This window comes from Streptomyces griseochromogenes (assembly GCF_001542625.1).
In the GTDB taxonomy this organism is placed as follows: Bacteria; Actinomycetota; Actinomycetes; order Streptomycetales; family Streptomycetaceae; genus Streptomyces; species Streptomyces griseochromogenes.
Genome location: NZ_CP016279.1, coordinates 3,307,499 through 3,365,169 on the forward strand (window position 1 = coordinate 3,307,499; position 57,671 = coordinate 3,365,169).

Consider the following 57,671-nt stretch of genomic DNA (forward strand, 5'->3'; position numbering starts at 1 on the left):
CACACCGACCGCGGAGATCGGTCCGGCCGGCTTCCCGCCGGGGCCCAGCAGCGTTCCCTGTCCGTCGACCTCCAGGCCGCGCCCGGTGCGCTCATGGGGTACCGCGATCCCCCTGCGGAGGAGATTCCTCCAGAGCGGCCGGCCGACCCTGCTGTAGTCCCACTCCCTGCCGAAGTTCGACACCACCAGATCGGCCTCGATGGCGTGTCTTTGCCCCGAGGCCGCGACCGAGACGGCCAGCCGCCCCGACTCCGTCGGCCTGATCCGCTCCACCGTGCCGACGAGCAGCTTCACCGGACCGTCGCAGGGGCGCATCGCGCGCTCGATGACGGCCATCGTGTATTCCACCGCGCCGACCCGGAACGCGGCTATCGCCGTACTGAACTCGTCCAGCAGGCCGCGCAGTTCCGATGAGGGAATACGCTCGATGACCCCGGGAAGATGCGGCTCCCACGCCTTGGCCACCCGCTCCGCGATCACCGCCGGGTCGACTCCGGGGTGATCCCGGGCGACCGCCGAGCACGCCGTCTCCCACTCGGACCGGACCCGGGCGAGGAACTCCTCACGGTTCCGGTACGGCTCCAGCAGCGTTTTCGGGCAGGGCAGTCGTAATACCCCGTGCTCGTGGCCGGCCGGGTACGTCCGGAACATCGTCCCGGTCCTGGAGATCAGATGGATGCTCCCCGTGTGCCCCTGGCGCAGCAGCAGGCCCGCCGAGTCGTACGCGCTCAGCACGGATCCGACGATGGCGACGGTCGCTTCGGACGGGAGCGCCGCGAGCTTGCGGACGCCGGCCGCGGAGTACGGGTTCCGCACGAAGGACGGGTGCGTGACCACCTCGGCGGCGAAGGGCGGTTCCCGGAGTTCCAGACCGGTCGCGAGAACGACGTGCTCGGCCCTCAGCAGAGTCGGTTCCGGGCCCTGCCCGGCCCCGAGACCGCTCGCGGACAGCCGGCATGTCGTCACATCGACTCCAGCCGGGCGTACCTCCATGTCGACGGCCTCGCCGTCCGCTTCGACGAGTACGACGCCGGGACAGGCCTCCCGCCTGGCCTCGGCCAACCGCTCGATCAGGTAGTCCTGGAAGATCCGTCGGGGCGCCGGGCCCTGCTCGGCGAACTCGAGCTCGGCCCACGGCTCGGGCCAGCCCCGGCGGTCCGCTTCGGAGTTGGCCCAGCGGACGAAGTCGAGAACGTCCTCCCGGAACACCGACATCCGGCCCGCCTGGATGTTGAACACATGGTCCCAGGGGTTGCCCTCCCGGTGGTAGGCGACACCGGCGGACCGGTAGTCGGAGCGCCGTTCGAGAAGGAGGATCTCGAGCGGCCCGCGCGCGAAGCGGAGCAGTCGAATCGCCGTGGCTGTGCCGGCCAGGCCCGCCCCGACTATCAGCACTCTTGGGCACACGCGTGTTCGACTCATGGCGAAGCCTTCCCCTTCGGCGATGAGAACCCGACTCTGCTGTCTCACGCCCGGCGGGGGTCTGTCCACCCGACGGCCGCGTCCGGTGGTGAACAGCCGCCCCGAACCGCTCACCCGGTTGTTCAGGACGCGGTCTTCGGCCGGCACGGTGAAGTCCGCGAGGATGAGGATCCCGATGAGGCGGCCCTCCTCGAGGACCAGGGGGCGGCCGGAGGAACCGGTCGAGCAGCGCCGGCCACAGCCCGGACAGGTCGCGCCCGCACCGGGTGATGCCGTCCACCCGGACGCGGTCGGGGGGGCGACCACGGCATGTGCCAGTTCGTGCGCCGGCGGTGAGCCGAGGAAGACGACCGCGGTCAGCTGGGCGAGTGCCCGGTGCGGGAGGGCGGGACACTCCCGCCGGGCTCGGTGAGGGGAACAGGCCCGCGGCACCTTCCTCGTCCGGCCGTGAACGTCTCGCGGACAGGGGCCGATGGGCTCGTCACCGGGACGACCGGACCGTGCGCTGCCGTAGCAGGTCCCGGGTGGGTCCCGGGGGCGGCGAAGGCCCGGCCGGCCCCGGGACGAGGGCGGTCAGGGGCGTCGGGCGGGACGGGGCCGGCACCGGTCGGTCGGCGGCGAGGGCCGGACGGCCCATGCGCGGCCCGCGCGCGCCGCCCAAGCTGAAGATGCGGGGTCCCCGCACCGTGCCGGAACCCGGCCCGTGTTCTTCGCCGCGGGCGCGGGAACCCGGGTCCCGCGGCAGACCGACGAGGGTGAGGAGCGTCATGAAAGGCTTCGTCTTCCACGGCCCCGGTCAGGCCTCCTGGCAGGATGTCCCGGACCCGGCCGTCAAGGAACCCACCGACGCGATCGTGAAGGTCGGCGTCGTGACCATCTGCGGGACGGACCTGCACATCCTCAAGGGCGATGTGCCCGAGGTGCGGCCCGGAACGGTGCTCGGCCACGAGGCGGTCGGCGAGATCGTCGAGATCGGCGGCGACGTACGCACCGTCCGGCCCGGAGACCGGGTACTGATCTCCTGCATCACCTCCTGCGGCCGGTGCCGCAGCTGCCGGGACGGCAGCTACGGCCAGTGCCGGGGCGGCGGAGGCTGGATCCTCGGCCACCTGATCGACGGCACCCAGGCCGAGTACGTCCGCGTCCCCTGCGCCGACCTGTCCGTCCACCCGCTGCCCGGCGCCCTGCGCAGCGAGGACGCCGTCCTGTTCGCGGACATCTTCCCGACCTCCTACGAGGTCGGCGTCCTCAACGGACACGTACGCCCCGGCGACACCGTCGCCATCGTCGGCGCCGGCCCCGTCGGGCTCGCCGCGATCGCCACGGCCCGGCTGTTCTCGCCCGAGCGGATCATCTCCGTGGATCTGGCCCCGGCCCGGCTGGAGGCGGCCCACCGGCTCGGCGCCGACGCCGTGGCCGACGCGCACGAGGCGCCCGGACAGCTGGTCGACGATCTCACCAACGGGCTCGGCGCGGACGTGGTCATCGAGGCGGTCGGCGTACCGGAGAGCTTCGAGCTGTGCACCCGCATGGTCCGCCCGGGCGGGCACGTGGCCAACATCGGCGTGCACGGCAGGCCGGCCACGCTGCACCTCGAAGACCTGTGGGCCAGGAACGTGACCATCACGACCGGACTGGTGGACACCCACTCCACCCCCATGTTGTTGCGGATGGCGGCAGCCGGGCGCCTGCCGACCGGGCAGTTGGTCACACACACCTTCCCGCCGGAGAACATGGAGGAGGCCTACGACGTCTTCTCCAAGGCCGCCGAGACCGGCGCGCTCAAGGTGGTGCTCGGCGGGGAGCGGTACGAAGTGGCCGTCCCCGCGGCCTGACGAGAAGAGGGTGAGCGATCATGGCCGGACAGACGAAGGCGAACGTGGCGGCACCCGCGGCGGCCGCCACCGAGACGCCCCTCGGCGACCTGGGCCGTCGGCTCGCCGCCCGGCGGGTGAAACTCGGCCTGACCCGGCGGCAGGCGGCGGCGCGGGCCGGGATGGCGGTCACCTACCTCGGTTACCTGGAGGAGCACCCTGGTGCCGCGCCCGGCACGAGTGCGCTGGTGAGGCTGGCCGAGGCACTGGAGACCACCGTCGGCGAACTCACCGGCGGGACCGTGGACCTGCCACCGGGAACCGGACGGGCCGGGTACGCACCGCAGTTCACCACGCTGCGTCCTGGTGAGTGCCGCACCCTGCTGGCCATGCACGGGGTCGGACGGCTCGCGGTGCCGACGCCCACCGGACCGGTGATCGTGCCCGTCAACTACAGCGTCGTGGACGGCGCGATCGTCTTCCGGACCGCGCGCGGTGCGGCGCCCTCGCTGGCCGACGGTCGCCAGGTGGCCTTCGAGGTCGACCGCATCGACGACGCGTTCAGCCAGGGCTGGAGCGTCCTGGTCCGTGGACCCGCACGCGCGGTCACGGACCCGCAGGAACAGCGGCGGCTCACGGAACGTGCCTACAGCGCTCCCTGGGCCGGAGGCTCCCGCAGCCTGTGGGTGCGCATCGACGCCTTCACCATCACCGGACGCCGGATCACCGTGTGAGGCGGCCCGGAGGCCACGTCTGCGGCATCAGCCGTCCTCCGGCTCGCCGCCTCGCGAGGCGAGCAGGACTCCCGTGATCAGATCGGGACGGATCCGTACCGCGTAGTCCATGCCCGGCTCGGCCGCCCAGGGTTCCAACAGCGCCCGGATGCGCACCAGTTCACCGGGGTCGGTCACCAGCCGGGCGTAGCCCGTGGCCACCACGCTCCAGCCGAGATGCGTGCCGGGGTCGATGGCGTCCGCCTCGTAGGCGACGACGACGCCGGTGCCGTCGGCCTGTTGGGCCTGGGAGGTGAGCGCCGATCCCTCGCACGTGCGGATGACGATGTCGCCGCCGTCCAGGACATGGTTGACCGGACGGACCGTGGGCAGCGCCTGCCGGGTGAAGACGATCCTGCCCATGGACACGCTGCCGAGCAGGCGCAGCGCGTCGGCACGATCGAGGTCGATGCGCCGGTGCGTCGGACGGTTGGTACGGATCATGGCCGGCTTCTTTGCGGGTGTGTCGCATTCCTGCTTGTAGGTGGTGGCGCCCTGTCAGCTGCGGCGAAGTGAGATGCGGGCGGAGCGACACCGCGGGGGACCGGTGCCGCTCCTGTGCTCACTGTCCCTCGGCGCGGGCTCCCCCTCCAGGGCCGATCGGGCCAATGCGAGGGGCCGTTCTCCGGTGCGAAGAGGTGCCGGGAGACCTCCTCCGACAGGTTCTGCTTCCCTCGCCGGTGGCCGGGAAGGCACGGCAGGCCTCCTTAGTGCCGCCGGGGCGGTGTACCGGCTTCCCACAGGGACCGATACGGTGGAAGCGAAACAATTCGACGGCTCCCGCCGCACGTGCCGGGGGACCTGGAGGAGCGTGGTGGCAAGCCCTGAGGAGCCCCGCGTATCGCTGCCGCAGCTGAAGCTCGACGAGCTGCTGGAGGAGCTGCAGGCCCGGATCGACGCGGCGCGAGGCACGCAGAACCGGGTGCACAGCCTGCTGGAGGCGGTGCTCGCCGTCGGCCGGGAGCTGGACCTGGAGCAGGCCCTGCACTCCATCGTGGACGCGGCCGCGGCGCTGGTGGACGCGGAGTACGCCGCCCTCGGCGTCATCGGACCGGACGGCACACGGCTGTCCGCCTTCCACACGGTGGGAGTCACCGAGGAGGAGATCTCCAGGATCGGCCCGTACCCGGAAGGCCACGGCATCCTCGGCGAGCTGATCCGCCACCCCGAGCCGCTCCGCCTCGCGAAGATCTCCGAGCACCCGGCTTCGTACGGCTTCCCGCCGAACCATCCGACGATGAACAGCTTCCTCGGCGTCCCCATCCGCGTCCGCGACCAGGTCTTCGGCAACCTGTATCTCACCGAGAAGCGCGGCGGCGCGGAGTTCGACGAGGAGGACCAGTCGGTGCTCTCCACGCTGGCCGTGGCGGCCGGTGTGGCCATCGACAACGCACGCCTGTACGAGGACTCACGGCTGCGCGAGCGGTGGCTGCGGGCGAACGCGGAGATCACGCACGGCCTGATGTCGGGCAGCGAACGCTCCGAAGCCCTGAACCTGATCGCCGAACGCGCCCGGGAGATCACGGGCTCGGCCCTGGCGGCGGTCGCGATGCCCATGGAGGACGGCGGATCGCTCACCGTCGAGATCGCCGTCGGAATGGACGCGGAAGCGCACCAGGGACTGGTGCTGCCCCTGCACGGAACCCTGATGGGGCTGGCGTACTCCGCCGCCGCCCCGGTCGCCAGTGAGGACGTCGCCCACGACGCCGGGATCTCCCCGGAACCCCCGCGCTTCGCCGGACTCGGCCCTGCCGTCGCCGTCCCCATCGGCACGGGGGAGGGCGGCGTACGGGGCGTGGTCCTGCTGGCCCGCGAGGCCGGCCGGCCCGTGTTCTCCGAGAAGGAGACAGAGCTGGTCCGGGGCTTCGCCGCACAGGCCGCGATCGCGATGGAACTGGCCGAGCGCCGCGCGGACGCCGAGCAGGTCGCGGTGCTCCAGGACCGCGACCGGATCGCCCGGGACCTGCACGACCTGGCCATCCAGCGGCTGTTCGCCACCGGGATGACGCTGCAGAGCGCGGGCCGCTTCATCGAGCATCCGGAGGCCTCGGAGCGGGTGTTGCGGGCCGTCGACGACCTCGACGAGACCATCAAGATCATCCGGTCCACGATTTTCGGGCTGCGGGCGCGCGAGGGCTCTCTCGGGAGCGGGCTGCGGGCCCGGGTCGTCCGCGTGGTCGGCGAGGCGGCTGTGCTGCTGGGCTTCGCACCCAGCGTGCGCATGCAGGGCCTGGTCGACACCGATGTGCCGCGGGAGATCGCCGATCACGTCATGGCTGTGCTCTCCGAGGCCCTCACCAACATCGCCCGGCACGCCCGCGCCGACCGGGCCCAGGTGGTCCTGACGGCAGACGGCGACGAGGTGTTGCTGACGGTCTCGGACAACGGAGTGGGCATCCCGCCCGATGGCCGCCGCAGCGGTCTGCGCAACATGGCCGAGCGGGCCGGGCAACTGGGCGGGCGCCTCGACGTGTCCGGCCCGGACGGCGGCGGCACCCTGCTGGAGTGGCGGGTCCCGTTGCCGAAGTAGCAGGGGCACGGCGGCCGGAGCCGCTCCGCGGTGCCCGCTTCGGCCCCATGTACGGGCCGCTCGGCCCATGCCCGCGGGAGTGGCGCGGCCGCAGGCTGAAGGTGTCGTAGGACGGCATCCGAGCCCGCTGGAGGACGCCATGGACGGCACCGCGACCGTAGTGAACGACGTGATGACCCACAGGGTCGTCGCCCTGCGCACGGGAGCGGCCTTCAAGGACATCGTGAAGGCCATGGGGCAGTGGAGGGTCAGTGCTCTCCCCGTGCTGGATGAGGCGGGACGCGTCGTCGGTGTCGTCTCCGAGGCCGACCTGCTGCCCAAGGAGGAGTACCGCCGACACGACCCCGCCCCGTACGGGCAAACGCGGCGTCCCGCCGACGTGCGCAAGGCGGGTGCGGTGACCGCCGTCGACCTGATGACCGCCCCGGCCGTCACCGTGACACCCGACACCGCCCTCGCCCACGCGGCACGCCTCATGGTGCGCAACGGGCTCAAGCGGCTGCCGGTCGTCGATCAGGAAGGCGCCCTCAAGGGCATCGTCAGCCGTGCCGACCTGCTGAAGGTGTTTCTGCGGGCCGACGAGGACATCGCCGGGGAGGTACGGCGCGAGGTCGTCCTACGGCTCTTCGGCACCCGCGCCGAAGCGGTCCGGATCGAGGTGCGCGACGGTGTCGTGACGCTCACGGGCCGGGTGCGCGACACCGGGCTCGTCCCGCTCGCCGCCCTGCTGGCGCGGGCCGTGGAAGGAGTGGTGGACGTGCGGTGCGCCCTCCTCGGTCCGCCTGGTCATCCGAACGCCGAACCTGATCCGCCGGCCCCGCGGCGGGCGGCCCCCGCCTGACGGCGGAACCCGCATACGGCCTGCCGTCGCCCGCAAGAGCTCCGTCGGATGATCTACCGCCCATCGCCCGCGGTGAGTCGGCAGTCCACGCTCACCACTCCCTCGACACCCCGCACGAGGCGGACGGCGAGAGGAATCCGGGCGGCGTCCGGCACCCGTCCGGTCAGCGTGGCGACGCCCTCGGCGACCGTGATGTGCACGGGCTCGACCGGGGCCGGGAAGAGGAGGTCGACCACCTCGCGCCGGATCTCGTCGGCGAGGTCCTTGTCCGGGCGCAGGAACACCTTGAGCAGGTCGCCGCGGCTGACGACGCCTTCGAGCAGACCCTCGGCGTTCACCACGGGCAGCCGCTTGACGCCGCGCAGGGCCATGACGCGTGCCGCCTCGGCGAGCGTCGCGTCGGCATGGACGGTGAGAGCCGGAGCGCTCATCAGTTCCTCCGCGCTCGCCGCCCCGGCCTTGGCCAGGTCGGACAGCCGGCGCCGCTGGGTGAAGCGGTCCGGGTCACTGTCCCGGAACTCCTCCTTGGGCAGCAGGTCGGCCTCGGACACTACCCCGATCACCCGGCCATCGCCCTCCAGCACGGGCAGGGCGCTGACCTTCCACTGGTCCATGCGCTCGACGATCTCCTTGAACAGAGCCGCGCGGCCCACCGCGACGACGGCACGCGTCATCACGTCACCCACCCGGTGCGCGCTGCCGAGCATGCCGCCCTCCTCGCGGGGCCGGGTGGTCACGTCAGACCACCGCTGCCGTAGGGGGCGTAGAGGTCGAGCAGCCTGATCCGGGAGGCGTGCAGCCGCTGGGCGACCACCCGCCCGACCCAGACCGCGATCGCCCGGCCGAACTCGGGGTCGGCGGCGCACATCGTCCGGACCGACTCGGCGTCGAACTCCCAGGCCCGAACGGGGCTCGTCGCCTCGGCGCCCAGATGCCAGAGGCGGGGCTGGAAGTGCCAGGACCAGCCGATCAGTTCTCCGTGCCCGAGCGTCTCGATGACGGCGGGACGGCGGCCGGGAACGTGCAGGTCGAGGCTGACGGTGCCGGTGCGGACGATCCAGAAGCGGTCGGCGCGCCGGCCCTCCTCGAACAGGCGGGTCCCGGCCTCGAAGGAGACCTCGCGGGCGAGGTCCATCAGCCGCTCGCGGTACACGGGCTCAAGGGCCGTGTTCATGGTGGTGGCGGAGGTCATCGCACCGGCTCCCTTCATGCCGTCTGCTTCCAGCGTGTCCGTGTCCGTGCCCCGCCGCCACGGGCCGCTCGGCTCCGGCCAGGGCCTTTCGGCCCATGGCACCGATCGTCCGGCACCGGAGGCCGGGCCCGGGACCCGTCGGGGCTGTGCCAGGGGCTTTCCGGGGACATCCCGGATGCCGTGGCGGCGGGGAGAGCGGAAGTACCGTCATCGCGCTCACCACTGCTGCGACGGCATGCGTGGCAACGGCCGTCCTTCGATCGTGGTCTGCGTCCCGGCGAAGCACTCCGGTGTGAGCGGGCCGACGGCCGGCTCGGCCGGCCAGTAGGTGCCCGCCCGTAGGTACCCTCCACCCACTTCGCCGCCGGGGCCGGCCGACGGACGAGGTGCCTCCGTGTGCAGGGCGGTCATGGCCGAAGATGCCGAGCAGAAGGGGGGCGGAGGCAGAGACCCGCTTCCCCGGTCCGGTCGGCAGTCGTCCGATGCCGTGCCGGGCCATCAGCCGGGCGGCCTCCGGCAGGGCCGCCTCCGCCGGGACCGTCACGGCCGGCGCCATGACGGCACCGACCTCGGTGGCTCTCATCATGGACCCCCTTCAGCGCAGCCGGCGCAGGTAAGGATCGTGGAGGTGGCGCGGCACGAGCCGGACGCGGACGTCGAGTGCGGTGACGCCGTGCGGCCCGGCCAGGACGGGGCTGAGGTCGGCCTCCGTCAGTTCGGGCAGGTCGGAGGCCATCCGGGAGAGCCGGTGCAGCAGTTGTTCGAGGCCGCCGAGGTCGGCGGCGGGGCTGCCGGCGTAGCCGAGCAGCAGGGGGGAGCAGCGCGGCGAGGTGAGCAGATCGTGCACGTCGAGGTCGGTGAGCGGGGCGAGCCGGGCCGCGTGGTCGGCGAGCAGCTCGGTCGCCGTTCCGCCGAGACCGAACACCACCAGGGGTCCGAAGACCTCGTCCTGGACGACCCCGGCGAACAGTTCGGTGCCGCGCTCGGCGAGTGGCTGCACCACCACCCCGGTCATCCGGTCGCCGAACCGGGTGACCAGATCGCGGTGGGCGGCCCTGACCTGGGAGGCGTTCTGCAGGTCGAGGTGGATGGCGCGCTGCTCGCTCTTGTGCAGCAGACCGGGCCAGTACGCCTTCATGACGACCCGTCCGTCGGGGCCCGCGAGCCGTTCGGCTGCGGCGACCGCCTCGTCCTCGTCCCGGGCCCAGGCCCAGGGGATCTGCGGGATGCCGTAGCAGTCGAGCAGCGTGGCCGTCGTCCGCGGATCGAGCAGGCCGCCTTCCGGGTTTCGGTCCAGGAAGGCGGCGGTCAGGTTCTTCGCGCGCCCGGTCTCCACGTCGGGCAGCTCCGGTACGGCGCCGGGCAGCCGGGCGAGCCAGTCGGCGCGGGCTGCCGCATGGGCCAGGGCACGGGCGGCGTCCTCGGCGTCGGAGTAGGCGGGCACGGCGCCGCCGTCGGCGGTCGGCAGCAGCTCGACGCGGGCGGCCTGGGCGGGCAGCACCGCGACGACCGGGCGGGCGAACGGTCCGGGGGCCGAGGTCAGGACGCGTACCGGGTCTTCGCCGGTGGCCGCCGCGACTGCCGTGGGGACCAGGCTCACGAGGACGGCGTCGACAGCGGTGTGCCGGGCCAGAAGGCTTGTGCACTGCCGCAGTTGCTCCTCACCGACGGTCGGCGTGACGTCCACGGGGTTGGCCGCGGTGGCGCCGTCGGGGAGTACGGCGAGGAGCGCGTCCACCAGGTCGGCGGCGAGCCGTGGGACGACCAGTCCGGCGTCCACGCACGCGTCGGCGGCCAGTACACCGGCCCCGCCCGCGTTGCTGACGACGGCGATCTTCGTGCCGTGGGGGAGTGGCTGGGTGTGCAGGAGGGCGGCGGTGCCGAGGAGTTCACCGATGGTGCGGGTGGCGCTGATGCCGGCCTGGGTGAACAGGGCCTGCCGGGTCATGGTCGGGGTGGCCGCCGCCGCGGTGTGCGAGGCCGCGGCCCGCCGCCCGGCCTCGGAACGGCCCGCGTCCACGGTCAGCACCGGCATGGCCCGGGCCACGCGGCGGGCGGTACGGGAGAAGGCGCGGGGATTGCCGAAGGACTCCAGGTGCAGCAGTGCGAGGTCGGTGTACCCGTCGCTCTCCCACCACTGGAGCATGTCGTTGCCGCTGACGTCGTACTTGTCGCCCAGCGAGACGAAGGTCGACACGCCGATGCCGAGCCGGGCCAGTCCGTCCAGCAGCGCGATACCGACACCGCCGGACTGTACGGCGATTCCGGCCGTGCCGGGCCCGGGGCGCCGGGCGGCGAAGGTGGCGTTCAGGTGGACCTCGTCCCCGGTGTTGGCCAGGCCCAGGCAGTTCGGCCCGACGAGCCGCATGCCGTGGCGTCGGCAGGCGCCCATCAGAGCCCCGCTCTGATGGGTGTCCAGACCCGCGGACACCACGAGCAGCGCGCGCACGCCGGCCCGCCCGCACTCCTCGGCCACCTCGGCGACGGCGGCTGCCGGTACGGCGATCACGGCCAGGTCGGGCACGTGCGGCAGGTCGGCGACGGACCGGCGGGCGTGCACCCCGGCGATCGCGTCGGCCTCGGGGTGGACGGCGTACAACCGCCCGGTGTAGCCGCCGCCGTGGATGTTGCGCAGGATGGCGCGTCCGACGGATCCCGGGGTGCGGCCCGCGCCGATCACCGCGACCGTGCCGGGCCGCAGCAAGGGCCGCAGGCTGGCGGTGCCGGCCAGCCTTCCCCGGGACTCGACGGCGCTCAAGTAGGTCTCGTCCTGGGTGAGTTCGACCGTGCAGTGCACCTCGGGCCCGTCGAAGCGGCGGGTGACGCGCAGCCCCAGATCGTGGAAGACCTTCAGCACGTCGTGGTTGTCCGCCAGGGCGTCGGCGCTGAACGCGGTGACGCCCGCCCTGCGCGCGGCGTCCGCGAGATGTTCCAGCAGAAGGGTGCCCACTCCGCGCCGGTGCCAGCCGTCGGCCACGGCCACCGAGATGTCCGCGGTGCCACCGCCCGGCAGGACCTCGTACTCGGCCAGCCCCACGAGCCGCCCGTCGCGCTCGGCGGCCAGCGCACGGTATCCGGGGCGATCCTCCCCGGCCACCCGCTCGGCGGCCAGGCGTGCGGAGGCCGGGCTGACGCAGAAGAACCGCAACCGCAGGTTCTGCGGTGACATCTCCTCGTACAGCCTTTCCACCTCTTCACGATCCGCCGGACCCGCCTGCCGTATGCGAACGGTGGTTCCGTCGGCCAGCAGGGCATGCACCGGGACTTCCCGGACACCGGTCATCACGAACTCTCCCTCCGGACGATTCCGCCTTCAGCGTCCGGCGGCGGGCCCCGGCCGCACAGGGGCTGACCGGGCCCTGGGAGGGCCGAGTGGCCCTCCCAGGCGCGTCGGTCCCAGCCGGCGGCAGGCCGAGGTGGGCGACGGGGGTGGTCGGGGTCCGGCCCTCTCCGGGGGGGGGCGGGTCCGGCGGGACGGTTGCTCCACCGGCGAACTGCTTTTGCCGGTCCGGCAACACCACTGGCCCGCGTCCGGTGTGCCGTCGCACGCTGACGGCATCGCGACGAGAGGGTGACCACCATGGCGCACGATCACCACCGGCACGAGCGGCACGGGCACGCAGACACGCACGGGCACGGCACCGGCACCGACATCGACTGGAACGAGATGGCCCCGCTGCTGGAGACGCAGGCGGAGCTGTTCACGCCCGTCTACGAGCGGGCCATGGCCTGGCTGGCCAAGGAGGTGACCGAGCCGGGGCTGATCGTGGACGCGGGCAGCGGGCCCGGTGTCGTCTCGTGCCTGTTCGCCGAGGCATTCCCCGGCGCCCGGATCGTGGCCGTCGACGGCACCGAACCGCTGCTGGAGCGCGCCCGCGCCCGCGCCGTACGGCAGTCGGTCGCCGACCGCTTCGACACCCTGGCCGGTGAACTGCCGGACGTACTGGACGAGTTGGACTATCCGGCCGATCTGCTGTGGGCCAGCCGCAGCCTGCACCACCTCGGCGACCAGCGGGCCGCGCTCGCCGCGTTCGCCGCCCGGCTGGCCCCCGGTGGCACCCTGGCCCTGCTCGAGGGCGGCCTGCCCGCGCGCTTCCTGCCCCGGGACATCGGCATCGGCCGCCCCGGACTCCAGGCGCGGCTGGACGTGGTGCAGGAGGACTGGTTCGCCCGGATGCGGGCCGACCTGCCCGGCTCCGTCGCCGAGACCGAGGACTGGCCGGCGCTGCTGACCTCCGCCGGTCTGAAGCACACCCGCACCCGCAGCTTCCTCCTGGACCTGCCCGCGCCCGCGACCGAGCGGGCCCGCGCCCACGTCGCCGCCTCCCTGTCCCGGCTGCGCGACGCCGGCAGCGAGGACCTGGACGCCGAGGACCTCGCCACCCTGGACCGGCTGCTCGACCCGTCCGACCCGGCGAACGTGCACCGCAGGCCGGACGTGTTCGTCCTCGCCGCGTACACGGTCCACACGGCGGTACGCCCCGTCTAGTGCCCGCGATCCCGTCCGTCCCGCTCCACCGGACAGGCCCCGGCGCCGCCCTTCAGCACCGCCCGGGCCGTGCGTACGCCCGCTGGCACCGCGGCGCGCGGCGGCCACGGTCTGCGCCCGCGCCCACGGGGGCCTCATCCGCGCCGCCCGGCACCGCTACCTCCCCTCGGTCCCGTACCGCCGTACCTGCGACGGGACTTGACTTGGAGAGCCCTCCAAGTGATGGACTGCCCGGCGTTCATCGACAGACACAGGGGGAAACCGTGAACGACTCTCCGGTCGCGCTCATCACCGGTGGCGGCAGCGGCATCGGTGCCGCCGTCGCCCGGCAGCTGCTGGACGCCGGGTACCGGGTCACCGTCACCGGGCGCGGCGAACGCAGACTGCGGGACTTCGCCGACGGTCTGGGCAATCCCGGCGGACTGCTGACGGTCGCCGGCAGCGCGTCGGAGTTCGACGACGTGCGGGACGCCGTCGACCGCACGCTCAAGGCGTACGGCCGACTGGACACGGTCGTCGCCAACGCCGGCTTCGCCACCCACGACACGGTGGCCGACGGCGACCCGGCCGGCTGGACCGAGATGGTCCTCACCAACGTCCTCGGCCCGGCGCTCCTCATCCGCGCCTCGGTCGAGTCGCTGAAGGGGACCCGCGGCCGGATCGTCCTCGTCGGCAGCGTCGCCGGGTTCGTGAACACGCCCGGCAACATCTACGGGGCCACCAAATGGGCGGTCACCGGCCTCGCCGAGAACACCCGGCGCCAGGTCACGGAGTTCGGGATCGGGGTCACGCTGGTCGCCCCCGGCCGGGTGGAGACCCCGTTCTGGGACGGCAACGGCAGCCTGCCCCCGGGGCATCTCCTGACCGCGGACCAGATCGCCGAATCGGTGGTCTGGGCGATCCGGCAGCCGGCCGGGGTCGACGTCAACACCGTGGTCGTACGTCCGCTGGGTCAGGCCAACTGACTCGGATCGGTGGTCAGTTGTCGGCGAGGAACTGCTTGGCCAGCTGGTCCCCGAGCGAGACCGCCGCGCTGTGGCTCTCGATCGGGGAGGTCTTGGAGTTCTTGAACAGGATGTACGTTACGCCGGAGTCGACCCCGCCGCTCGCCGGGTCGGGGTCGATGCCGAGCGCCTTGGCGGTGGCGTACGAGGCCTCGCCGATGATCTGCGTGGGGCCGGTGTCGCCGACGACGGCGTACTCGACCTTGTTGTTGTAGATGACGGCGACGACACCGCCGCCCTTGATGCCGGCGCTGGAGTAGTTCCAGATGCTGCTGGAGCTGGGCACGACGACGTACGGCAGCGACTCGGCCTTCAGCGGCGAGCCGTTGGACTGGTGGAAGGCCGTGTCGTTCTGGAACCAGGGGTCGCGGTCCTCGTTGCAGTTGGTGGTGCGCTGGCCGTCGCAGTCGATGTCCATGTCGGCTTTCCAGAACACCGCGCCGTTCTTGCCGCACACGGGGACCGTGGCCGAAGTCTCGTCGTCCGTCTTGTACTTGCCATTGGATATCTGCGAGCAGGACTTCACCTTGGCGAGCAGGTCGGCCGCGCCGACCGAGCCCTCCTGGGGCGAGGCCGGGGCGCTGGGGGAGGCGCTGGCGGGGAGTACCGCTGCGGTGAGGAGGGCGGCTCCGGAGGCCGCGGCGAGGGTCAGTGTTCGAAGGCGCACTGTGGGGGACCCTTCTGTTAGGAAAGTTTCCTTACCGAGTGTCGTACAAGGTGGCCCCGTCCGCATGTTCTCGTCAACCCTTCGGGGGAAAGTCGGGCGCGCTGTGCTGTTTGCGCTGTTCTGTCCACCGGGAAACACTGGTCATGTCGAGCTGGGAGGCGACATGCCATGTTCGTACGCGGCATCTATGTGACCGGCGATCCCGCGAAGATAGACACGGCCGTCCGGGCGCTGAACAGCGAAGGGCGGGACCTGCTCGAAGAGCGTCCGGGCTACCGGGGGGCCGGGGTCTTCGTGGACCGGGAGCTCGGCAAACTGCTGGGGGAGAGCTGGTGGGACTCCGCCGATGCGCGGCGCAACAGCGACGAGGTCATGCGCACGCACAGGCAGGCGCTGCTGGAACCGTTCGCGGGCACCCTGGCGGTGGAGAACTACGAGGCGGCGGTGGTCCGGCCGGTCCAGGCGCCGAGGGTGGGCGGCGGACTGCGCGTCACCCGGTTCGAGTTCGACCCCCCGGACGCCGACGCGATCGCCGACATGTTCCGCTCGGCCGTGGTCCCGCGTCTGGAGGCCCTGCCCGGGCTGGCCAGGGTCACGCTGTTCCTCGACCGGGAGCGTGGTACGGGCCGGGTCGGCGCCCTCTTCACCGACCGTGCCGCACTGGTCGCGTCCCGGGCCGGCCAGGCGGAGGCCCGGCACGAGGTCGCGACCAAGGCGCGGGTGAGGGTCACGGGCCTGGAGGAGTTCGAGGTGGTGCACTCGGAGGTGCGCCTCAACTGACCCGGGCCGCACGGGGTTCGGCGGCGGCCGTCCGCTCCGCCGCCGGGGCGGTGCGGACGGCCGCGCGCCGTGCCGGGGTCAGGCCAGGTTGAAGGTGGCCGGGTCCGGGCCGATCCTCCGGTCCTCGTTCAGGGCGCTGATCGCCGCGAGGTCCTCGTCGTCCAGGCTGAAGTCGAACACCGCGATGTTCTCCCTGATCCGCGACGGCGTCACGGACTTCGGGATCACGATGTTCCCCAGCTGGACGTGCCAGCGCAGCACGATCTGCGCCGGGGTGCGGCCGTGCTTCTGTGCGATGGCGACGACGGCCGGCACCTCCAGCAGGCCCTTGCCCTGGCCGAGCGGCGACCAGGCCTCGGTGGCGATGCCCTGCTCCCCGTGGAACGCGCGCGCCTCGTGCTGCTGCAGGTGCGGGTGCAGCTCGATCTGGTTGACGGCCGGGACGACCGAGGTCTCCGCCGTCAGCCGACGCAGGTGCTCGGGCAGGAAGTTGGACACGCCGATCGCCTTCGCGCGGCCGTCGGCGTGCAGCTTCTCGAACGCCTTGTAGGTGTCGATGTACTTGTCCTTGGACGGCACCGGCCAGTGGATCAGGTACAGGTCCACGTAGTCGAGGCCCAGCCTCTCCAGCGACGCGTCGAACGCGCGCATCGTGAGGTCGTACCCCTGGTCGTGGTTCCAGAGCTTGGTGGTGACGAAGACGTCCTCACGGGGCAGGCCGGAGGCGGCGATGGCCTTGCCGGTGCCCTTCTCGTTGCGGTAGATCGCAGCCGTGTCGATGCTGCGGTACCCGGCCTCGAGTGCCGTCGCGACGGCCTGCTCGGCCTCGTCGTCCGGCACCTGCCAGACGCCGTAGCCCAGCTGGGGCATCTCGACGCCGTTGTTGAGGATGATCGGGGGGACCTTGCTGCTCACGGGCCTCTTGATCCTTCGGTTGTCGACATGTGGTACTCACATGGTCAACGATCACGGGCCCGGATGCATTCCTGACCGCGGAATCCGTGCCAACTGACCGGCGAGTCAGTTCCGGGGGCGCAGATTGGCCGGAAACGCATCCGACGTTATCGGTCCGGACCATTGACCGCGGCTCGTCCTCCCGCGACTCTGTATCGCGCCACCGGACGAGTCGATGAACCCGGTGCATGCATGTGAACGGCCTCTGACCATGGCCGCTGTCTGCCCTCTGAGAACCCCCACCCTCAGGAAAGCGGGTACGCACACATGAACTCCACCCTGCAGACGACCCCTTCAACGGGCCGCCCCGTCCCGGAGACATCGGATGAAAGGGCATGGCAAAGCCCTGGATATCACGTTGTGGAAACCGCTCTGGAGGTGACCGCCTACGCGCTCGCCGACCGCCGGGCGCCCGAGCCGCCCCCGGCCTCATGACGTCGGCGCCCGAGCGTACCGACGAGGCCGCGCCCGTCTGGCCGGCCGACGAGTTCACCGAGCGGCTGCGCGCGGTCACCGCCGCCCGCTACCACGACCGGCACCCCTTCAACCTGCGGATGCACCGCGGCGAGCTGACCCCCGACGAACTGCGCCGCTGGATCTCCGCCCGCTTCCACTACCAGCGGCACATCCCCGTCAAGGACGCGCTCGTCCTCGCGGGCCTCGACGGACCCGAGGAGCGCCGCTCCTGGCTGCGCCGCATCCAGGACCACGACGGCACGGCCGACGGCGGCCCCGGCGGCATCGAGCGCTGGCTGCGGCTCGGCGAGGCGGCCGGCGTCACCCGCGAGGAGCTCTGGGACGCCTCCCGGGTGCCGCCCGGCGTGCGGTTCGCGGTGGAGGCCTACGTCACCTTCTGCCGGCGGCGTCCCGCGCTGGAGGCCGTCGCCGCGTCCCTGACCGAGCTGTCCGCCCCGGACCTGATGCGCACCCGCATCGCCGCCTTCGAGCGCCACTACCCGTGGATCGATCCGGCCGGACTCGCCTACTTCCGCACCCGGGTCACCCAGGGCGCCCGCGACGGCGCCGAGGCCCTCGCCCTGGTCCTCGCCCGAGCCCGCACCCGCGAGCGGCAGGAACGGGCGGTGGCCGCGCTCACCTTCAAGTGCGAGGTGCTGTGGGCGCTGCTGGACGCGGTGGACACCACACACGGGAGCGGGCCATGACGGCCGGGCGTCGCGTCCCCGCCGAGGGCGTGACGGACGCGGGGTCCGCAACCGTCCCGGGCGCGGCAGCCAGATGTCTCGCCCCGATCGCCGGGGCGTCGAGCGAGGCGTCTGTCCCCGTCCCGGGCGTGGCGGCCGGACGTCCCGGTCCCGTCCCGGGTGCGCCGCCGGGCCGTTGCGCCCCCACCCCGGACGGGCCCGTCTGGCGTCCCTCCCTCGCCCGGGGCGTGGTGCTGCGGCGCGACCGGGTGCGGGAGGCGGACCTGTTGCTGCTGCCGGAGCGCGTGGTCGTCCTGCACGGCCGTGCGGGCCGTGTGCTCGGTCTGTGCGACGGCAGCCGGACGACGGACGACATCGTCGCCGAGCTGTCCGCCGACTTCCCCGGCGCACCCGTGGCATACCAAGTCCCCGACTTCATCTGCCGGTTGCGGGAGGAGGGCTGGCTGACATGACACCCGAACCCCCGTGGGCCCTGCTCGCCGAACTCACCCACGCCTGCCCGCTGCGCTGCGGATACTGCTCCAACCCGGTGGAACTGACCCGCCGCTCGGCGGAGCTGACCACCGAGCAGTGGGCCGGAGTGTTCCGGCAGGCGGGTGAACTCGGCGTCGTGCAGACCCATCTGTCGGGGGGCGAGCCGCTGTTGCGCCGCGACCTGCCCGACCTGGTGGCCGCCGCCGACACGGCGGGCCTGTACACCCAGCTCGTCACCAGCGGGGTGGGCCTCGGTGAGCGGCGGCTGGCCCGACTGGCCGAGGCCGGGCTGCGCAGTGTGCAGCTCTCGGTGCAGCACGCGGAGGCGGACACCGCCGAACGGATCGCGGGCGCACGGTCGTTCGCCGCGAAGGAACGCGCCGCCCGGCTGATCCGCGCGGCGGGCCTGCCCCTCGGGCTCAACGCCGTGCTGCACCGCGGCAACCTCGACGGACTCGACGCGCTGATCCGTCTCGCCGTGGACTGGGGCGCGGACCGGATCGAACTGGCCCACACCCAGTACCACGGCTGGGCACTGCGCAACCGTGCCGCCCTGCTGCCCGCACCCGCGCAGGTCGAACGGGCCCGCACGGTCGTCGACCGCTGGCGGGAACGGCTCGGCGGTACCCCGGAGCTGGTGTGGGTGGCCTCCGATCTGCTGGACGCCACGGCGAAGCCCTGCATGGGCGGCTGGGGCCGTATCTCGCTCACCGTCGCGCCCGACGGAACGGTCCTGCCCTGCCCGGCCGCCGCCGCCCTGCCGGGCCTCGACCCGCCGAACGTCCTGCGGCACCGGCTGGACCGGATCTGGCGGGAGTCGACGGCCTTCAACGCCTTCCGGGGCGAGGCCTGGATGCCCGAGCCCTGCCGTGGCTGTGCCCTGCGCACCACCGACCACGGAGGCTGCCGCTGCCAGGCGTACGCCCTCACCGGCGACCCCGCCCGGACCGACCCCGCCTGCCGGCACGCCCCGGACCACCACCTCGTACGCGACCTCGTGGCCGGGCCCAGGCAGCTCGCGTACGCCTACCGAGAAGCCCAGCGAGAGGGAGGACCATGAGACGCCGACGCCTGCGGGCGGCCCTGACGGCACTCGCGCTCACCACCGCCGGCCTGACCGCGCTCCCCGCGGCCGTCCCCCCGGCCGCCGCGGCCCAGGCCCCCGCCCCGCCCCCGCCCGCCGCCGCCCCCGACTGGTCCAAGGCGGTGGTCGACTCCACCATGGCCCGCTACACGCCGACGAGCATCGGCGGCTGGTCGTACCCGGTCGGCCTCTACCTCTACGGCCAGTACCTCACCTACCGGCGCACACACGACCCGCGCCTTCTCACCTACCTCAAGAACTACGTCGACCGCTTCGTGAAGAGCGACGGATCCATCGATCAGTCCTTCAACAACCTGGACAGCATGCAGGCCGGCCGCCTCCTGGTGATCCTGCACCACGAGACGGGCCAGGACCGCTACCGCAAGGCCGCGAAGAAGATCCGCGACCGTCTCGCCACCTACCCGCGCACGAGCGACGGGGGCTTCTGGCACGCCGACAACAGCAGCCGGGCCCATCAACTGTGGGCGGACGGCGTCTACATGGTGAACCCGTTCCTCGTCGAGTACGGCGAGGAGTTCGGCGACAGCGCGTACACGAACGACGAGGCGGCCCGGCAGCTCGCCGTCTACGGTGGCCATCTCCAGGTCGCCGACGGCCTGTTGAAGCACGCCTGGGACGAGTCGCGCACCGCGAGCTGGGCCGACCCGCACACCGGGCTCGCCCCCGAGCACTGGTGCCGCGCGGACGGCTGGTACGCGATGGCGGTCGTGGGTGTGCTCGACGCGATCCCCGCGAACCATCCACGCCGCGCCCGGCTCCTCGACATCTTCCGGCACTTGGCGGCGGGCCTGGAGAAGTACCAGGACCCGGGCACCGGCCGCTGGTTCCAGGTCATGGACAAGGGGAGCAGGAGCGACGACTGGACCGAGACCTCCTGCTCCAGCATGTTCACCTACGCCCTCTCGCGCGGCGTCCGGCAGGGCTACCTCGACCCGCACTACGCCGCCGTCGCCCGGCGCGGCTACGAGGGCGTCCTCGCCGAGCTCTCGGTCGGCGCGGACGGGCGCACCGACCTCACCGGCATCTCCGTCGGCACCAACGTCGGCGACTACGCGTACTACGTCGGACGCACCCGGGTCACGAACGACTTCCACGGCCTGGGGGCCTTTCTGATCATGAACGAACAACTGCGGGGTGACTGATGTCATGAGCACATCCAGAAGGGCGGTGCTGGCAGCGGCGCTCGGCGGCGCGGCCTCCACCGCGGCCGGCCCGGGCGCCGCCCCCGCCGCACACGCCGCCTCCTGGCAGCAGAAGTGGGCGCCGTCGGCGCGGACCGACGGGCTCGGAGCCTTCGAGACGGTGGAGGACGACCGGGCGAACTCGCATCCGGCCGGCCATCCGCACATCTTCGCCACCGGCGACAACTGGCGGTTCACCATGCACACGGTCGACCGCGACACCTCGACCGACCGCCAGCGGCAGGAGGTCACCGGCCTGCGCACGAGCGGCAGCAGCTACCTCAAGTGGACCGAGGGCCAGACCTGGCGGATCACGTACTCCATGTACATCCCCGCCTCTCTGAAGGCGACCACCACCTTCACCCACATCATGCAGATGAAGCAGCCCGGCACGGGCACCTCGCCGATCGTCGTGCAGTCGCTTCGCCGGGTGAACCGGAAGCAGACGATCGAGCTCAGGCTCGCGACCGACGACATCCTGGTCGGCCGCACCGACCTGGAACCGCTGCACGACAACTGGACCGAAGTCGACTTCCAGATCAAGGTCGGCAACGGTTCGGCGGGCTCGGTCCGCTGGATCCTCAGGAGCGGCTCCACCACCGTCCTCGACACGTCGAAGACCGGAGTCGACACCTTCCTCGCCGACCGCGTGCGCCCGAAGTGGGGCATCTACCGCTCCCTCGGCGACACCTCCGGCTCCCTGCAGAACACCTATCTCCTGCTCACCGGCCTGCGCGGCTACCAACTCGTCTGAGGAGCCGGTCACTCATGAAACCCCCCGTGCGGCACGGAGGCCGGGCGGCGACGTCGTACCTCGCGTTGCTCGCCCTTCTCGCGTTCGCCGTCGTGCTCGGACTCGCCCACCCCCCGGCCCTCGCGGCCCCCCGGCCCGCGCCCCGCGTCACCGTGTACGAGGTACGGGCATACGGAGCCAAGGGTGACGGCTCGGCCAATGACACGCCCGCCATCGACAAGGCGATCACGGCGGCCAACGCGGCGGGCGGCGGTACCGTCCACTTCCCGCCCGGACAGTACAAGTCCAGGAACACCATCCACATGAAGAGCGAGGTGACGCTCCAGATCGACACGGGCGCCACGATCCAGGGTTCCTCTGCGGGCACCTACGACGCGCCCGAGTCCAACCCGTACGACCGGTACCAGGACTACGGGCACAGCCACTTCCACAACGCGATGATCTACGGCGACAGACTGACGAACATCGGCTTCATCGGCGGCGGTGTCATCGACGGCCTGGGCAACCTGATCACCGGCAACCCGAAGTCCGGCCAGGCGGACAAGATCCTCTCGCTGACCCGGTGCGACGGACTGCGCCTCGGCGACGGCCTCACCCTGCGCCGCGGCGGCCACTTCGCGGCCCTCGTCAACGGTTGCAGGAACGTCGTCTCGGACCATCTGACCATCGACACCGCGAGCGACCGCGACGGCTGGAACGTCATCTCCACGACCGACGTCACGATCACCAACGCCACCATCCACGCCAACGACGACGCCCTGGTCTTCAAGAGCGACTACGCGCTGGGCGCCAAGCTGCCCAACGGCCATGTCCGGGTGAGTGGTTCGACGCTCGGGGCGAAGTGCTGCAACGCCCTGATGTTCGGCTCCGAGACCTGCGGCGACTTCTCGGACTACCAGTTCGAGAAGATCCGCATCGAGGGCGCCGACAAGTCGGGGCTCGGCATGGTGTCGATGGACGGCGCGAAGATCTCCGACGTCCACTACCGCGACATCACCATGAGAGACGTCCACTCGCCGATCATGGAGAAGATCGGGACCCGGAAGCGATGCGGCGGCAGTCCGGGCGTCGGTTCGATCAGTGACATCACCTACGACCACATCACGGCCACCGGGAACAGCCCCTCCTTCAGCCCGACCCTGTGGGGCGAGAGCGGCCACCGCATCAACGGCGTGACCTTCGACCATGTCGACATCACGGTCCCGGGCGGCAACGGCACCATGTCCACCGGGGTGCCGGGCAACGACCCCGGCGACTACAACCCGAAGAGCATCGGCACCCGTCCGGCGTACGGCTGGTACCTGCACAACGCCGACAATGTCCGGTTCACCGACAGCTCGGTCGGGTTCGCGGCGGACGACGGCCGGCCCGCGGTCCTCGCGAACGCGGCGAGCGGCCTCCGCTTCACCCGCTTCACCGCGCGGAAGGGCAGCGACTCGCCCTTCGACGTGGGCTTCCAGGGCGTCACCGGCTCTTGCCTGACGGACAGTCACAACTCCTCCGGAGGTGCCCTGCGGGTCTCGGGCGGCCAGGACTGCGGTGCGGCGGCGAAGCCGCTCGACCTGGAGAACCCCCGCCAGGAGTTCCTGCGCAACTCCGTCGGCGGCCTCTTCCTGCACTGGGGCCTGCGCACCGCGCCCGCCCACACCAGCTGCACCGCCTGGGAGAACGACGTCACAGGCGGCGGCTGGACACCGGACTACTGGGTGAACGAGGCCCGCAAACTGCATTCGCAGTACCTCGTCCTCGCCACCTTCCACAGCCGGCTGGGCTACGCCCGCCCCTGGCCCTCCAAGATCCCCGGATCCTGCTCCACCCGGCGCGACTTCCTCGGCGAGCTGATCAAGGCCGCGAAGGCCAAGGGGATGAAGGTCATCCTCTACATGACCGACGACCCCCAGTGGCACGACCAGGGCGGGCACGAGTGGCTCGACTCGGCCGCCTACTCCGCCTACAAGGGCAAGAACGTCGACCTCACCACCCGCGACGGCTTCGGCCAGTTCAGCTACGACAACTTCTTCGAGGTCATGGACCGTTACCCCGACCTCGGCGGGTTCTGGATCGACAACGACAACGCGTACTGGGAGAGCCACGACCTCTACGCGCAGATCTACCAGAAGCGGCCCTCGTACACGCTCAGCAACAACAACGAGGACACGCCGATCATGGACATGATCAGCAATGAACAGAAGACGGGGATGACGCCCGCGTACGACTACCCGCAGGCGGTGTACACCGCCCAGCCCCGCCTGACCGAGGCCGACTTCAAGCTGCCCTCCACCGGCGCCTGGTGGTACGACGGTTCCGACCCGTCCGTCGACAAGAGGCTCACCCTCGGCCGGCTGATCACCAACGCGGGCTCCTCGGTGAAGGCCCTGATGGCGGAGACCGCCCAGGTCAACGGCAAGTTCCCGGCGAACCAGGCGTCCTTCAACACCTTCGCCGACTCCTATCTCGACCCCATCTGGGAGTCCCTGCACGGCACCGAGGGCGGCGGCTATATGTACGGCGGCCTCAAACCCGGCTTCTGGAACGACGGCGCGCACGGCGTGACGACCGTCGCCAAGGACGACCCGAACCGGCAGTACCTCCACGTCCTGACCCCGCCGAGCACCGGCACCCTGCGCATCCGCGACAACGGCTACCGCATCGCCTCCGTCACCGACCTCCGTACGGGCAAGGCGGTTTCGTGGTCGCAGTCAGGCGGTGTGCTCACCCTGACCGGCCTCGGGTCCTGGGACCCCTACGACACCGTCTTCAAGGTCGTCACGGCCGGCCGCCAGGGCATCCTCACCGGCGTCAAGGTGACGGCGAGCGCCTCGGCGAGCGGACACACCGGCGCGGCGGCCGGCGACGGCGACCACCTCACCTACTGGGACAACGGCAAGACCCTGCCCGTCACCCTCACCTTCGACCTGGGCTCGGCGAAGCACGTGCGGTACATCGGGCTCAACCAGCGCGAGGACTCCGTCGCCTACGCCCGCTCGGACACCGAGCAGTCGGCGCGCGTCAAGGACTACAAGGTGTTCCTGAGCGACGACGGCTCCACCTGGGGCAGCGCGGTCAGGACCGGGCAACTGCCCAGCCGCCGGGGCGTCCAGGGCATCGACCTGAGCGCCGCGACGGCCCGCTACGTCCGCGTCGAGGTCGACTCCACCTGGGCCGCCGCCACCGACACCACCCGCTACAAGCGGCTGCGGATCGACGAGGCCTGGATCGGCACCTCATACGCGACACCCGTGAACGGGGGACACGCATGATCCGCGTCAGATCACTCACCGCGGCGGTCGCCGGCCTGCTCGTGGCGGCGGCGGTGCCGCTCGTGGGCACCGCCGCGCAGCCGGCCGCCGCCTCCGACAACGGCCAGTCCGTGCGGCCCGCCATGGGCTGGTCCAGCTGGAGCTTCGTACGCCGGTGGCCGACCGAGGCGAAGATCGAGGCCCAGGCCGACGCACTGGTGGCCTCCGGCCTGAAGGACCACGGCTTCGTCCACGTCAACCTCGACGACTTCTGGCAGAAGTGCGACTCGGGCGGCTTCGTCGTCGACTCCTACGGCCGCTGGGCCGTCGACACCGGCAAGTTCCCCGGCGGCATCAAGGCGCTCGCCGACCACGTCCACTCCAAGGGCCTGAAGTTCGGCTTCTACGTGACGCCCGGCATCGCCAAGAACGCCGTCACCAGGAACACCCCGATCGAGGGAACGCCGTACCACGCCAAGGACATCGCGGACACCTCGAAGACCGAGAAGAACTACAACTGCAAGAACATGTACGCGATCGACTACGCCAAGCCGGGCGCGCAGGAGTTCGTGAACTCCTGGGCGAAGCAGTTCGCCTCCTGGGGAGTCGACTACCTGAAGATCGACGGCGTGGGCAGCCAGGACATCCCCGACGTCCGGGCCTGGGACAAGGCCCTGCGGGCGAGCGGACGGCCCATCACCTTCGCCCTGTCCAACAACCTTCCGTTCGCGAACGCCGCCACCTGGCGCGGGCTCGCCAACAGCTGGCGCACCCAGGGTGACGTGGAGTGCTACTGCGGACCCGGTTCCAACGGCAGCGGCTACCCGCTCACCGACTGGTCCCATGTCTCGGCCCGCTTCACCTCGGCCGCCGACTGGCAGCCGTACGCCGGTCCCGGCGGCTGGAACGACCTGGACTCCCTGGAGATCGGCAACGGCGACCGGGCGGGCCTCACCGCCGACCAGCGCCGCTCCCACTTCACCCTGTGGGCGATGGCGGCCGCGCCGCTGCTGCTCGGCACCGACCTCACCCACCTCGACCCCGTCGACCAGGCCATGCTCTCCAACGACCGGCTGATCGGCGTCGACCAGGACGGGGTGGCCGCCCGGCGGATCGTGAACAGCGGTGTGCGGCAGGTGTGGAGCAAGAAGGAGAGCGACGGCCAGTACGTCATCGCGCTGTTCAACACCGGGACTTCGGGCAACTCCACGGTGAGCGTGCGCTGGTCGCAGGCCGGCTTCACCGGCTCCGGCGATGTCACCGACCTGTGGTCCGGCTCCCACAAGGGGGTGATCGCGGACTCCTACAGCGCGACCCTGCGCCCGGGCGAGACCCGGCTGATCCGCGTGAAGCCCGTCGACTCCCCGAAGACGGCGGCGGCTTCACCGGGCTTCGCCGTCGCCCCCTACGAGTACCTCGGCTGGGGCAGCCCGCCCAGCCCCACCTCGGTGATGTCGGCGACCGGCGTCAAGTGGTTCACGCTCGCCTTCGTCCTCTCCGACGGCACCTGCAACCCGAAGTGGGACGGCTCGCGCCCGCTGACCGGCGGCGACGACCAGGCGAAGATCGACGCCATCAGAGCGGCCGGAGGTGACGTGGTCGTCTCCGTCGGCGGCTGGAGCGGGGCGAAGCTCGGCGAGAAGTGCTCCAGCGCCTCCGCGCTGGCGGGCGCGTACCAGAAGGTGATCAGCGCATACCGGCTGCGGGCGCTCGACATCGACATCGAGAACACCGAGTGGTCCAACGCCACCGTGCGGCAACGCGTGGTCGACGCGCTCAGGACGGTCAAGGCGAACAACCCCGGCCTGAAGACCGTCATCACCTTCGGCACGACCACCGGCGGTCCCGACTCCACCGGCGTCGACATGATCAAGCGGGCCGCGAACTCGGGCCTGGCGAACGACGTCTGGTGCGTGATGCCGTTCGACTTCGGCGGCGGCACGACGAACATGGGCACCCTGACCACCCGGGCCATGGAGGGCCTCAAGGCACGGGTCAAGGCGGCCTACGGCTACAGCGACGCCACGGCCTACGCCCACATCGGCCTCTCCTCCATGAACGGCAGGACCGACGACTCCGGTGAGCGCGTCCGCCTCGCCGACTTCGACACCCTGCTCGCCTACGCCCGTCAGCACCACATCGGGCGCCTCACCTACTGGTCCGTGAACCGCGACCGCCCCTGCGGCTCCGGCACCGACGGCGACTCCTGCAGCGGCGTGACCCAGCAGCCGTACGACTACCTCAAGGTCTTCGCCCGATACACGGGCTGAAGGGAACACCCATGAATCTCCGGAGAGTTCTGCCCTGCGGCCTGGCCGTGGCCCTCGCGCTGCCCCTTGCCGGGCCGAGCCGGGCCGCCGCCCTCGCGGCCACCGACTACCAGGCCGAGGACGCGACGATCGTGCAGGGTACGGTGGCCGCCAACCACACCGGCTACACGGGCACCGGCTTCGTCGACTACACCAACGTCAAGGGCTCCTACGTGGAGTTCACGGTGAGCGGGGCCTCGGCCGGTACCGCTTCCCTCACCCTGCGGTACGCCAACGGGACCTCCACCGACCGGCCGATGGACATCTCCGTCAACGGCACCGTCGTGTCGCCCGCGGTGTCCTTCCCGGCCACCACCGACTGGAACACCTGGGCGACCAAGACGGTCACCATCCCGCTCACCGCGGGCACCGACAAGATCCGCGCCACGGCCACCACCGCGGGCGGCGGTCCCAACCTCGACCGGGTCGGTGTCGGCGCGGCCGCCGACACCCAGGCCCCGACCCGACCAGGCCAACCGAGCTGCTCCGACATCGGCGAAGACGCCATCACCCTCTCCTGGGGCGCCTCCACGGACAACGTGGGCGTGGCCGCCTACGACCTCTACGAACACGGCAACAAGATCGGGGAAGCTGAGGGGAGCGCCACCTCGAAGGCCCTGACCGGTCTCACCCCGAACACCACCTACAACCTGACCGTCATCGCCCGCGACGCGGCCGGGAACACCTCCGCCGCCAGCCCGGTCGTCGACTGCACGACCAAACCCAGCTCGGACAGTGTCCCGCCCACCAAGCCGGGCACCTTGTCCGCGGCCGGCGTCACCGCGAACTCCGCCGACCTCAGCTGGGGCGCGTCCACGGACGACCGCGCGGTCGTCGCCTACGACATACGCAACGACACGACCGTGTACAAGACCGTCACCAGCGGCACGACGACCACCCTCACCGGGCTCGCCTGCGACAGCCCGTACTCCCTGAACGTCGTCGCGCGGGACGCGGCCGGAAACGTCTCGCAGCCGAGCAACACCGTCACCTTCACCACCAAGGCCTGCGCCACCGACGGCGGCGTCCCGTCCTCCATCGCCACGCTCTCCACCGGCTGGACCATCCCCTGGGGCACCTACTGGATGCCCGACGGCCAGTCGGCCCTGGTCACGGAGAGGGACGACTTCCGGGTCTGGAAGCTGACCAAGAGCGGCAGCAGGACCCAGGTCGGCACGGTCCCGAACGCCGTCACCACCAACGGCGAGGGCGGTCTGCTCGGGGTCGCCGTCGACCCGAAGTGGGACACGAACCACTACGTCTACTTCATGCACACCGCCGCGGAGGGCAACCGGGTCGTGCGCATGACCTACGACGGCACCAGGCTGAGCGACTACAAGATCCTGCTCCAGGGCATCAAGAAGAACCGCTACCACAACGGCGGCCGCCTCGCCTTCGGCCCCGACGGCTACCTGTACGTCTCCACCGGCGAGGCCCAGACGCCCGACCTCGCGCAGGACAAGAACTCCCTGAACGGCAAGATCCTGCGCATGACCACGGACGGCAGGCCGGCCCCCGGCAACCCGTTCGGCAACTACGTCTACTCCCTGGGCCACCGCAACCCGCAGGGCCTCGCCTTCGACCGCAGCGGGCGGCTGTGGGAGGCCGAGTTCGGCAACAGCTCCAAGGACGAGCTGAACCTCATCAAGCCCGGTGCCAACTACGGCTGGCCCACCTGCGAGGGCAACTGCGACGTCGCCGGGATGACCAACCCCAAGGCCACCTGGAACGTCTCCGAGGCCTCGCCCAGCGGCATCGCCGTCGTCCGCAACGTGATCTACATGGCCTCCCTGCGCGGCGAACGCCTGTGGCGCATCCCGATCAACGGCGACAAGGAGAGCGTCGGCACGCCGACCGCGTACTACGTCGGCACATACGGCCGCCTGCGCACCGTCACCAAGGTGCCGGGCGCCGACCAGCTGTGGCTGTCGACCACCAACTGCGACAACAACGGAGGCGCGGCGGACGGATCCGACAAGATCTTCCGCGTGAGCATCAGCTGACGGCCGTCAGGCCTGGTAGAGGGCCTCGACCTCGGTGTCGTACGCCTTCTCGATCGCCTTCCGCTTCAGCTTCAGCGACGGTGTCAGCAGACCGTGCTCCTCGGTGAACGGCTGCGCCAGGATGCGGAAGGTGCGGATGGACTCGGCCTGCGAGACGAGGGTGTTGGCGGCGACGACCGCCCGCCGCACCTCCGTCTCCAGGTCCGGGTCGCGCACCAGCTGCGCGGGGGCCAGCTGGGGCTTGCCGCGCATCTGCAGCCAGTGCTCGACGGCCTCCTGGTCGAGGGTGACCAGGGCCGCGATGTAGGGGCGGTCGTTGCCCACGACGATGCACTGGTTGACCAGTGGATGGTCACGGACCCGCTCCTCCAGGACACCGGGGGAGACGCTCTTGCCGCCGGAGGTCACCAGGATCTCCTTCTTGCGGCCGGTGATGGTCAGATAGCCGTCCTCGTCGAGCGAGCCGAGGTCGCCGGTGGCGAGCCAGCCGTCGTGCAGGGTCGCGTCGGTCGCCTTCTGGTTGTTGAGGTAGCCCTGGAAGACGTTCCCGCCGTGCAGCCAGATCTCCCCGTCGTCCGCGATGTGCACGGTGACGCCCGGGATGGCCTGGCCGACGGTGCCGTAGCGGGTGCGCTCGGGCGGGTTCGCGGTCGCCGCCGCCGTCGACTCGGTCAGGCCGTAGCCCTCGTAGATCTGCACGCCCGCGCCCGCGAAGAACAGCCCGAGACGTCGGTCCATCGCCGAGCCGCCGGACATCGCGTTGCGAATACGTCCGCCCATCGCCGCGCGTACCTTCGTGTACACCAGCTTGTCGAACAGCTGGTGCTGCATCCTGAGCGCCGCCGAGGGCCCCGGACCGGTGCCCCAGGCCTTGGCCTCGACGGCGTCGGCGTACTTCACGGCGATCTCGACCGCCTTCTCGAACGGCCCCGCCTTGCCGTCCTTCTCCGCCTTGCGCCGGGCCGCGTTGAACACCTTCTCGAAGATGTAGGGCACCGCGAGGATGAACGTCGGCCGGAACGCGGCCAGGTCCGGCAGCAGCGCGGCCGCGTGCAGCTGTGGCTGGTGCCCGAAGCGGACCCGGCCGCGGATCGCCGCGACCTCCACCATCCGCCCGAAGACGTGCGCCAGCGGCAGGAACAGCAGGGTGGAGGCCGCGTCGTCCTTCTTCGTGTGGAACACCGGCTCCCAGCGCTGGATCATCGTGTCCGCCTCGAACATGAAGTTCGCGTGGGACAGGACACAGCCCTTGGGGCGGCCCGTGGTGCCCGAGGTGTAGATGATCGTGGCGATCGAGTCCGGGGTGACCGCCTGCCGGTGCCGGTGCACCACCTCGTCGTCCAGGTGCGCGCCCGCGTCGTACAGGTCCTGCACACAGCCCGCGTCCAGCTGCCACAGCCGCTGCAGCTGCGGGAGCCGGTCGATGACGGTGGCGATGGTCATCGCGTGGTCCTCGTGCTCCACGATCGCCGTCGAGACCTCCGCGTCGTAGAGCATCCAGAAGCACTGCTCGGCCGAGGACGTCGGGTAGATCGGGATCACCTGGGCGCCGATCGTCCACAGCGCGAAGTCGAAGAGGGTCCACTCGTAGCGGGTGCGGGACATGATCGCGACCCGGTCGCCGAAGCGGACGCCCTGGGCGAGGAGCCCCTTGGCCAGCGCCAGGACCTCGTCGCGGAACTCGGCCGAGGTCACGTCCCGCCACTCACCCGCTTCGTCCTTGCGGCCGAGGGCGATGTGCACGGGGTCCGTCTGGGCATGGTCGAAGACGACATCGGCCAGGCCGCCGACCGGCGGCGCCGACGCCAACGGAGGGTTGGAAAACTCGCGCAAACCTCGCTCCCCGTCTCCTCGCTCCTCGATCACGCCCTCGAAGCTCCGTTCAGGCGGTGAAAGCTACCCCACACATTCGCCGGACGGGAGGGGCATGGAAACAGAGCAAACCGTGCCTTCTGCCCTGACGACGTCCGGAAAATGCCCTCACATGCGGAAGGGCCGGACACGATACTGACGGGTCAGTAAGTTTCGGCGCCGTAATCTCCACCGAATCTGTACGACCCGATTACCGCCCCCGGTCCTGTCCGCGCACGGTGGAAGGGCGGCCCCGGCCGTGCCGGTACCGCCCTCACCGTAGCGCTCGTCACCTGCGCGGGGTCACCGCCGCGGGCTCCCGCGGCGCCGCTTCCGCCGCCGTCGGCGCGGGCCGCGGCGTGCGCACGAGCACCAGCACCAAGGCGCCCGCGGCGATCCCGGCGAGGCCCGCGGCCACCAGCGTGCCGTTCAGACCCGAGGCGAACGCGGCGCGCAGCGCAGGCTCGGAGACGCTGCCCCGCAGCGTCCGTGCCCCGCCGCCGGCCAGGTCATGGGCCGCGCCGTGCGGGAGCGCGCCGGTCATCCGGGAGGTCAGGACGGTGCCGAAGACCGCGACGCCCAGCGCGTACCCCAGCTGCCGCACCGTGTTCACCGCGCCGCCCGCCATCCCGGCCCGCTCGCCCGGCACCGCAGCCAGCGCCGCACCGGCGACGGTCGGCGAGACGAACCCGGTGCCCGCGCCGACCAGCACGAACCCCGGCACCAGCGCCGTCCACCCCGAACCCGCGTCCAGCACGGCCTGGCAGATGTTCCCCGAGCCGATCAACAGCAGCCCGCCGCCGATGGTCAGCCGGGCCGGCACACCGTGCAGCAGCCGCCCCACCAGCACCGCGACGATCATCGCCGCGACCGTCATCGGCAGCAGCGTCAGCCCGCCGCGCACCGGACTCATACCGAGCAGCGTCTGCATCCAGATCGACAGGTACGGCGTCACCCCGAACGCCACCCCGTTGAAGGCGAACGCCCCCGCCATCACCCCCACGAACGCCGGCTTGCGCAGCAGAGCGAGGTCCAGCAGCGGATGGTCCGCACGCCGCTCCACCAGCACGAAGACCACCAGCGCCAGCGCCGCGCACGCGAACGCCGTGAGCGAGGCGGACGCCGTCCAGCCGTCCTCACCGGCCCGTACCACCGCGTAGGTGACCCCGCCGGCGAACCAGGCGAACGCGGCCGTGCCCGCCCAGTCCACGCGCATCCCGCGCGGCCCCCGCGACTCCGGCACCACGCGCAGCGTCAGCCACACCTCGACGACGCTCACCGGCAGGTTCACGAAGAAGATCCACCGCCAGCCCGGCCCCTCGGTGAGCAGACCGCCCAGCACCGGGCCGACGGCCGCGGCCCCGCCGCTCACCGCGCCCCACACCCCGAGCGCCGCCGACCTGCGCGCCCCCTGGTAGACCGAGCCCAGCAGCGGCAGCGTCGTGGCGAACATCGCCGCCGCGCCCACCCCCTGCAGCGCCCGCGCGGCCACCAGCGTGCCCGGCCCGGACGCGAGCCCGCACAGCAGCGACGCCACCGCGAACAGCACCACACCGGCCACATGCACCCGGCGCCGCCCGAGAATGTCGGCGGCGGCCCCCGCCCCCAGCAGCAGCGCGGCCAGCGCGAGCGCGTACCCGTCGACCACCCACTGCAGATCGGTGAGCGAGGCGTGCAGCGCACCCGCCATGTCCGGCAGTGCCACCACCACGATCGTGACGTCCAGCAACAACATGAACGTGCCCAGGCACACGGCCGTGAGCGTCCCCCATGTACGCATGTCCCAACTCCCTGTACGACGGCTGCGTATCGCTCCGTACGATGCGCATGACACGGCCGATCGACCCGGAACAGGCCGCCGCAAAGACGCAATCCGACGGGTGGGCACATGTTGAAGATGGAATCCGACACGTTCGACCAGCTCGATCTCCAGCTGCTGTCGGCCCTGGAGATCAACGGCCGGGCCTCCTTCAGCCGGATCGGGCAGGTGCTCGGCGTCTCCGACCAGACGATCGCGCGCCGCTTCCGCCGTCTGTCCGCCGAGGGCGGACTCAGGGTCGTGGCGCTGCGCGACGCCGAGGCCCTCGGCCAGGACCAGTGGATGCTCCGCGTGCGCTGCGCCCCCGACGCCGCCTCCGTCATCGCCGACGCCCTCGCCAAGCGCCCCGACACCAACTGGATCGGGCTGGCCGCCGGCGGCACCGAGGTCGTCTGCCTGACCCGGCCGCGCAGCCCCGGCGACCACGACGACCTCCTCCTCGGCAAGCTGCCGCGCACCCCGAGCGTGGTGGAGATCCGCGCCCAGCAACTCCTGCACCGCTTCTACGGCGGCCCCACCGGCTGGCTGCGCAAGTTCAGGGCGCTGGAAGACGACCAGATCGCCGCCCTGTGCCCCGAGCCCCAGGCCCCCGCGGGACCGGCCCGCATCGACCCCGAGGACGAGCCGCTCCTGGCCGTCCTGCACCGCGACGGCCGGGCCACCTACCCCGAACTGCAGCGCGCCACCGGCCGCTCCGAGTCCGCCGTAAAACGCCGTCTCGCCGCACTGCTCGCCTCGGGGGCGGTGTACATCGACGTGGAGTACAACTCGGAGATCCTCGGCTACGCCCGGGCCGCCGCCCTGTGGATCACCACCGCCCCAGCGGCCCTGCACAGCGTCGGCGAGGCCCTCGCGGCCCACGACGAGATCGCCTTCGCCTCCGCGACCGCCGGCCCCTCCCACATCGTCGTCACCGCGGTCGTCCGCGACACCGCGAGCCTGTACGCGTACCTGAGCGGCTCCCTCGGCCGCCTCGACGGGGTGCAGCACGTGGAGACGACGCCGTTCCTGCGCCGGGTCAAGCAGCTGACGTATCAGCGCGCGCCGCGCTGACCCCGGTGCAACCGTTCCCCGCCCGCCAGGACCGCCGCCGCCAGCGCGTTCGCCGCGCCCTCCGCGGCACCCCGGTGCCGGCCGTGCACCAGCACGAAGTCGACCTTGCCGAGCTCCGGCAGGCCCGCCCGGTCCGGCAGCCGGAGCAGCCCCGGCGGGATCAGCCGGCGCGAGTGGGCCATCACACCGAGCCCGGCGCGGGCGGCGGCGATCAGGCCGTTGAGGCTGCCGCTGGTGCACACGATGCGCCACTCCCGCCCCTGGGCCTCCAGGGCCTCCAGGGCACGCGCGCGGGTGATGCCGGGCGGGGGGTACACGATCAGCGGGACCGGCCGGTCGGGGTCCAGCCGCAGCTGCTCGGAGCCGATCCACACCAGGTCGTCACGCCACACCAGCGCGCCGCGCGGGTCCTCGGGCCGCCGCTTGGCCAGCACCAGATCGAGCTTGCCGGCGGCCAGCTGTGCGTGCAGGGTGCCCGACAGCTCCACCGTCAGCTCCAGGTCGACCTCCGGGTGGTCGTAGCGGAAGCCCTCCAGGATCTCCGGCAGGCGGGTGAGGACGAAGTCCTCCGAGGCGCCGAAGCGCAGCCGGCCGCGCACCCGGGTGCCGGTGAAGAACGCGGCCGCCTGCTCGTGCACCTCCAGCAGCCGGCGGGCGAAGCCCAGCATCGCCTCGCCGTCCTCGGTCAGCTCCACGGAGTGGGTGTCCCGGGTGAACAGCTGACGGCCGGTGGCGTCCTCCAGCCGGCGCACATGCTGGCTGACCGTCGACTGGCGCAGCCCGAGGCGCCGGGCGGCCTGCGTGAAGCTGAGTGTCTGGGCCACCGCCAGGAACGTGCGCAGATGCGTGGGGTCGTACACGGCGCCAGCGTACGCGCGGGCCATCGCGGAACGCGATGACAGTCAGAGTGGTGTGCGGGATTCCCGATCGGCCCGGGGGAGAGGACGATGGAGGGGGTCCTGCGGACCCGTGCACTCCCTGACCGAGCACGACCTGACCAACAGCAAGTGGAGCATCGTGAAACGCCTGCGCTGGCCGAGCTGGATGCCGATCGACCCGTACATCGTGCTGCTGCTCGGTACGGTGGGCCTCGCGGCGCTCTTCCCGGCCCACGGCACCGGCGCCGACGTGGCCTCGGGCGCCTCCACGGCCGCGATCGCCTTCCTCTTCTTCCTCTACGGCGCCCGGCTCTCCACCCGTGAGGCGCTGGACGGCCTCAGACACTGGCGTCTGCACGTCACCGTCCTGGCCTGCACCTTCCTCGTCTTCCCGGTGCTCGGCCTCGCCGCTCGCGGCCTGGTGCCGGTGCTGCTGACCCAGCCGCTCTACCAGGGGCTGCTGTTCCTGACCCTGGTGCCCTCCACGATCCAGTCGTCGATCGCGTTCACCTCGATCGCCCGGGGAAACGTGCCGGCCGCCATCTGCGCGGGCTCGTTCTCCTCGCTGGTCGGCATCGTCGTCACCCCGCTGCTGGCGGCCGGGCTGCTCGGCAACTCCGGCGGCGGGTTCTCCGCCGACTCGCTGGTGAAGATCGTGCTGCAGCTGCTCGTGCCGTTCCTCGCCGGGCAGCTGCTGCGGCCCTGGATCGGCGCCTTCGTCGCCCGGCACAAGAAAGTCCTCGGACTGGTCGACCGCGGTTCGATCCTGCTGGTCGTCTACACCGCGTTCAGCGAAGGCATGACCCAGGGCATCTGGCACCAGGTGAGCCCCGCGCGGCTGGGCGCCCTGCTCGCCGTGGAGGCCGTCCTGCTGGCCGTGATGCTGGTCCTGACCTGGTACGGCGGCAAGACGCTCGGCTTCGGCAGGGAGGACCGGATCGCCATCCAGTTCGCCGGGTCGAAGAAGTCCCTCGCCGCCGGACTTCCCATGGCGAGCGTCCTGTTCGGCGCCCACGCCTCCCTGGCCGTACTGCCGCTGATGCTCTTCCACCAGATGCAGCTGATGGTGTGCGCGGTCATCGCCAAGCGACGGTCCCGCGATCCGCGGGAGACCGCGCATCCCTCAGCCGCTCACCCGGTCGAAGGGCAGCCACAGGACCGTGTCCTTCGGTGAGCGCAGCACCTTCGGATCGGTCAGCTCCTCGTCGGTCAGGGCGCGGTCCCAGACGCGGACCTCGTCGATCGCGCCGGTGAAGAAGGCCCGGCTGTCCATGCGCTGGCCGATGTGCACGCCGAAGGGGGAGTTGCGGCTGACCGAACCGGGCACGTCGGTGACGGAGGACTGCGTACCGTCGACGGACAGCGAGAGCCTGCCGTCGCCCCGGCGCAGGACCGCGTGGTGCCACTGGCCGTCGTTGTACGCGGTGGACGTGCGCACGAACGCGGTCTGCGGAGCGGCCGCGCCGTCGCGCACGGTGATGAGGCCCTGCAGCCGGTGGTTCGCCGGTTCGCCGCGCAGCCACACCTGCGGCTGACTGGTGCCGACGCCGCCCATCCACAGCAGCGGCTGCTCCCCGGTCGTGGCCGTGTACCGGAACCACAGGGACGCCGTGAAGTCCTTGGTGCCGAGCGGAAGCCCGGGGCGGTACGGCAGACGTACCGCGTCGTCAGTGCCGTCGAACTCCAGCGCGTCGCCGGACACGCCGTCCGTCTCCTGCGCGCCGCCGAGCACCGCGGCCGGGCGGGCGTGCGGGGCGAAGTCGGCGGTGTGCGGGTCGGGACCGCGGCGCGGGGCGAGCCAGTCCTCGGTGAAGCGGGCGAAGCGGATCTCGTCGCGCGCGTCGACCGCCCCGCCCTCGTACATCAGGCCGATCGTGTCGCGGTCGGCGCGCACCAGGTCGGAGTAGCCCGACCAGTCCGTGGTGACGACCGTGCCGCGGTCCACGCTGTCCCAGGTGCGACCGCCGTCGTAGGAGGAGCGGATCATCATCGTGCGGCGCCGGTCGGGGTCGGCGGGGCAGGAGAGCAGGATGCGGTCTCCCAGGCGCAGCATCGAGCCCTGCACCATCGGGGTGTAGAGGTCCGGCAGGTCGTGGAAGGGCGCGGTGAAGCTGCCGCCGCCGTCGCTGCTGACGGTCTGGGTACGGTGGCCGAGGTCGGTGCCGTCCTGCTCGCGGCCGCTGACCAGGATCGAGCCGTCCGTGCGCTCGGCGAGGGTGAGCTCGGAGGGCTTCTGCCGGAAGGTGCCGTCGGCGGCGATCGGCCAGGTGTCGGTGGCGCCGATCCGCCAGTGGCCGCCGTGGTCGTCGCTGACGACGAGCGCCGCGTGGTTGGCGCTGATCCGGCCGCCGTCCCAGGTCTCGGTGTTGACGCCGAAGACCAGCCGGCCGGCGTACCGGCCGCGGGTGAGCTGGATGCCGTGCACGGGGCCGGTCGCGTACCAGGAGTTCCAGTCGGCGGGCAGGATCTCCGGGCTCAGGTCGCGCGGCTCGGACCAGGTCAGTCCGTCGTCGTCGCTGTACTGCAGATGGGGGGTGCGGTCGCAGGGGATCGAGCAGCTCGCGCTGTCCGTACGGCCGGTGTTGTACGTCTCGGCGAGCCAGATCCGGCCGGTGTCGCGGTCCACGATCGGCGCCGGGTTGCCGTGGGTGTCGCCCGCGCCCTCGTTGACCACCCGCAGCGGGCCCCAGGTACGCCCGCCGTCGGTGGAGCGCTTGACCACGATGTCGATGTCGGCCGCGTCCCCGCAGTTGAGCACCCGGCCCTCGGCGAACGCCAGCAGGGTGCCGTCGGTGGTCCGCACGATCGCCGGGATGCGGAAGCAGGCGTAGCCCGGGTCCTGGGCAGCCTTGAAGAGGACCTGCTGCTCGAACTCCGGTGATTCGGCGGCCGGTTGTGCGTGTGCGGGACGAGGGAAGGCGAGGGCCGGCACGAGCAGCGCCGCTGCCATGAGGGCGATGGACAACGCGGATCTGAGACGGACGTGAAGACCTGACGGCATGCTGCGACCTGCCCTTCGGCGGGACGGACATCCGGACATCCGGACGTCCCACGTCCAACGTCCGTCCCATCGAAGGTAGTTGGGGCCTCGGGGCCCCACAAGAAGCGCGCAGAACAAGAGCGGATCCGGGAACGGGTGACGGTCACGGGCGCAGGACGACCTTGCCGAGATTGGCCCGTGTCTCGATCGCCTCGTGCGCCTTCGCCGCGTCCTCCAGCGTGAACTCGGCGTGCACGGCGGGCTTCAGGGCGCCCTCGGCGAACAGCCGCCACAGCTCCTTTCGCCACTGCTCGTACAGCTCCGGCCGTCCCTGGGCGATCAGCCGCATCTGGAAACCGATCACCGACTTCGCGCCGACCAGCAGGTCGTACGCCCGGACCGTGCCGCCGCCGGAGCTGTAGGCGACCAGCCGGCCGTGCGGGGCGAGCGCGGCGACGGCGGGGGTGAGGAGATCGCCGCCGACCGCGTCCAGGACGATGTCGACGGGCTCGCCCCAGCTGTCGTCGCCGTACCGGACGCAGTCGTCCGCGCCGAGCGACCGGACGAACTCCGCCTTGGCCGGATCGGAGACGGCGCCCACCACCCGGCTCGCGCCCCGGGCCCGCGCCAGCTGTACCGCGAGATGCCCGGCCCCGCTCGCCGCGGCCGTGACCAGCACCGATTCACCCGGCTCGGGGCGGGCCGCCGCCAGCGCGCCGAGCGCGACCAGCCCGCCGCGCACCAGCGCGACCGCGTCGACGGCGGTGGCCTCGTCGGGCACGGGTGTGGCCATGGCCTCGAGCAGCACGGCGAAGTCGGCGTACCCGTGGCCGAAGCACAGGCCGGTGACCCGGTCGCCGGTACGGAAGCGGGTCACGCCCTCCCCGACCGCCACCACCTCGCCGGCGATCTCCCCGCCCAGCGCGATCGGCTCGGCGGCCTCGGTGACCTTGCGGACGATGGGCAGGGTGACGCCCACGGCCTCACAGCGCACCAGCAGCTCACCGGGGCCGGGCTCGGGGACCGGAGCCTCCTCCAGGAACAGGGGACCGCCGGTGGACTCATAGCGGACGCGACGCATCGCAACCTCCAGTCGCCGGACACGCCGGCAGGTCGTTGGGAACACCCATGAACTCGTTGGGAATCCCAACGGTACACACAATTCATTGGGAGGTCCAATGATTCTTGGGTAGGCTGGCCGCATGGCCGAAGCACCCCTCCCCGCGATCCGCGCCCTGCCCAGCTGGCTCCTCGGTCGGGCCGCCGCCCGCGGCCGCGCCCTGGTCGCCGACGCCCTCGCGGCCGAAGGCATGAAGATGTGGCACCACGTGGTCCTCTCCGCCGTCCGCGACCTCGCCCCCGTCGCCCAGGCCGATCTCGGCCGCAGCGTGGGCCTCGACCCCAAGGACCTGGTCGGCGTCCTCAACGACCTGCAGTCCGCCGGCCTCGTCGTCCGCGAACCCGACCCCAAGGACCGGCGCAAGAACGCCGTCTCCCTCACCGGCGACGGCGACCGTCTGCTCACCCGCTGCGAGAAGGCCGCCCGCGAGGCGAACGCCGAGCTGCTCGCCCCGCTGTCGACGGCCGAACGCGATCAGTTCATGGGCCTGTTGATCCGGATTTCCGGCACGGACGGCTGACGGCGGCTAACGTTCCGTCATGACCGCAGCTCCCGTGCTTGATCCGCAGCGCACCGCGCTCGTCCTCGTCGATCTGATGGACCGCATCGTCGCGCTGCCCCTGGAACCCCGCAAAGGCACCGACGTGCTCGCCGCCTCCCAGGATCTGGCGGCCGCCTTCCGCGCCGCCGGCTCGCTCGTCGTCCTGATCCGGGTCGAACGTCCCTCGGTCGCCGAACAGCCGCCCGGCAGCGGACTGGCGGCCGGGCTGCTCGGCGACGGCGACCTGGAAGTGGTCAAGCGGACCATCGGCGGCTTCCAGGGCACGGGCCTCGACGAGCGGCTGCGCGAACGCGGCATCCGCACCCTGGTGTTCGGCGGCATCGCCACCAACCTCGGCGTCGAGTCCACCGCCCGCGCCGCCGCGGACCTCGGCTACGACCTCGTCTTCGTCGAGGACGCCATGGCCGCGTTCACCGCCGCCGAGCACGAGGCCTCGGTCCGGCTCGACTTCCCGCGCCTCGGCACGGTCGTGACCGCCTCCCAGGTGCGCCTCGCCGTCGGCTGACCCCTCAGACCAGCACCCCGCCCCCGTCCACGACCACCACCGACCCGGTGCTGTAACCCCCGCGCATCAGATACAGGTACGCCTCCGCCACATCCGCCGGCTCGCCGATCCGCCCCACCGGCAGCGACTCGGCGGACGAACGGAACAGCCCCTCCCGCCCGGCCTCCGGCAGCTCCCGCCACAGTTCCGTACGCACCACCCCCGGCGAGACCGCGTTGACCCGGACCGGCGCCAGCTCCAGGGCCAGCGCCCGGGTCAGCGACTCCATCGCCCCGCACAGCGCCGCCGCGGCCGTCGTCCCCGGCATCGGCCGCCGCCCGGCGGTCCCGGTGGTCAGCACCACCGAACCGCCCTCGCGGATCGAGCCGGCGCCGTACTTCACCGCCGTGTACGCACCCCACAGCCGTGTGTCCAGGAACCGCCGGGCCCGCACGAGAGACGCCTCGGCGAGGCTCTCCAGCAGCAGCGATTCACCGGCCGTGTACACCAGATGGTCGAAACCCCCGATCCCCTCGAAGAAGCCGCGCACCGCCGCCTCGTCCGTCGCGTCCAGCACATGGCCCTCGGCGCTCCCGGGCAGCCGCTTCAGTGCCGTGTCCACACTCTCCTGCCGGCGCGAGGCGACCACCACCTCGGCGCCCTCCCGCGCCGCACCCTCGGCGACCGCGAGCCCGATGCCCGACGTACCCCCGATGACGACGACGCGCTGTCCCCGCAGATCCATGATGTGTTCCTTCCTTGTCCGCCTGATGCGTCCAGCCTGCTATCGCGCCCACCTCGCCGGCCAAGACCTCTTTCGTCCGTGGCGATACCCTGAAGGCATCGCCGCAGCCACGACGGAAGGGGCGGCCATGGACCTGGACCTGCGGAAGGTCCGCTACTTCGTGGCGGTCGCCGAACTGCTGCACTTCGGCCGCGCCGCCGACCGACTGCACATCGCCCAGCCCGTTCTCAGCCGTCAGATCCGGGCGCTGGAGAAGGACTTGGGTGCGGAGCTGTTCGTACGCGACAGCCACGGTGTGACGTTGACGCCCGCCGGCCGTCAACTCCTGGACGACGCCGGGCATCTGCTCGCGAGTGCGGACGCCGCCCGCCGTCGGGTGCGGCGGGCCGCCCGCGGCCCGGGGCGCTTCGTCGTCGGGTTTCGGGCCGGGGTGGTCGTCACCCGCGCGCTGCGGGACTTCGGAGCCGCCCATCCGCACGTCGACGTGCACGCGCGCCGGGTCGAGTGGGACGACCAGGAGGAGCTGATCCTCGACGGCACCGTCGACATCGCCTTTGTACGACGCCCGGTCCGGGACCGGGGACTGCGGCTGCTGCCGCTCTACAGCGAGGCACGGGTGGCGATGCTGCCCGCCGACCACCGGCTCTCCGGGAAGCAGGAGCTGTCCCTCGCCGACCTGGCGGACGAGCCGAGGCTCAGCTACGCCCACCCGGGCCCCGACGACGTGCCGATCCGCACGATCGAGGAGAAGTTCGAGTGCGTGGCGAGCGGAGCCGGCATCACGCTCGTACCGGAGTCCATCGCCCTGCAGTACTCCCGCCCGGACATCACCTACGTGCCGGTGTCGGACGCGGAGCCCGACGAGGTGCTCCTGGCCTGGGAGGCGCGCCGGAGGTCACCACTGATCGCCGCTTTCGTGACCGCTGCCCGGCCGGAGACAGCCGGCTGAGGCGGGGCCCCTGCGGCGCAGGGGCGCTCCCCGCCGGTCGGGCCCCGCCGCCGTGCCGAGGGGAACCGGTCAGCCCTGGGCGGCCGAGGCCCCCAGGGCGACGCGGTCCTCGCCCGCGTACACGTTCATCGAGCTGCCCCGCAGGAAACCCACCAGGGTCAGACCCGTCTCGACGGCCAGGTCAACCGCCAGCGACGAGGGCGCCGACACCGCCGCCAGCACCGGGATCCCCGCCATCACGGCCTTCTGCGCCAGCTCGAACGACGCCCGGCCCGACACGAGCAGGACCGTCCGGGACAGCGGCAGATCACCGTTCTGCAGCGCCCGCCCGACCAGCTTGTCCACCGCGTTGTGCCGGCCCACGTCCTCCCGTATGTCCAGCAGCTCCCCGTCCTCGGTGAACAGGGCGGCCGCGTGCAGGCCCCCGGTCCGGTCGAACACCTGCTGGGCCGCCCGCAGCCGGTCGGGGAGGCTCGCCAGCAGCTCGGGGGTGACCCGCACCGGGGGAGTGTCGGCGATCGGCCAGCGGGCGGTCGTACGGACGGCGTCCAGGCTGGCCTTGCCGCACAGCCCGCACGAGGAGGAGGTGTAGACGTTCCGCTCCAGCGTGAAGTCGGGCAGGGCGACCTCCGGGGCGGTCTTCACGTCGACCACGTTGTAGGTGTTCGAACCGTCGGCCGTCGCCCCCGCGCAGTAGACGATGTTCCGCAGATCGGCCGCGGCCGCGAGGACGCCCTCGCTCACCAGGAACCCCGCCGCCAGCGCGAAGTCGTCGCCCGGTGTGCGCATGGTGATCGCGAGCGGCTTACCGTTCAGCCGGATCTCCAGGGGTTCCTCGGCGACGAGTGTGTCCGGCCGGGTGGAGACGGCCCCGTCCCGGATCCGGAGGACCTTGCGTCGTTCCGTGACTCGTCCCATGTCCTGATCAGCCCCGGTTCTGTACGTGCTGGTAGCCGAAACGGCCCTTGATGCAGAGACTGCCGTGGGTCACCGGGTTGTCGTGCGGCGAGGTGACCTTCACGATCTCATTGTCCTGCACATGGAGCGTGAGGTTGCAGCCCACTCCGCAGTACGCGCACACCGTGGTCGTCTCCGTCTGCCGCTCCTCGTCCCAGATGCCCGGCGATCCGCGCGTCGAAGCCGCGCCCGGCCACCGAGATCGCGAAGGTGTTCTGCCACTGGTCGCCGCAGGCGTCGACGCACTTGTAGCACAGGGCGCACTTGTCGTAGTCGCGCACATACAGCTCGTTGTCGACGTTCGGCTCCTCGTTCAGCCGGGCCGCGCCGGGGCCGAAACGGTCCGGCTTCGCCTCGTACTCCTTGATCCACTCGGCGGCCCTCGGAGTCGTCGACAAGTCGACCGAGGAGGCGAGCAGCTTCCGGGTGGGCGCACCCTTCGCGTACGGGGTGTGCGAACTCGTGCAGAAGATGACAAAGCTGTTCAACGGGTGACCGACGGGAAAGCTCGGGCGTCCGAGGAGCTGAGGGAAGCCGACAACTCGGGCGCCCGATTCCTGTGGCCTCACCTGCCGTCGTACCCGTGAGTCACTGATCAGACTGGTGGATCCCGCTACCCACGGCACCGAGGGGACCCACGACATGCACGGCTCGCGCATCGCCGCCATCGGCCACTATCAGCCCGCCAGGGTCCTCACCAACGAGGACCTGGCGGAACTGGTCGACACCAGTGACGAGTGGATCCGCAGCCGGGTGGGCATCCGCACCCGGCACATCGCCGGACCCGACGAACCGGTCGACGAGCTGGCCGCGCACGCCGCCGCCAAGGCGCTCGCCGCCGCCGGCCTCACCCCCGGCGACATCGACCTGGTCCTGGTCGCCACCTCGACCGCGATCGACCGTTCGCCGAACACCGCCGCCCGGGTCGCCGCCCGGCTCGGCATTCCGCGGCCCGCCGCGATGGACGTCAACGTGGTGTGCGCCGGGTTCACCCACGCGCTGGCCACCGCCGACCACACGGTCCGCGCCGGTGCGGCCACCCGGGCCCTGGTCATCGGCGCCGACAAGATGTCCGACGTCGCCGACTGGACGGACCGCTCCACCTGCGTCCTCGTCGGCGACGGCGCCGGGGCCGCCGTGGTCGAGGCGTGCGCGCCGGGCGAGGAGCCCGGGATCGGGCCCGTGCTGTGGGGATCGGTGCCGGAGATGGGCGAGGCGGTACGCATCGAGGGCACACCGCCCCGGTTCGCCCAGGAGGGGCAGAGCGTGTACCGCTGGGCCACCACCCAGTTGCCGCCCATCGCCCGGCGCGCCTGCGAGAAGGCCGGTGTCGACCCCGCCGACCTGGCCGCGGTCGTCCTGCACCAGGCCAACCTGCGCATCATCGAGCCGCTCGCGGACAAGATCGGCGCCGTCAACGCGGTGATCGCACGCGATGTCACCGAGTCGGGCAACACCTCCGCGGCCAGCGTTCCGCTCGCCCTGTCCAAGCTGATCGAACGGGGCGCGGTGCGCAGCGGCGACGCGGCCCTGCTGTTCGGCTTCGGCGGCAACCTGTCGTACGCCGGGCAGGTCGTGCGGTGTCCGTGAAGCCGTCCTCAGGGGCGCACGGGGCGGCGTGACGCGCTCAACTCCCGCTTCCTCCGGCTTTTGTGCACCGGAGCCTGTAGACGAAAGACAATCCCTGGTGGAGTCCACCGTGGACCGTGCGCAGCCCGCTGCGCACGGCAGCCGGCTCAGGAAGGGGACCGCGATGTTGCCGACCGGACTGCCGCAGGGAACCGTGCCCAAGCTGGAACGGCCCGGCCCGCTGCGCGACCGTGTCTACGAGGCGCTGCTGGAGCTGATCACCACCAGGGCCCTGCGGCCCGGCCGGCATCTGGTGGAGAGCGAACTCGCCGGCCATCTCGGTGTCTCCCGGCAACCGGTGCGCGAGGCGCTGCAGCGGCTGAACACCGAGGGCTGGGTCGAACTGCGGCCCGCGCAGGGCGCGTTCGTCCACGAACCCACCGAGGAGGAGGCCGACCAGCTGCTGACGGTCCGCACGCTCCTGGAGGCGGAGGCGGCCCGGCTCGCCGCCCTGAACGCCGGCCGACCGGGCGTCGAAGCGCTGGAAGAGCTGTGCGCCGAGGGCGAGAAGGCGGTCGAGGCCGAGGACGTCGACCGTGCGGTCGCCCTCAACGCGGCCTTCCACGCCAAAGTGATGGAACTGGCGGGCAACACGGTCCTCGCCGAACTGGCCGCCCAGGTCGACCGCCGGGTGCGCTGGTACTACACGCCGGTGGCTCACCAGCGCGGCCGGCAGTCCTGGATCGAGCACCGCGGTCTGATCACCGCGATCGCGGACCGTGACGAGCAGCGCGCCACCCACCTGATGCGCGAACACACCGAGCACACCCGACGCTCCTACCACGAGCGCAACGCTTCCTGACCCGGCACCGGCCCGCCGGCGAAGGGCCGTTCCCCCTGCGGCGATCGGCGAACGGATCGCGGAGGGGGAGTGGCGGGGAGCCGTGGGGCGGCGTCGTGACCGGTCGTCACGAGGTCGGCCGCGGCTCCACGGCCGGTGTCGTCCCGTTGCCGGTGCGGCCCGGCTGCCGCAGCAGCAGCGCGAGGGCCGCCGACGCCGGCATCGGCCTCGCGGTCGTGATCACCGAAGGCGTCCCGGTCCACGACACCGTCACCCTCACCGCCCACGCCGAGCGGCGCGGCACCCGCGTCATCGGCCCCAACCGCCCCGGCCTGATCACGCCCGGCCGGTCCGTCGCAGGCGTCATCCCCGCCGGCATCACCAAGCCCGTCGTCGGCTGCATCGCCGGATTCACCGCGCCCGAGGGCCGCACCATGGGGCACGCGGGCGCCATCGTCTCCGGCTCCACCGACACCGCGCGGGCGACGCAGGAGGCGCTGGAGGCGATCGGCGTCAGGGTCGGCGGCACCCCGACCGAGACGGCACGGCTGGTACTCGCACAGCTGCCCCGGACACAGTGATGTCACTCATAGTCCACCCCGGGTGACTGTCGGCTTCCATGCCCCTTCGGTAGCTTCTCGCACGACGTCCGGCGCACCAGGGTGCGAGTCGTACGCCGGACAGCCAGGCACCTCCAGCAGGCACGTCTTCCCCGAGATCAGCCATTTCTCTCGACCGTGCACCGAGAGCGGAGCAATCGCATGGCACCCACCCTCACCCTCAAAACAGGAACGTCCTGGGCCGAGGCCTGGCGGCGCTGTCTCGCCGTCGCGCCGGAGGCCTTCCGGGACGATCGCGTTCTCAACCTCTGGGACACCGCCTGGCGGGCGGACGGCCGGGCGCTGCCCGCCACCAGCCCGGTCGACGGGGGCCCCATCGCGGGCCCGCCCCGCCTGGACCGGGCCGCCGCACGCCAGGCCGTCCGCGCCTCGCTCGACCGGCACCGCGCCTGGCGGCACCTTCCGCTCGCCGAGCGCCGCGCACGGGTCGCGGCCACCCTCGACGCGCTCACGGAACACCGCGACCTCCTCGCACTGCTCCTCGTCTGGGAGATCGGCAAGCCGTGGCGGCTCGCCCGGGCGGACGTCGACCGGGCCGTCGACGGGGTGCGCTGGTACCTGGACGGAATCGAGCCGATGCTGGCCGGCCGGACGCCGCTGGACGGCCCGGTCTCCAACATCGCGAGCTGGAACTACCCGATGAGCGTGCTCGTTCACGCCATGCTGGTCCAAGCGCTCGCCGGCAACGCGGTCATCGCCAAGACCCCGACCGACGGCGGCGTCGCCTGCCTGACCCTGGCCTGCGCGCTCGCCGCCCGCGAAGGGCTTCCCGTCAGCCTCGTCAGCGGAAGCGGAGGTGAGCTGTCCCAGGCGCTGGTCCGGGCGCCCGAGATCGGCTGTGTCTCCTTCGTCGGCGGCCGCGACACCGGCGCCGCGGTGGCCACCGCCGTCGCCGACCTCGGCAAGCGCCACATCCTGGAACAGGAGGGACTGAACACCTGGGGAATCTGGAACTACTCAGACTGGGACGCCCTCACCGCCCTCGTCCCCAAACTCTTCGACTACGGCAAACAGCGCTGCACGGCCTATCCGCGGTTCGTGGTCCAGCGGGACCTCTTCGACGAGTTCCTCCGCGCCTACCTCCCCGCGGTGCGCCGGGTGCGCGTCGGCCACCCCCTGGCGGTGGAGCGCAGGGACGATCCGTACCCGGAGCTGGACTTCGGCCCGGTGATCAACGCGGCGAAGGCGAAGGAACTGCGGGACCAGGTCGCGGAGGCCATCGACCGCGGCGCCGTCCCCCTGCACCGCGCACGGCCGGCGGAGGCCCGCTTCCTGCCCGGCCAGGACACGGCGGCCTATGTCCAGCCGGTCACCCTCCTCAATCCGCCGCGCTCCTCCCCCCTCCACCACGCGGAGCCCTTCGGCCCGGTCGACACGATCGTCCTGGTCGACACGGAGGCCGAGCTGCTGGCCGCGATGAACGCCTCCAACGGCGCCCTGGTCGCGACCCTCTCCACGGACGACAGGACCACGTTCGACCGGCTGGCGCCGCAGATCCGAGCCTTCAAGATCGGCCACGGCAAACCGCGCTCGCGCGGCGACCGCGACGAGCTGTTCGGCGGCTTCGGCGCGTCCTGGCGCGGCGCCTTCGTGGGCGGGGAACTGCTCGTGAGGGCGGTGACCCAGGGGCCGGCGGGGGAGCGGCTGCCGGGGAACTTCCCGGAATACCAGCTCATGCCCTGACCGGACGCACAGCGTAGATGTCCGGCCACCCTCCGTACGGCTCGGTGGCCGGGGCGCTCCCGGCTCCCCGGCCACCCGCCCGAGGCACGGATACGCAGGTGAAACGCACTCCGAAACCTTGCTATTGTTGTCCCTGTCGCCGCGGGGAACAGCCCCGGCAAGGCGGCAGACACCTGGTCCGGGTGGCGGAATGGCAGACGCGCTAGCTTGAGGTGCTAGTGCCCTTTATCGGGCGTGGGGGTTCAAGTCCCCCCTCGGACACTCTCCATAGAGACACGAAAACGAGGGCCTCGACCTTACGGTCGCGGTCCTCGTCGCGTTGTGCGTGGTCGATCCGCTGGGTGACGATCGCCGGGTCGGCGTCGGTGTCGAGGGCGGCCTGGCAGCGGGCGAGGTGTCGCTCGCATTCCTTGATCGCCTGGCGAGCCTGGGCCTGCTTGCCGCGGATCGGCGAGGGCTGCGTCTTGCGTCCGCACCGCTTCCCCCTGGCCCGCGACGGCCTTCGCCGGCTCCTCGACCCGCTCCCGGCGGCTCGCGACCGGAGCCACAGGCGGACATGCACGGACCAGGTCGACGTTCAGGCATGTTCGAACATGCGCAGTTTCGTTTAAAACAACCTACAGAGGCCTTGACAGTCTTGAGTGGGGGCGCGGTACAACTACCGCACCGCACATGAGGCAATGACCGACCACTGAGGTGGGTGAGGGCCTCGCCGCCAGTCGGGGCAACGCTGGAAGCGCCATGCGTGGACTGCTGCTCCACGATGTCGAAGAGGGGGCGTCAAACAAAATCCAACTGATCCCTTCGTCGCGTCGTCGGCAGGGATCACTGATGGCGAGCTCTCGTTCGCGTTCGCCGACCGAACCGACCGCCTCAACGCGGATCACATGCGGCTGAACGCCAACGTTCCACCGTCGTTCGCCTGTTCAGGCAAGTGCCCACATCACGCAGCTCCGCTTCGTTCTCAATGACTCGCCGCACAACGGGGATGCCCAGCTCCAGCTCTCTCGCGCGCGTCATCTGCTGTAGCCGCATGCGGCGGGACGGCCCCGAGGTCCACGGCATGCGGGCCGAAGGCGCCTTCCCCCCGAAACGCCGACCGCTTGCCGTTCGGTATCGCTGAAGTTCTCCTCAGGAAGGACGATCCTGATGCCTGTCAGAACGCACCCCCATCCCGTCGGCATGAGAGCCCCACGCCTTTGGGCGGCTGCCCTCGCCGTCGTCGGGCTCTGCCTGGCGCTGGTCACCGGAGTGGCACCAGGCCGCGCTCACGCCGCGACCGCGACCGCGATCAGCGTCGACGGCAACTCCCAGGGCCGCACGTTCGACGGCGTGGGAGCCATCAGCGGTGGCGGGGGCAACACCCGCCTGCTCGTCGACTACCCCGAGCCGCGGCGCAGCCAGATCCTCGACTACCTCTTCAAGCCCGGCTACGGCGCATCCCTGCAGATTCTGAAGGTGGAGATCGGCGGCGACACCAACACCACCGACGGCGCCGAGTCCAGCATCGAACACTCGCCCGGCACCATCAACTGCAACAACGGGTACGAGTGGTGGCTGATGCGGCAGGCCAAGCAGCGCAACCCGCACATCAAACTGTACGGTCTCGCCTGGGGCGCTCCGGGCTTCCTCGGCGGCCACGACTTCTGGTCCACCACCTCTCCCTCGACGGTGGACTACCTCATGAACTGGCTCGACTGCGCCAAGCAGCACAACTTCACCATCGACTACCTCGGCGGCTGGAACGAGAGGTACGACCGCGCGAAAAGCCCCGCCTGGTACGAAGCCCTGCACGCCGCCCTCGCGAAGCACGGCTATGCCACGAAGGTGGTCGGCGCCGACAACGACTGGGCGATAGCGGACGACATCGCGTCCGACTCCGCGCTGTCCTCGGCGGTGGACATCGTCGGCGCGCACTACGTCTGCGGCTACCGAAGCAGCCAGACCAACTGCTCCAGCACGGCCAACGCGCAAGCCTCCGGAAAGCAACTGTGGGCGAGCGAGAACGGCTCGGACGACGCCGATGCCGGAGCCATGGCGATGGCCCGTGGCATCAACCACGGCTATCTGGACGCCAAGTTGACCGCCTACATCAACTGGCCGCTCGTCGCCTCGATCTCCCCCAACCTCGACTACAACGGGGTGGGCCTGGTCCAGGCCAACCAGCCCTGGTCCGGCGCCTACAACGTCGGCCGCAGCACCTGGACGATGGCGCAGACCAGCCAGTTCACCTCCCCAGGGTGGAAGTACCTGGACACCTCCAGCGGCTATCTCGGCGGCAACCGGGCGGGCGGCAGCTACGTCAGTTACGCGGCCCCGGACAAGTCCGCCTGGAGCACGGTGTTCGAGACCATGGACGCCACCGCCGACCAGACCGTCTCCCTCTCCGTCACGGGCGGGCTGCCCGGCGGCACCCTGCACGTCTGGACGACCGACCAGAATGCCGGCCAGCCGCGCATGGTGGCCGCGCCGGACCTGTCGGCCACCGGCGGCACCTACCAGCTCACCCTGCAGCCCAAGCACCTCTACACCGTCACCACGACCACCGGGCAGGCACCCGGCACCGTCACGGGCCCGCAGCGCACCCCGCAGCCGCTCCCGTACTCCGACAGCTTCGCCGGCTACCCCTCAGGCGCGGAGGCCAAGTACTTCGCCGGCATGAACGGTGCCTTCGAGGCGGCGCCCTGCGGCGGAGGGCGCAGCGGCCAGTGCCTGCGCCAGATGACCACCACCCCGCCGATCCAGTGGACCAACGAGACCGCGAACCAGCCCTACACCACGATGGGCGACGTCAACTGGTCCGACTACACCGTCTCCACCGACGTACTGCTGGAAAGGTCCGGAGGCGCAGCCGACCTGCTCGGCCACGTCGGCTGGCAGAAACAGAACAACAACGGCCTCAACGCCTACCACCTGACGCTGGACACCACGGGCACATGGGCTCTGCAGAAGAGCGACCAGTCGTGGAACTTCACCACGCTGTCCAAGGCAAGCGGCAAAATCGCCAAGGTCCACGGCACCGACACCTGGCACAAGCTCTCGCTCACCTTCCAGGGCAGCACCATCACCGCGAAGATCGACGGTACCCAGGTCGCCAGCGTCACCGACACCAGCTACGGCGCCGGACAGATCGGACTCGGCACCGTCTGGGACACCAAGACCCACGGATACTACGGCGTCCAGTACTCCAACCTGTCCGTCACCCCTGGTACGGCACCGAGCCTGAAGGGGACGTACAACCTCGTCAACGTCAACAGCGGCATGCTGCTCGACGCTGCCGACGAAGGCACCTCGGACGGAACGCCGATCATCCAGTGGCCGGCCAACGGCGGGGCGAACCAGAAGTGGACGCTGACCGCCAACGCGGACGGCTACTACACCATCACCAACGTCGGCAGCGACAAGACACTGGACGTCCCGGCCGAAACCATGTTGCCCGGCACCCAACTGGACCTGTGGGGAGCCAACGGAGGTACGAACCAACAATGGGCGGTGACACCTTCGACCAACGGGGCCTACACCATCGAATCCCGTAACAGCGGCCACCTGGTCGATGTATCGGGCGCTTCGACCAGCCAGAACACCCCGGTGATCCAGTGGAATCCGAACGGAGGCAGCAACCAGCAGTGGAAGCTGGTGAAGGCCGGATGACCGATCGGCACTGACCACTGTCCACCGCGCTGGATTCCCCGCCCCTTCGCCTTTCCGCGGGGAATCCAGCCGAGCAGGCCATCCGGGTGACGGCCGCGGTCCTCGTCGCGCTGTCGTGGACGGGACGCCGATCAGTGCTTCCACCGCCCCCGCCGAGTCGGCCTCATCCCCACCCGAGAACACACCTTCCTCGCCGATCTCACCCAGCTCACCCTCCTCACCCGACCCCCGCCCATCCGGCCTGACACCCCCGGGCCGAGGCGCGCGGCGGCCGCCTCCTTCATGCCTCTGAACTCCCTTTCCGTACCAGTCGGGGCCGGATAGCCTGCCCTGGCTCGGGCACAGCGATACAGGGGGAGCCAGCATGTCCATCCGGCCGCAGTACCGGCGGGTGTCAGCCCTGCAGCGGCAGTTCTTCAATCGGGAAGGCACGCTCGCCGCTTACGACGAGGAACTGCGGACTCTCGGGGAGGGACCCCGCATCCTGAACGTCGTCGGCATCGGCGGAATCGGGAAGTCCCGGCTGCTGCAGGAGTTACGCAACCGCAGTCCGAAAAACTGCCGGACCGCCCGCCTCGACCTGCAGTTGCCGACGATGCGCCAGCAGGAGGACGCTCTCGCCGTGCTGCGCATGGAATTCGGCGCACAGGGGCTAAAGTTCGACCGGTTCGACATCGCCTATGCCGTGCTCTGGCAACGGGTGCACCCGCAACTACAGCTGAACCGGCGGAACACCCCCTTCGCCGAGGAGAGCGACATCCTCATGAAGATCCTCGACGATGCGATGGGCCTCCCGGTCTTCGGAACGGCGGCCGGCCTGGTCCGGCTGACCGGCCGTGCGGTCAAGAACCGCCAGCGCCGTCAGCGGATCGAGGCCGACCCCACCCTGAACGAGCTCGACGGACTCAGCAACGCCGAGCTGGGGCACGCGGTTTCGTACCTCTTCGCCGATGAGCTGAGGGCCTCCGCGCAGGAGGCACCCTACGTCGTGTACGTCGACGCCTATGAGGCGCTCGTGCCCACGCCCCTGCCCGGCGGCCGCAGCTTCGGCACGGACGCCTGGCTGCGCGACCTGCTCGGTCAGCTCCACGGCGGTCTGACCGTGCTGGCCAGCCGCGAGCCCCTGCCCTGGGCGGCGTACGACCCCGAATGGGAGTCGGTGATCTGCCGGACCGACATCGACGGCCTCCCCATGCCCGCCCGGCTGGAACTGCTCGCCCAGGCGGGCATCACGGAGATCCCCCGGCAGCGCTCGATCGCCGAAGCCAGTGAAGGCGTGCCCTTCTACCTCCATCTGGCCGTCGACACCCATCTGCAGAACCCGGCACGGCTCGAGCACGCCGCCACGTCCGAGGAGATCGTCCAGCGGTTCCTGCAGCATGTCGCCCCCGACGAAGTGCGGATCCTGGAGCTGCTCAGTGTGGCCCGGACCTTCGACTTCGTGGTGTTCCAGACCATTTCCCGCGCCTTCGACCTGCCCGCGAACCTCCTGATCTGGGAATCGCTCACCGCCTACTCCTTCGCCTACCCCCTGACCGACGGCTGGTACCGGCTGCACCAGCTCATGATCGGTGCGCTGCAGCGCCACCTTTCGCCCGCGGTCCGGCGGCGGGTGCACGCCGTGCTCCGCGCCCACTGGGAGGGCCTCGCGGACCGGATGGAGCGAGGCCAGGGGCCGGGCGGCGGCAGGACCCGCCTCTCCCCGCTCCGGGAGGCCGTCTACCACGGGCTGCGTGCCGCCGACATCACCCCGGACGAGATCCAGAGGCACGCCGACAGGTCCGTCGTGCTGAGCGGCAGGCAGGCCGTCGACGGCATCGTGAAGGACCTCAGGCACCATCTGGCCGCGAGGAGGGCGGACCGGGTCGAGGGCCAGGACGACGAGGCGGTGGCCGGCCTCCACAACGCCGCGGACTGCCTCGACGCGGAGTCGAGACTGGAGCTGGGTGACGCCGCCGGCGCCATCGCGCTCACCCCGCACCTGGACCGGCCGGTACGCGAGCTGGTGTCCGCGAGGCTCGCGCTCGCGGGGGCCAACGCCCGCCGCATCGCCGGTGAGAGCACCCTGGCCGCCACGATCTTCGAACGGGTCTGGGCGGAGCACGAAGGCGAGGCGCGGCCCACCGCGGGCTTCTGCGTCGCCGACATCCGTATGTGGCAGGGCGACTTCGCGGGGGCGTTCTCGCTGGCCGAGGAGGTGCACGGGATCTGCGCCGCCGACGAGGCGGTCATCCGGGCCGACCTGAAGCGGCTCATGCACCTCGGACACCGCTTCCTGATGGACTTCGACAGCTCGGCGCGGCTCCTCGCCGAGGCCGAGGCCGAATACCAGGCGTCGAACGCGCTGGTGGGCCTGGCCAACATCAGGACCAACCACGCCGAGCTGTACGCCTTCACCGATCCGGAAGCGGCGGTGGAGGCCGCCTCCTCGGCGCTTGAGGTGCAGCGCGATCTGGGGGCGCAGCACGAGATCGGCAAGGCGTACACTGCCATGGCCATGGCACAGACCAGACTGGGGCAGTACGAGAGGGCCTCATCCTCGTTCCTGAACGCCAATGCGGCCCTCGACCGGGCGGGTTACCGCTCCGGCAGGGCCCGGGCCGACATGTTCCGGGCGTTCCTCATGCTGCGGCAGGGCGACCGGCAGGGCACCCGGGAACTCCTGGTGCACGCGGCCCGCGAGTTCGTGGCCTGCCAGGTCTATCCGTCGCTGATCCTGGCGATCCACCGGGCCGCCGAGCGGATCGGCGTCGACGAACCCGAGCTGACGGCACTCGCCGGGCGGGCCCGGCCCGCCGTACGCCCGCTCGGTTCCCTCGACGAACTCCAGCGTCGTACCGACTCGGTCCTGTCGATGTTCCTCGAGGTGGGCGCATGAACTGGCAGACGGTGTACGCAGAGGCCCAAAGAGCGGGCGAGGCCGCGGCCGGGTACTACAACCGGAACGTCGGCGTGTGGACGCCCGAAGGGAAGGTGAACGTCCGCATCCCCCTCGCAGCCGCAGACGTCATGGACGTACGCGTGTGGCACGAGGAGGACGTGCTCGCCTGTATCCGGCCCTATGTCGCGCGGGCACCCGAGCTGCGCCATGTGTCGGGGTCTCCCCGGTTCCAGGTCCACCACTTCATCGAGGGGCGGGTACTGGACAGTTTCTCCCCCCGGAAAAGCGCCGTCCCCGCTCATGTGATCGATGACGTGGTGGAGGTGATGGACCAGCTCACCCGCATCCCGCAGGAGAAGACGCCGTCCCTGCCGGACGACTGGCCGGAATCGGGGGACAGCGGCGGGTTCGGCCGCCTGCTGGCCCGCCTCACCCAGCAGGTCTACGACGCCCACCGGGAGGAGTACGGGGCCGTGTTCGCCGACTTCGGGATCCCGGACGAGCCGCTCGCGGTCGTCGAGCCGCTGTGGGACGGGCTCACCTCCCGCCCGTTCGCGGTACTCCACGCCGACCTGCACCGCAAGAACATGATCGTCTCCAGCGGGTCGACCTGGTTCCTCGACTGGGAGCTGGCGCTGTGGGGCGATCCCATGTACGAGATCGGAATCCACCTCCACAAGATGGATTACCCCGACGACCAGCGCGCCGAGGCCCTCCGGCAGTGGCGTGCGTGCCTGCCGGCGGCGTCCACGGCCGGACCGGTGGCGGACCTGGATCTGTACCTGGCGCACGAGCGCGTCAAGTCGGGGATCGTCGACACGATCCGCTACTCCAAACAGCTCGCGGCGGCCGACGAACCGGAACGGGAGTTCCTCATCGGCCGGCTGGCGCGGAAGCTGAACGTGGCCCGGGCGGTGTGGGGCGAGAAACCGACGATGACTCCGGAGCGGGTCGCTCGGGCACTGGCGCCGTGGGCAGAGAGATAGTCATGGACGCCATGGCGCTGTACGAAGAGGCACGCGCGCACGAGAACGCGCTCTCCGGCTTCTACCACCGCAACGTACGGGTGGAGGACGACTCCGGGCCCTTACTGGTGCGGATCCCGGGCCCCGGCGCCGAGCCGATGGACCTCACCCTCTGGCCGGAGCCCGAAGTGCTCCGGGCCATCCGCCCGTTCGTGTCCCGGGCACCACGACTCGTCCACGCAGGAGTCAGCCCGGACTTCCAGATCCACGAGTTCATCGCCGGACGCCGGGTCGACGAGATCGCGCAGGACGGCAAGCCGTTGCCGGACGTCGTCCTCGACGGTGTGGAACAGTTCTTCGGCGAGGTCCTGCGGGTGCCGACCGCCGCTCTTGCCGCCGTGCCGCCCGGCTGGCCGGACGACGGGGACACACCCGGCTTCGCGCGGTGCCTCCTCGACTTCGCACGCCATCTGCGGGACCGGGCGGACGCTTCGGTGGACGCCCTGTACCAGGCGCTGGGCGTGCCCGCGGACCCCTGTGGCCCGCTCTTGGAGCGGGCGGGCCGGGAGCTCGCACGGCGGCCGTTCCGCCTGCTGCACGGCGACATCCATCGCAAGAACATGATCCTTTCCGGTCGGGCCGGACTGGTCGTTCTGGACTGGGAACTCGCCCTGTGGGGGGATCCCCTCTACGACCTGGCGGATCATCTGCACAAGACCGCGTACACGGCGGCGGACCGCCAACGGACCGTCGCGGGCTGGGAGCGGGCGGCCCCCGCCGACTGTCGTGCGGGCGCGCCGGCCGGCCTCGGCTTCTACCTCGCCTACGAGGAGATGAAATCGGCCCTGGTGGACACCGTCCGCTGGGGCCGTCGCATCGTGGAAGCCCCAGCGGGCCGCGAGCGCCAGGCGCTGGCCGCGGAACTCCGGACGAAGCTCCTCGCGGCGCGCCCGCACTGGGACGCCGGGCCTCTGCCCGAGGCGGCGGAGATCGAGGACACCACGCTGCGCCTGCTGGGGTGACCCGCCCCGCCGCCCCAGCGCGGAGGGCGGGGCGCCGCCGAGCACCGGGAGACCGTCGCCGGAGTACGGCGGCGGGCCCGTACGGAAGCGTTCCGCAGGGCGAACAACCCGAGGACGGCTGATCCGTCGGCCGGACACACCGCCGGGATGACTCATCATGATCGAGACGTTCCGGTCGCGGGGTTCCGCTTCAAGCCCACGCTGAGCTGGTCCTGCTGCGGCCGGTCCGACCAGGACGACCGTCTGGACCTCGCCGTGGTGGAGAAGGCGACGGGGGACGCCGTCGTCATGTCGATCCTCGCGCCGGAGTGGGTCGAGCACGGCGGGCTGCCCAGGGGAGCGTGACCAGACCGCACGGCCCTGAAAGGGGCTCGGAAGGCGTGTCGCGCAGGCCGGCCGGCCAAAGGGCGGGCACGCCGAAAATGACGTGCCCGCGGCCGATCTCCCCGCCTACACTCGCCACGCACCCGGCCGAGCGCCCGATCAGGGCCCGCCGTGTGCCGATCAGTCCGACGAACGAGGGGAGCCCGGCCGTGTGTGAGCGCACCGTTGCCGCCGCTTCCCGTTCCCGGTACGAGGTGATCCTGGTGTCCTCGTCCGGCCGGTGCCCGCTGCGCGGCCGGCACCGGACACCCGTGACGCAAGGCTGACGTCCTCGCCCTTCCCGTCCGGCTCCACCGCCGGTCCAGGGTGCCTTCATGCCCAAGCCGCCGCGGGAAATCGCGCTGCCCCTTTTTCTCAGGACATCTCCGGGTATCTCCGGATCCTTTACGAAAGGCATCGGGCCGTGCGCACGAACGCCAACCCTCTCACCGCCGTCCGCAACCTCGGCATCCTCGCCCACGTGGACGCGGGCAAGACCACCGTCACCGAGCGGATCCTGTACGCGACGGGCATCACCCACAAGCGCGGCGAGGTGCACGACGGCACCACCGTCACCGACTTCGACCCCCAGGAACGCGACCGCGGCATCACCATCTTCGCCGCGGCCGTCAGTTGCGCCTGGGACGGCCACCGCGTCAACCTCATCGACACACCCGGCCACGTCGACTTCGCCGACGAAGTGGAACGCTCGCTACGGGTCCTCGACGGGGCGATCGCCGTCTTCGACGCCGTCGCCGGGGTCGAGCCGCAGAGCGAGTCCGTGTGGCGGCAGGCCGACCGGCACGGCGTACCGAGGATCGCCTTCGTGAACAAGCTGGACCGCGCGGGCGCCGACCTAGACCGGGCCGTCGGCTCGATCCGGGAGCGGCTGCATCCCGCCCCGCTCGTCGTCCAGTTGCCGATCGGGGCCGAGGACGCCTTCACCGGGGTCGTGGACCTGGTGCGCATGCGCTCCCTGGTCTGGGGCGACGGAAGCGGTACGGCGGTGGAGGGGCCGGTTCCCGAGGGGCAGCGGGAAGAGGCACTGCGGCGGCGCCGGGCACTGGAGGAGGCCGTGGCGGAACTGCATCCGGCCGCGCTGGAGGAGTTCTGCGCGCGGTCCGCGCTGTCCGAGCCGACCCTGGTGGCCGCCCTGCGCGAACTCACCCGTACCGGCGAGGGCGTGGTCGTACTCTGCGGCTCCGCCTACCGCAACCGCGGTATCGAACCGCTCCTGGACGCGGTGGTGGCCTATCTGCCGTCGCCGCTGGACGTGCCCGCCGTACGCGGCGTGCACGAGGGCGGCGGACAGCGGCGGGCCGCCGATCCCGACGCGCCGTTCGCGGCGCTCGCCTTCAAGGTGAACGTGAGCGGCACCGGGCGCCTGACCTATGTGCGCGTCTACTCGGGCACGATCGAGAAGGGAGACACCCTGTGGGACCCGGGCACCGGGCGCACCGAGCGGGCGGCGCGGATCCTGCGCGTCATGGCGGACCGGCATGTCCAGCTGGACCGGGCGGTCGCCGGGGACATCGTCGCGCTGGCGGGGCTGAAATCGGCGCGGGCCGGTTCGACCCTGTGCGATCCGGGCGCCCCGCTGCTCCTGGAGCCGCCCGTCGTCGCCGAGCCCGTGGTGTCCGTGGCCGTCGAGGCGCGGCGCGGCACGGACACCGGGCGACTGGCGGCCGCGCTGGCCCGGCTGGTGGAGGAGGATCCCTCGCTGATGGTGCGCACCGACGCCGAGACCGGGCAGACCGTGCTGTCCGGGATGGGGGAACTCCATCTGGAGGTCGCGGCGGAGAAGATCCGCCGGAACGGAGGACCGGAGCTCGCCGTGGGCCGGCCGCGGGTCGCCCACCGCGAGACGGTCGCGGACGGAGTGACCGGGTTCGTGTTCCGGCACGTCAAACAGGACGGCGGGGCGGGGCAGTTCGCCCATGTCGTGCTCGACGTGGAGCCGCTCGGCCCCGGAGCCGGCGTCACC

At 71.4% G+C, this 57,671-nt stretch carries 46 protein-coding genes, 1 tRNA gene and 1 pseudogene (2 of these 48 running past the window's edge); 33 read left to right on the forward strand and 15 right to left on the reverse strand.

Annotated features, from left to right (window positions below; genetic code table 11):
• On the reverse strand, window positions 1-1,422 hold the 5' portion of the coding sequence (locus tag AVL59_RS14165) for an FAD/NAD(P)-binding protein (protein WP_067317257.1). Its footprint begins 462 nt before the window's first position; 1,422 of the gene's 1,884 nt are visible here — the first part of the coding sequence; the start codon lies at window positions 1,420-1,422; its stop codon lies beyond the left edge, outside the window.
• A gap of 767 nt (window positions 1,423-2,189) precedes the next feature.
• On the opposite strand from AVL59_RS14165, the gene AVL59_RS14175 reads away from it, so the two are divergent.
• Window positions 2,190-3,257, forward strand: coding sequence for a zinc-dependent alcohol dehydrogenase family protein (locus tag AVL59_RS14175; protein ID WP_067303661.1), 1,068 nt, complete (start codon window positions 2,190-2,192; stop codon window positions 3,255-3,257).
• 20 nt (window positions 3,258-3,277) lie between these two features.
• The gene (locus AVL59_RS14180; protein ID WP_067303664.1) at window positions 3,278-3,970 is read left to right on the forward strand and encodes a helix-turn-helix domain-containing protein; all 693 of its coding nucleotides are present in this window, start codon (window positions 3,278-3,280) and stop codon (window positions 3,968-3,970) included.
• A 27-nt stretch (window positions 3,971-3,997) separates the two neighbouring features.
• Here AVL59_RS14180 and AVL59_RS14185 read toward each other — a convergent pair whose 3' ends face one another.
• On the reverse strand, window positions 3,998-4,453 hold the full coding sequence (locus tag AVL59_RS14185) for a pyridoxamine 5'-phosphate oxidase family protein (protein ID WP_067303667.1): 456 nt from the start codon (window positions 4,451-4,453) through the stop codon (window positions 3,998-4,000).
• A 370-nt stretch (window positions 4,454-4,823) separates the two neighbouring features.
• On the opposite strand from AVL59_RS14185, the gene AVL59_RS14190 reads away from it, so the two are divergent.
• Both AVL59_RS14190 and AVL59_RS14195 read left to right on the forward strand, forming a co-directional pair.
• Window positions 4,824-6,539: a sensor histidine kinase gene (locus AVL59_RS14190; protein WP_067303670.1), complete on the forward strand. Its 1,716-nt coding sequence runs from the start codon at window positions 4,824-4,826 to the stop codon at window positions 6,537-6,539.
• Between the two features lie 139 nt (window positions 6,540-6,678).
• The gene (locus AVL59_RS14195) at window positions 6,679-7,380 is read left to right on the forward strand and encodes a CBS domain-containing protein (RefSeq protein ID WP_067303673.1); all 702 of its coding nucleotides are present in this window, start codon (window positions 6,679-6,681) and stop codon (window positions 7,378-7,380) included.
• 53 nt (window positions 7,381-7,433) lie between these two features.
• Here the strand turns inward: AVL59_RS14195 and AVL59_RS14200 are convergent, their stop codons facing one another.
• From AVL59_RS14200 to AVL59_RS14210, 3 genes are all read right to left on the reverse strand, one after another.
• On the reverse strand, window positions 7,434-8,087 hold the full coding sequence (locus AVL59_RS14200) for a CBS domain-containing protein (protein WP_067317258.1): 654 nt from the start codon (window positions 8,085-8,087) through the stop codon (window positions 7,434-7,436).
• Window positions 8,088-8,113: 26 nt separating this feature from the next.
• Window positions 8,114-8,572 (reverse strand): cyclic nucleotide-binding domain-containing protein, encoded by a 459-nt coding sequence (locus AVL59_RS14205; RefSeq protein WP_067317260.1) that lies wholly within the window; start codon window positions 8,570-8,572, stop codon window positions 8,114-8,116.
• A gap of 595 nt (window positions 8,573-9,167) precedes the next feature.
• Complete coding sequence (locus AVL59_RS14210) at window positions 9,168-11,855, reverse strand: bifunctional acetate--CoA ligase family protein/GNAT family N-acetyltransferase (protein ID WP_208870373.1); 2,688 nt, start codon at window positions 11,853-11,855, stop codon at window positions 9,168-9,170.
• A gap of 297 nt (window positions 11,856-12,152) precedes the next feature.
• Between AVL59_RS14210 and AVL59_RS14215 the strand changes: the two genes are divergently transcribed.
• Window positions 12,153-13,061, forward strand: coding sequence for a class I SAM-dependent methyltransferase (locus AVL59_RS14215; protein ID WP_067317262.1), 909 nt, complete (start codon window positions 12,153-12,155; stop codon window positions 13,059-13,061).
• Between the two features lie 263 nt (window positions 13,062-13,324).
• Entirely contained in the window at window positions 13,325-14,026 is a 702-nt protein-coding gene (locus tag AVL59_RS14220; protein WP_067303679.1) for an SDR family oxidoreductase, read from the forward strand.
• Between the two features lie 13 nt (window positions 14,027-14,039).
• Here AVL59_RS14220 and AVL59_RS14225 read toward each other — a convergent pair whose 3' ends face one another.
• The gene (locus AVL59_RS14225) at window positions 14,040-14,732 is read right to left on the reverse strand and encodes a glycoside hydrolase family 75 protein (protein ID WP_067303681.1); all 693 of its coding nucleotides are present in this window, start codon (window positions 14,730-14,732) and stop codon (window positions 14,040-14,042) included.
• A 168-nt stretch (window positions 14,733-14,900) separates the two neighbouring features.
• Here AVL59_RS14225 and AVL59_RS14230 point away from each other — a divergent pair, with 168 nt between their 5' ends.
• Window positions 14,901-15,512, forward strand: coding sequence for a hypothetical protein (locus AVL59_RS14230; RefSeq protein ID WP_067303683.1), 612 nt, complete (start codon window positions 14,901-14,903; stop codon window positions 15,510-15,512).
• Window positions 15,513-15,590: 78 nt separating this feature from the next.
• Here AVL59_RS14230 and AVL59_RS14235 read toward each other — a convergent pair whose 3' ends face one another.
• On the reverse strand, window positions 15,591-16,427 hold the full coding sequence (locus AVL59_RS14235) for an aldo/keto reductase (RefSeq protein WP_067303686.1): 837 nt from the start codon (window positions 16,425-16,427) through the stop codon (window positions 15,591-15,593).
• 306 nt (window positions 16,428-16,733) lie between these two features.
• On the opposite strand from AVL59_RS14235, the gene pqqA reads away from it, so the two are divergent.
• The 9 genes from pqqA to AVL59_RS55540 are packed head-to-tail and all read left to right on the forward strand — an operon-like array spanning window position 16,734 to window position 28,694.
• Window positions 16,734-16,901 (forward strand): pyrroloquinoline quinone precursor peptide PqqA, encoded by a 168-nt coding sequence (pqqA, locus tag AVL59_RS51280; RefSeq protein ID WP_107407365.1) that lies wholly within the window; start codon window positions 16,734-16,736, stop codon window positions 16,899-16,901.
• Window positions 16,898-17,629 carry a pyrroloquinoline-quinone synthase PqqC gene (gene pqqC, locus AVL59_RS14240; RefSeq protein ID WP_067303688.1) on the forward strand — a complete coding sequence of 244 codons (732 nt, stop codon included), beginning with the start codon at window positions 16,898-16,900 and terminating at the stop codon, window positions 17,627-17,629. The genes pqqA and pqqC overlap by 4 nt, the downstream gene beginning before the upstream one ends.
• On the forward strand, window positions 17,626-18,081 hold the full coding sequence (gene pqqD / locus AVL59_RS56010) for a pyrroloquinoline quinone biosynthesis peptide chaperone PqqD (protein WP_079146692.1): 456 nt from the start codon (window positions 17,626-17,628) through the stop codon (window positions 18,079-18,081). The genes pqqC and pqqD overlap by 4 nt, the downstream gene beginning before the upstream one ends.
• Window positions 18,078-19,163: a pyrroloquinoline quinone biosynthesis protein PqqE gene (gene pqqE / locus AVL59_RS14250; protein ID WP_067303695.1), complete on the forward strand. Its 1,086-nt coding sequence runs from the start codon at window positions 18,078-18,080 to the stop codon at window positions 19,161-19,163. Before pqqD ends, pqqE begins: the two co-directional genes overlap by 4 nt.
• Window positions 19,160-20,350, forward strand: coding sequence for a glycoside hydrolase family 88/105 protein (locus tag AVL59_RS14255; RefSeq protein WP_067303697.1), 1,191 nt, complete (start codon window positions 19,160-19,162; stop codon window positions 20,348-20,350). The genes pqqE and AVL59_RS14255 overlap by 4 nt, the downstream gene beginning before the upstream one ends.
• Window positions 20,351-20,354: 4 nt before the next feature.
• Window positions 20,355-21,143 (forward strand): heparin lyase I family protein, encoded by a 789-nt coding sequence (locus AVL59_RS14260; RefSeq protein WP_067303699.1) that lies wholly within the window; start codon window positions 20,355-20,357, stop codon window positions 21,141-21,143.
• A gap of 14 nt (window positions 21,144-21,157) precedes the next feature.
• The gene (locus tag AVL59_RS48000) at window positions 21,158-24,403 is read left to right on the forward strand and encodes a glycosyl hydrolase family 28 protein (RefSeq protein WP_079146693.1); all 3,246 of its coding nucleotides are present in this window, start codon (window positions 21,158-21,160) and stop codon (window positions 24,401-24,403) included.
• The gene (locus tag AVL59_RS14270) at window positions 24,400-26,652 is read left to right on the forward strand and encodes an alpha-galactosidase (protein WP_067303701.1); all 2,253 of its coding nucleotides are present in this window, start codon (window positions 24,400-24,402) and stop codon (window positions 26,650-26,652) included. Before AVL59_RS48000 ends, AVL59_RS14270 begins: the two co-directional genes overlap by 4 nt.
• An 11-nt stretch (window positions 26,653-26,663) precedes the next feature.
• Window positions 26,664-28,694 carry a PQQ-dependent sugar dehydrogenase gene (locus AVL59_RS55540; protein WP_067303703.1) on the forward strand — a complete coding sequence of 677 codons (2,031 nt, stop codon included), beginning with the start codon at window positions 26,664-26,666 and terminating at the stop codon, window positions 28,692-28,694.
• A 6-nt stretch (window positions 28,695-28,700) separates the two neighbouring features.
• Here AVL59_RS55540 and AVL59_RS14280 read toward each other — a convergent pair whose 3' ends face one another.
• A complete protein-coding gene (locus tag AVL59_RS14280) occupies window positions 28,701-30,527 on the reverse strand; it encodes an AMP-dependent synthetase/ligase (protein WP_067303706.1) in 1,827 nt (608 codons plus the stop codon).
• A gap of 307 nt (window positions 30,528-30,834) precedes the next feature.
• Window positions 30,835-32,325, reverse strand: coding sequence for an MFS transporter (locus AVL59_RS14285; RefSeq protein ID WP_067303708.1), 1,491 nt, complete (start codon window positions 32,323-32,325; stop codon window positions 30,835-30,837).
• Between the two features lie 108 nt (window positions 32,326-32,433).
• On the opposite strand from AVL59_RS14285, the gene AVL59_RS14290 reads away from it, so the two are divergent.
• Window positions 32,434-33,417, forward strand: coding sequence for an Lrp/AsnC family transcriptional regulator (locus AVL59_RS14290; protein WP_208870374.1), 984 nt, complete (start codon window positions 32,434-32,436; stop codon window positions 33,415-33,417).
• Here the strand turns inward: AVL59_RS14290 and AVL59_RS14295 are convergent.
• Complete coding sequence (locus tag AVL59_RS14295; RefSeq protein WP_067317266.1) at window positions 33,399-34,277, reverse strand: LysR substrate-binding domain-containing protein; 879 nt, start codon at window positions 34,275-34,277, stop codon at window positions 33,399-33,401. The genes AVL59_RS14290 and AVL59_RS14295 overlap by 19 nt on opposite strands.
• Window positions 34,278-34,434: 157 nt before the next feature.
• Between AVL59_RS14295 and AVL59_RS14300 the strand changes: the two genes are divergently transcribed.
• The gene (locus AVL59_RS14300) at window positions 34,435-35,469 is read left to right on the forward strand and encodes a bile acid:sodium symporter family protein (RefSeq protein WP_067317270.1); all 1,035 of its coding nucleotides are present in this window, start codon (window positions 34,435-34,437) and stop codon (window positions 35,467-35,469) included.
• Here AVL59_RS14300 and AVL59_RS14305 read toward each other — a convergent pair.
• Both AVL59_RS14305 and AVL59_RS14310 read right to left on the reverse strand, forming a co-directional pair.
• Window positions 35,419-37,296 (reverse strand): sialidase family protein, encoded by a 1,878-nt coding sequence (locus AVL59_RS14305; RefSeq protein ID WP_067303711.1) that lies wholly within the window; start codon window positions 37,294-37,296, stop codon window positions 35,419-35,421. The two genes, AVL59_RS14300 and AVL59_RS14305, sit on opposite strands and share 51 nt — an antisense overlap.
• Before the next feature lie 142 nt (window positions 37,297-37,438).
• Entirely contained in the window at window positions 37,439-38,356 is a 918-nt protein-coding gene (locus AVL59_RS14310; protein WP_067303718.1) for a quinone oxidoreductase family protein, read from the reverse strand.
• A 121-nt stretch (window positions 38,357-38,477) separates the two neighbouring features.
• Between AVL59_RS14310 and AVL59_RS14315 the strand changes: the two genes are divergently transcribed.
• Both AVL59_RS14315 and AVL59_RS14320 read left to right on the forward strand, forming a co-directional pair.
• Window positions 38,478-38,915: a MarR family winged helix-turn-helix transcriptional regulator gene (locus AVL59_RS14315; RefSeq protein ID WP_067303720.1), complete on the forward strand. Its 438-nt coding sequence runs from the start codon at window positions 38,478-38,480 to the stop codon at window positions 38,913-38,915.
• Window positions 38,916-38,934: 19 nt separating this feature from the next.
• The gene (locus AVL59_RS14320; RefSeq protein ID WP_208870375.1) at window positions 38,935-39,462 is read left to right on the forward strand and encodes an isochorismatase family protein; all 528 of its coding nucleotides are present in this window, start codon (window positions 38,935-38,937) and stop codon (window positions 39,460-39,462) included.
• 4 nt (window positions 39,463-39,466) lie between these two features.
• Here the strand turns inward: AVL59_RS14320 and AVL59_RS14325 are convergent, their stop codons facing one another.
• Window positions 39,467-40,186, reverse strand: coding sequence for an SDR family oxidoreductase (locus AVL59_RS14325; RefSeq protein WP_067303725.1), 720 nt, complete (start codon window positions 40,184-40,186; stop codon window positions 39,467-39,469).
• Between the two features lie 127 nt (window positions 40,187-40,313).
• Between AVL59_RS14325 and AVL59_RS14330 the strand changes: the two genes are divergently transcribed.
• Complete coding sequence (locus tag AVL59_RS14330; RefSeq protein ID WP_067303728.1) at window positions 40,314-41,135, forward strand: LysR family transcriptional regulator; 822 nt, start codon at window positions 40,314-40,316, stop codon at window positions 41,133-41,135.
• A 69-nt stretch (window positions 41,136-41,204) separates the two neighbouring features.
• On the opposite strand, the gene fdhD is transcribed toward AVL59_RS14330, so the two are convergent.
• Together fdhD and AVL59_RS14340 are read right to left on the reverse strand one after the other, a co-directional pair.
• Window positions 41,205-42,053: a formate dehydrogenase accessory sulfurtransferase FdhD gene (gene fdhD / locus AVL59_RS14335; protein ID WP_067303731.1), complete on the reverse strand. Its 849-nt coding sequence runs from the start codon at window positions 42,051-42,053 to the stop codon at window positions 41,205-41,207.
• A 7-nt stretch (window positions 42,054-42,060) separates the two neighbouring features.
• Window positions 42,061-42,514: pseudogene (locus tag AVL59_RS14340) on the reverse strand (2Fe-2S iron-sulfur cluster-binding protein); the annotation flags it as partial.
• Between the two features lie 28 nt (window positions 42,515-42,542).
• Between AVL59_RS14340 and AVL59_RS56370 the strand changes: the two are divergent.
• The 12 genes from AVL59_RS56370 to fusA all read left to right on the forward strand — a co-directional run.
• Window positions 42,543-42,587, forward strand: coding sequence for a hypothetical protein (locus AVL59_RS56370; RefSeq protein ID WP_418361216.1), 45 nt, complete (start codon window positions 42,543-42,545; stop codon window positions 42,585-42,587).
• A gap of 147 nt (window positions 42,588-42,734) precedes the next feature.
• Window positions 42,735-43,682 carry a beta-ketoacyl-ACP synthase III gene (locus AVL59_RS14345; RefSeq protein ID WP_067317272.1) on the forward strand — a complete coding sequence of 316 codons (948 nt, stop codon included), beginning with the start codon at window positions 42,735-42,737 and terminating at the stop codon, window positions 43,680-43,682.
• A gap of 163 nt (window positions 43,683-43,845) precedes the next feature.
• Entirely contained in the window at window positions 43,846-44,523 is a 678-nt protein-coding gene (locus AVL59_RS14350) for a GntR family transcriptional regulator (protein ID WP_067303734.1), read from the forward strand.
• A complete protein-coding gene (locus AVL59_RS14355; protein WP_372450383.1) occupies window positions 44,520-45,083 on the forward strand; it encodes a hypothetical protein in 564 nt (187 codons plus the stop codon). The genes AVL59_RS14350 and AVL59_RS14355 overlap by 4 nt, the downstream gene beginning before the upstream one ends.
• 180 nt (window positions 45,084-45,263) lie before the next feature.
• Window positions 45,264-46,805 (forward strand): aldehyde dehydrogenase family protein, encoded by a 1,542-nt coding sequence (locus tag AVL59_RS14360; protein ID WP_067303740.1) that lies wholly within the window; start codon window positions 45,264-45,266, stop codon window positions 46,803-46,805.
• A 176-nt stretch (window positions 46,806-46,981) separates the two neighbouring features.
• A tRNA-Leu gene (locus AVL59_RS14365) sits at window positions 46,982-47,066 on the forward strand.
• An 888-nt stretch (window positions 47,067-47,954) separates the two neighbouring features.
• Entirely contained in the window at window positions 47,955-50,456 is a 2,502-nt protein-coding gene (locus tag AVL59_RS14370; protein WP_237281505.1) for an RICIN domain-containing protein, read from the forward strand.
• Window positions 50,457-50,820: 364 nt separating this feature from the next.
• Window positions 50,821-53,334 (forward strand): hypothetical protein, encoded by a 2,514-nt coding sequence (locus AVL59_RS14375; protein WP_067303743.1) that lies wholly within the window; start codon window positions 50,821-50,823, stop codon window positions 53,332-53,334.
• Window positions 53,331-54,323: a phosphotransferase family protein gene (locus tag AVL59_RS14380; RefSeq protein WP_067303745.1), complete on the forward strand. Its 993-nt coding sequence runs from the start codon at window positions 53,331-53,333 to the stop codon at window positions 54,321-54,323. Before AVL59_RS14375 ends, AVL59_RS14380 begins: the two co-directional genes overlap by 4 nt.
• Entirely contained in the window at window positions 54,308-55,324 is a 1,017-nt protein-coding gene (locus AVL59_RS14385) for an aminoglycoside phosphotransferase family protein (protein ID WP_159399912.1), read from the forward strand. Before AVL59_RS14380 ends, AVL59_RS14385 begins: the two co-directional genes overlap by 16 nt.
• 147 nt (window positions 55,325-55,471) lie before the next feature.
• On the forward strand, window positions 55,472-55,669 hold the full coding sequence (locus tag AVL59_RS53555; RefSeq protein WP_067303750.1) for a hypothetical protein: 198 nt from the start codon (window positions 55,472-55,474) through the stop codon (window positions 55,667-55,669).
• A gap of 442 nt (window positions 55,670-56,111) precedes the next feature.
• Window positions 56,112-57,671, forward strand: partial view of an elongation factor G gene (gene fusA, locus AVL59_RS14395; protein WP_067303753.1) — the 5' portion only. Its footprint extends 498 nt past the window's final position; only the first 1,560 of its 2,058 coding nucleotides appear in the window; its start codon is at window positions 56,112-56,114; its stop codon lies beyond the right edge, outside the window.

Coding starts and splice junctions, on each gene's coding strand:
- AVL59_RS14230 (WP_067303683.1), top strand. CDS start 14,901: ATGTTCGTACGCGGCATCTATGTGACCGGCGATCCCGCGAAGATAGAC.
- AVL59_RS53555 (WP_067303750.1), top strand. CDS start 55,472: ATGACTCATCATGATCGAGACGTTCCGGTCGCGGGGTTCCGCTTCAAG.
- AVL59_RS14285 (WP_067303708.1), bottom strand. CDS start 32,325: ATGCGTACATGGGGGACGCTCACGGCCGTGTGCCTGGGCACGTTCATG.
- AVL59_RS14310 (WP_067303718.1), bottom strand. CDS start 38,356: ATGCGTCGCGTCCGCTATGAGTCCACCGGCGGTCCCCTGTTCCTGGAG.
- AVL59_RS14345 (WP_067317272.1), top strand. CDS start 42,735: ATGCACGGCTCGCGCATCGCCGCCATCGGCCACTATCAGCCCGCCAGG.
- AVL59_RS14325 (WP_067303725.1), bottom strand. CDS start 40,186: ATGGATCTGCGGGGACAGCGCGTCGTCGTCATCGGGGGTACGTCGGGC.
- AVL59_RS14380 (WP_067303745.1), top strand. CDS start 53,331: ATGAACTGGCAGACGGTGTACGCAGAGGCCCAAAGAGCGGGCGAGGCC.
- AVL59_RS14215 (WP_067317262.1), top strand. CDS start 12,153: ATGGCGCACGATCACCACCGGCACGAGCGGCACGGGCACGCAGACACG.
- AVL59_RS14270 (WP_067303701.1), top strand. CDS start 24,400: ATGATCCGCGTCAGATCACTCACCGCGGCGGTCGCCGGCCTGCTCGTG.
- AVL59_RS14195 (WP_067303673.1), top strand. CDS start 6,679: ATGGACGGCACCGCGACCGTAGTGAACGACGTGATGACCCACAGGGTC.
- fdhD (WP_067303731.1), bottom strand. CDS start 42,053: ATGGGACGAGTCACGGAACGACGCAAGGTCCTCCGGATCCGGGACGGG.
- AVL59_RS14360 (WP_067303740.1), top strand. CDS start 45,264: ATGGCACCCACCCTCACCCTCAAAACAGGAACGTCCTGGGCCGAGGCC.
- AVL59_RS14255 (WP_067303697.1), top strand. CDS start 19,160: ATGAGACGCCGACGCCTGCGGGCGGCCCTGACGGCACTCGCGCTCACC.
- AVL59_RS14205 (WP_067317260.1), bottom strand. CDS start 8,572: ATGACCTCCGCCACCACCATGAACACGGCCCTTGAGCCCGTGTACCGC.
- AVL59_RS14180 (WP_067303664.1), top strand. CDS start 3,278: ATGGCCGGACAGACGAAGGCGAACGTGGCGGCACCCGCGGCGGCCGCC.
- AVL59_RS14350 (WP_067303734.1), top strand. CDS start 43,846: ATGTTGCCGACCGGACTGCCGCAGGGAACCGTGCCCAAGCTGGAACGG.
- AVL59_RS14315 (WP_067303720.1), top strand. CDS start 38,478: ATGGCCGAAGCACCCCTCCCCGCGATCCGCGCCCTGCCCAGCTGGCTC.
- AVL59_RS14290 (WP_208870374.1), top strand. CDS start 32,434: ATGTTGAAGATGGAATCCGACACGTTCGACCAGCTCGATCTCCAGCTG.
- pqqD (WP_079146692.1), top strand. CDS start 17,626: ATGACGGCCGGGCGTCGCGTCCCCGCCGAGGGCGTGACGGACGCGGGG.
- pqqC (WP_067303688.1), top strand. CDS start 16,898: ATGACGTCGGCGCCCGAGCGTACCGACGAGGCCGCGCCCGTCTGGCCG.
- AVL59_RS48000 (WP_079146693.1), top strand. CDS start 21,158: ATGAAACCCCCCGTGCGGCACGGAGGCCGGGCGGCGACGTCGTACCTC.
- AVL59_RS14370 (WP_237281505.1), top strand. CDS start 47,955: ATGCCTGTCAGAACGCACCCCCATCCCGTCGGCATGAGAGCCCCACGC.
- pqqA (WP_107407365.1), top strand. CDS start 16,734: ATGAACTCCACCCTGCAGACGACCCCTTCAACGGGCCGCCCCGTCCCG.
- AVL59_RS14375 (WP_067303743.1), top strand. CDS start 50,821: ATGTCCATCCGGCCGCAGTACCGGCGGGTGTCAGCCCTGCAGCGGCAG.
- pqqE (WP_067303695.1), top strand. CDS start 18,078: ATGACACCCGAACCCCCGTGGGCCCTGCTCGCCGAACTCACCCACGCC.
- AVL59_RS14330 (WP_067303728.1), top strand. CDS start 40,314: ATGGACCTGGACCTGCGGAAGGTCCGCTACTTCGTGGCGGTCGCCGAA.
- AVL59_RS14175 (WP_067303661.1), top strand. CDS start 2,190: ATGAAAGGCTTCGTCTTCCACGGCCCCGGTCAGGCCTCCTGGCAGGAT.
- AVL59_RS14210 (WP_208870373.1), bottom strand. CDS start 11,855: ATGACCGGTGTCCGGGAAGTCCCGGTGCATGCCCTGCTGGCCGACGGA.
- AVL59_RS55540 (WP_067303703.1), top strand. CDS start 26,664: ATGAATCTCCGGAGAGTTCTGCCCTGCGGCCTGGCCGTGGCCCTCGCG.
- AVL59_RS14320 (WP_208870375.1), top strand. CDS start 38,935: ATGACCGCAGCTCCCGTGCTTGATCCGCAGCGCACCGCGCTCGTCCTC.
- AVL59_RS14260 (WP_067303699.1), top strand. CDS start 20,355: ATGAGCACATCCAGAAGGGCGGTGCTGGCAGCGGCGCTCGGCGGCGCG.
- AVL59_RS14200 (WP_067317258.1), bottom strand. CDS start 8,087: ATGCTCGGCAGCGCGCACCGGGTGGGTGACGTGATGACGCGTGCCGTC.
- AVL59_RS14185 (WP_067303667.1), bottom strand. CDS start 4,453: ATGATCCGTACCAACCGTCCGACGCACCGGCGCATCGACCTCGATCGT.
- AVL59_RS14305 (WP_067303711.1), bottom strand. CDS start 37,296: ATGCCGTCAGGTCTTCACGTCCGTCTCAGATCCGCGTTGTCCATCGCC.